Origin of the sequence: Psychrobacter sp. DD43, from assembly GCF_904846555.1 — a bacterium.
Taxonomy (GTDB): Bacteria; Pseudomonadota; Gammaproteobacteria; order Pseudomonadales; family Moraxellaceae; genus Psychrobacter; species Psychrobacter cryohalolentis.
Genome location: NZ_CAJHBE010000004.1, coordinates 57,672 through 115,342 on the forward strand (window position 1 = coordinate 57,672; position 57,671 = coordinate 115,342).

A 57,671-nucleotide genomic window follows, 5' to 3' on the forward strand; every position below is an offset into this window, starting at 1 on the left:
TACGTTTCTCATATAGTGGACCTTTGATAGGCTCACCTGAGATCATCGACGTTGCGGTCAAATCACCAGCAGTCTCGATACTGGTAATGATATACATAAAGGCAATCGGTATAAACGCTTGCCAATCAAAACTAAAGCCAAACTTGAAAGGCACAGGTACAGTCAGTAGCGGGGCTTGTGAGACTAATGAGAAGTCAATACGACCCATAAATGCTGCTACCAGCAAGCCTAACATCAGACCAATAAAAATAGCGCTTGAGCGAATAACTTTGTTAGGTACGATACTAATAAGCACGACACTGATTAAGACCCCGCCACCCAGTAGCAAATTCTCCATGCTACCAAAATTCTCTGCACCAACACCGCCTGCTAGATCGGTTAGACCAACTTTGGTTAGGGACAAACCAATAGTGACAATGACACAGCCGGTGACGATAGGGCTCATCAAGGATTTAAGTTTAGTAATAAACTGACTCAAGAATATCTCGACAAAGGCGCCTAAGAATGTCACGCCAAAGATAACAGAGAGAATCTCCTCAGGACTACCACCTCGGTTTTTTACTACAAAACCTGCTGCTAACACTGCCGCTAAAAAACCAAAGCTGGTGCCTTGCAGAGCCATCAGCCCTGAACCGACAGGACCAAATTTACGGGTTTGAATAAAGGTTGAAACCCCAGATACCATTAGCGCCATACTGATCAGGTAGGGAATATGCTCACCTAGACCCAAAGCACCGCCAATAATCAATGAGGGCGTAATAACACCAACGAAAGCGGCGAGTACATGCTGTACCGCACCTAAAAATGCTTTTGCAGGCGCAGGACGGTCGTGCAGTCCGTACAATAAATCGGGATTTCCTTGAGTATGCTCACTCATTTTGGCTTTCTCCTAAAGTGACTTTTAGTCCAAGCTCTGTAAAGATATTTAGAGACAGCGTTACGTTGATAAATAGGAGACATATGAGGGTCTCTATAAACCCTTATCGCAGCTAGCTGTTTACACAGTATCAAACACAGAGTCGCATGATCCTTATGCAAATACATGCAAGCAAATAACCAGTCTTTCTCAGTGTGACCGATAGTCGTATGTACAAACCTGACTAAATAGTCAACTATCTTAGGGTATATGTAATTGGCAGTATATTGCAATACTTTTTTTTGATATTCAGCGTTTATAAATAATCACTCTGTCGCTGATAATCGCCTCCGCATATAGTTGGAACTTATCTAGACAGCAATACACTAAAGGTATTCATCAGATGTGCAGGTGCTGATACAAGCGTACAAAAATATTAAAAGAAAATTTTTCAGTTTAAATATTGCCAAATTGTTAATACTTCGTTATTATGCCTGTCAATATTTAAACGCTAATCATTATCATTAACATTAATAATGCCATTCTTATATGAAACTTAATAATTATTAAAGCATCAAGCTTTTTAGAAAGTGATTTTGGGCAAAAATTACTGATTATTGGTTTCCTAAACGAGTTTTAAAATTCTTATACTAGATAAAGTGAGTATGTTATGCGCGAAGTAAAATTATCAAGATTTTCTAGTCGATTGACCGTATTGTCTATGGGCGTAGCAGCAGTATTAGGGGCACAAGCGGCGAGTGCTACGACCTCAGCAGATATGCCGAGCACTACCTTACAGACCATCACAGTGACGGCAAACAGTTCAGTACGTGAAAGCGTGCAAGAGGGCGGTGTTGATGTTGAAGGCTATACCCCAGCTGCGCAGGCAAGCCACTTAAGTGATTTTTTAAATGTCGTACCCGGTGTTACGGTAGGCGGTACGTCAGCGGTCAATCAGCGTATACGCGTACGTGGACTCGATGATACCAATTTGAAAGTGACCATTGATGGCGCTCGCCAAGAAGGCACGCTGTTTTATCATATGGGCGATGTGACCATTGACCCTGATTTGCTAAAACAAGCGGAAGTATCGGTCGGTAATAACTCAGTGACACTAGGTAACGATGCGCTAGGTGGCGCAGTTGCTTTTAAAACCGTTGATGCCGCTGATTTGCTAAAACCGGGGCAAAAAATCGGTGCCAAATTGCACGCAGGTTATGCTAGTAATAATGATGAACTGCTCACCTCAGCGACTGTGTTTGCTGCGCCAACGGATAATATAGACTTACTGGCTTATTATGGTCAGCGTAATGCCAATGCGGGTGAAGATGGCGAAGGTCGTAAGATCCAAACGGAAGATAGCAAAGGCGAGAATATTTTATTAAAGGCGGGCGCGTATATTGCCAATGACCATCACGTAGGGGCTAGCTTTAGCCGTACCGAAAACGAAGGCATGTTCCCATTACGCCCAGATTTCCCAGCAAGCCCAGGCGTTGGCAGCTGGAATGAAATTCTGCCGCAAAAGGTTAAGCGTGATACTTATGGTCTGGACTATAGCTACAATCCTGCCAGTAACTTAGTTAATGTCGATACCAACGTTTATCAAACCGAAACGCAGATTTCACGAGATACCGACTATACGACAAAGCCAGGTTATAACTGGGAAGCGGGCGTAAAAACCACTGGCGCAAAAATTCAAAATACCAGCATCATTGATACCAATGTCGGCAGCCATAAACTAATCGCCGGTGTTGAACACTACAAAAAAGAATCTGAGCTAGAGCGCGACTTCGTTAAAAAGGGCACCGATGAAGCCAAAAATACCTCTATTTATCTAGAAGATCAGTGGAAAAATGGCAAATTAACCTTAACGCCGGGCGTACGCTACGACCGTTATGAATCGCCTGAATTTGTTGCTGGTGGCAAAACTTATGACAATGTTGTTGGTGCGCTTGCAGCAAGCTATGAGATTGCACCGTTAACGCAAGTATTTGCCAGTTATACGCAGTTATTCAATGGCCCTGATTTGAGCCAAGCGATCTTTAACTCAGATGGCGACAAAACCTACGTAAATAACGACTTAAAAGCAGAAGAAGGATCAAATGCTGAGATTGGTATCTTAAAAACATTGCGTGACCTAACGGTAGCGGGTGATGCGTTACAACTTAGCGGAAAATATTTTGAAACTGATATCGAAAACTTTATTGAATTTGTCCGTTCTGGTGGTACTCGCGTTGGCTTAGACTGTACCACTGGACAACTTGGTGGCGCTTGCCAAGGCGCGGTCAATAAAGATGAAGATTATAAAATTAAGGGTGTTGAGCTCGCTGCTGACTATAAAATGGATAATTTTAGCATGGGTCTAAGCTATGCCCATGCACGTAGTAAAGGTGATAAAACGGGCTATAGCATCCCATCAGTGACTGGTGGCAGCGCCGACTCAGGCGATAAATATATGGTGAACTTGGCCTACGTACCAACAGACACTACTGAGCTTGGCTGGCGCAGTACCTATGTGGCTGCCATCACGCCCAAAACTGAATCTGCCCAGCCTGAAAAGTCTAACTATGATGTGCATGATATTTTTATGAGCTATATGCCAAAACAAGTCGAGGGTTTAAAAGCGACTGTTGGGGTTTATAATATCTTTGATGAAACCTATGCCAGCCATGCGTCACGTTCGCTTGCAGAACAAGCAGATGGTTTGCGTACCGACTTTGAACCCGGTCGCAATATCAAAGCATCTTTAACCTATCAGTTCTAAATTTATACTGATCATGCGTAAAAAATGAGTATCAAAAAAGCCAGCTGCTTTGTATAAGAGCTGGCTTTTTTATGTTGAAACCTCTTTTTTAAACCATATGTCTTTTTTAAATCGTTTTATGCGTCTTTAACACATCAGCATTTAGCGCAATTCTAACGCTAAAATTAATAAAGAATAATAATCAATGATTTCATTTAACCCACGCCAAACTTGCCTATGGATTCACCGTTATACTGGACTTGTGATGGCCTCTTTTTTACTCATGGCTGGTATAACGGGCGCACTATTGGCATTTCACGATGAGCTGGACGCGGTATTTAATCAGCGTTTGGCGGTTGTTGAGAAAGCGCAGACACCGCCATTGTCTATCGCCACCTTGCATGACAAGGTGATTAGCCGCTATCCAGAATACGGTTTTTCAACCATGCCCGTGGCAATCGAGCCTAACCGCGCCGTCGTCTTTGCGGTTGATAAATATAAAGGCGATGTAAAGGTAGAACCTGCGCCTTTATTTCAAGAGGTTTATATCAATCCCTATACTGCGGATATCATTGGGGCACGTGATAAAGACGAGTGGGCATGGCGCAATACCATGTGGAAGGTGTTCTGGCTGCATCGTGAGTTGTTGCTTGGTGATATTGGTAAGTTAGTACTAGGTATTATTGCGCTTGTTTGGACGATTAATTGTTTTATTGGATTTTATTTGACCTTTCCAAGAGCGGTTAAAAAGAATCAGGTACCGCCCCAATATCCTGCTAAAAAACGGGCTTCTTTATTAATACGCTGGCTGCCTGCGTGGAAAATCCGCACCAAAACCAATACCTTTAAGCTTAATTATGATGTGCATCATGCGTTTGGTTTATGGTTGTGGCTGATGCTGTTTGTGATTGCATGGTCAAGTGTGGGTTTTAATTTGCAGCAGATCTATAAGCCGGTGATGCAAGCGGTGGTAGGGCTTGACAGTAAAGCAGGCAACAAAGGCAAAGAAGATAAATTAAATAAAGCAGATAAATCTAGCGCACCAGTTAGCACTGAAATGATCACCGCTAATATTGTTAATAAAGCCAATAGTATCAATTATTTAGGCAAGAAAGCGAATATTGCCGCGCAAGAAAACGGCTTAACCGTACAGCAATTATTAGGCGTTCGCTGGGTTGAGGAAGATAAGCAGTGGCAAATGCGCTTTAAAACCAATCAAGACATCGGCAAGAAAAGTGGCGCGTCTTCAATTACAGTCAATGCAAGAGATGGTAGCATTGAGAAAATAAATTTTGCTTATCAAAACGCCCCATTTGGTCATAAAGCTGACCAATGGTTATCTACTTTACATATGGGACATATCAGTCATGGTGTCGGTCATCTGGCATATCAAATCTTCTTGGCATTGATTGGACTAGCCGTTGCCGTCTTGTCTGGTACTGGGGTATATCTGTGGTGGAAAGGTCGACAGCAACGCTTAAAATCTTTGCGAAAGCTGAGATAAATTGGTCTAAAAGTGACAAAGCCGTTTACAAGTACGATTTTAAGCCGCATCCACGATTACCGGACGACCTTGATGATTAAGTACCGTCACATCAACGTTATAGAGATCTTTCATGGTTTGTTGGGTAATGACATCGACAGGACGTCCAATAGCTTGTACTTGACCGTCCTTCATGGTCACCACCGTATCAGCGAACTGGGCGGCTTGATTGATGTCATGGAGGACAATGACCACGGTTTTTTTCTGGCTATGACTTAACTCACGCAGCTCACGCATCAAGCGCCCTGAATGATACATATCGAGATTATTTAGCGGCTCATCAAGCAATAAATACGGTGTATCTTGGCAAACAACCATCGCAATCAGCACCCGTTGCCGCTGTCCACCCGATAATGCAGATAAAAAACGCTCAGCTAAGGACTCTAGTTCAAAACGCTCGATAATCTCTTTAACCTTTTGCTGATCTTTCGCAGTAGGTCGTCCTTGGTGATAGGGATAGCGCCCAAACATCAGCAATTCATGTACCCGCAGCCGCCCTTGTACTTGATTGTCTTGACTGAGCATCGCTACCGTTGTCGCAAGGGTACGCGCATTGCATTGAACAATATCACGTTCCTCATTATCTACAGCAAAGCTAACCTGTCCGCTTTGCAATGATTGCAACCGCGCCATCACCGAAAATAACGTCGATTTACCGGCACCATTGGGACCAATTAAAGCGATGACTTGTGACGGTGGCAATAATAAGTTGATATCGTGCAAAATCTGCTGCTTGCCAATATGATGCGATACACCCGTTATTTTTATCATAATGCTTCTTTTTTAGCTGAATGTTCAATAAGTGATTAGAGTTTTTAATTCAAGCGCCGCTGGCTCATAAATATCAATACTAAAAATACCAAGCCGCCTGCCATCTCAATAACGACGGACAGGACGCCTGCCATACCGAGCACTTGTTCAAAGAGTGTTTGACCGAGTACCAAGCAAATCATCGCTACTAAACTCACTAAAATGAGCCGTTCGCTATGATACATATGGCGCGCCAGTCGATTGGCTAAAGCGCAGACCAATAAGCCAAAAAAGGTCACGGGACCGACCAACGCCGTAGCTGTAGCGACCAATACCGCGATGACAGTTAATAGCCCAAATGCCAAACGTTGATAGTTAATACCGAGATTAGTTGCCTGCGCTTTACCCAACATGAGCACATCACATTGATACCGCCAGCGCCAAATAAATAGCGCACTCACGACACAAATAAATAGACTGATGACTAATAGCTGCGGATTGACCGTATTAAACTGCGCGTAACTTGCTGATTGCACCACCACAAAATCATCTGGATTAATCAGTCGCGCAATCAGGGCTGATAAGCTGCGAAACAAGACTCCAAAAATAACCCCTACCAATATCAGCCGCGTTAAGTCCTGACTGCTTTTGGAAAACAGTAATTTAAACAGCAGCAACGACGCACCAAACATCAATACAATCTCAAGCGAAAATTTGGCAATCGGATTAAAACTAGTAAAGCTAATCGCCCCTAAGAAAAATACCAATACGCTTTGTAATAATACATAAAGCGAATCAAAGCCCAATAATGAGGGCGTGAGGATAGGGTTATGGGTTAAAGTCTGGAAAAGCAGAGTAGAGACCCCAATTGCGTAGCCGACCACCATCAGCGCCAATAGTTTTTTACCGCGTAGTGGCAGGGCAAAGTCCCAATGCCCATGGACATTGACGGTTAAAAATAATATGGCGGAGATTAATAAAACAAGAGCAGCAACAGATTTAGGCTGTTGACTGATAGCTAACCATAGCCTTGCCCAGAATTTTGCTAATGGGTTCAGGTTGGCGGTAGCACTCTTAGCACTATCAATAGTAGCATCAGTCGTTTGACCAGACGAGGCAGAAGGTAAAAACATACGCTAATCTTATAAAAGAGAATGGCAAGTAAAACAACGATAACTTAGATAATCTAACTCATTTAGGACTCAGCAGGTGCACGTAATAAGAGCCATAAAAACACCACCGTTCCGACCACACCAAAGACGGTCGCTACCGGAATCTCGAACGGATAGCGAATCGAGCGCCCGATAATATCGCAAAGCAATACCGCTGAAGCGCCCAATAACGCGACCGCTGGCAAGCTGCGCCTGAGCTTATCGCCCATAATGCGACTGACGATATTCGGCACGACCAAACCAATAAAAGGAATCATGCCAACCGTCACCACGACCACGGCACTCATCATGGCGACCATACCAACGCCAATCCACGTCACATGACGCTTACTGATACCCAAATTTAAAGCAATATTATCGCCCAAACCAATAATGGTCAGCTTATCGGCGATAATATAAGCGATAATACATAGCACGCCGGTCAACCATAACAGCTCATACCGTCCTGACAACACGCTTGAGAAGTCACCAAATTGCCAAACGCTGAGCATCTGTAACGTTTCCGTTTGATAGGCAATAAAGGTAGTAATAGCATCAATAATCCCGCCAAAGACAATACCAATCAACGGAATCATCAAGAAATCTGTCGGCGGAATACGATGAATCAGCAGCATAAAGAGCATCATGCCAAATACCGCCGCAATGGTTGCCACACTCATCTTTATAATTAGCGCGCTGGCTGGAAAGAACAGACTCACCACCAATAAGCCAAGGGCAGCGCTTTGGGTTGCGCCGACCATAGACGGCTCTACAAAGCGATTCTTGAGTACCACTTGAATAATCATCCCAGCCACTGCCATGGCAATTCCGGTCAAAATAATAGCAATCGTCCGCGGCAAACGACTGACCAGCATCAGTGAGCTGTCTGAGTTGGCACTATGATTGGCGAGGCTATGAAAAACACCTGACCATGAAAAGTCAGCAACCCCAATAGATAAACTTAGCAATACCAACATTCCCATGATGACAAAGCTTGCTGTATTGATTAACCCAGGTGCTATTTTTGCGTGGCGTGGTTTAGAGTTTAACTGACCATTTACCTTCTGCTGCCATCTTGAGGGTACAGAAGATATAGATGTATCACTATTAGCGTTATCAATATTAGTAGCGTGATTAGAAAATAGGGGCATAACGGCTGCTAACTTATGGCTGGCGTAAAGGGTAGACGCAAGAATGGGCATTTACGTCTGTTTTTCAACGAATAAAAATATTTACTTTGCTTGGCTAAATGCCGTTTTAATCGCGGTCAAATCTTGCATCCACTGATAATAACCGCCAAATGCTAGGTATGAATCTGGGCTTAGATAGACCACTTGAGATTTTTTCCAAGCCGTTGTTTGCGCGACTAATGGATTGTCCAAGACGGCTTTTGCACCAACGCTTTCTTCACCGATAGCCGCGCTACGGTCAATCACAAACAACCAGTCAGGGTTGGTTTTTTGCAAGTATTCAAAGGAAACCGGCTGACCATGATCGGCGTCTTTTATCTGATTATCTACCATAGGTACGCCAACTACGGTATGGATAAAGCCAAAACGTGACTTATCACCGTAAGCAGACAACTTATTACCATTAACCATGATGATCAAGCCATTGCCTTTATCTTTGGTCGCTGTTTTCGTCTCATCAATAAGACCGTCGATATCCTGTTGCAGCTTCAAGGCTTGATCGCTTTTGCCAAATAACGCACCCAAATCATGCAAGCGCTGTTTGCTAGACTCATAGATATTGGCAGTATCAATACTCATATCGAGCGTTGGGGCGATGCTTGAGAGCGCATTATATTTCTCTGCCATACGCGAGCCGACCAAGATAGCTTGTGGTTGCATTGCGTTTAATGCTTCAAGATCTGGCTCAAATACCGTGCCGACTTCTTTCGGATCTGGTTGAGTTTTTGAATGCAGGTTATTCAATTTTAGACCGCTTGGCATGCCATCAACAGCGACATCGAGTGCTGCCAAATCCTGCATCAAGGTCATGTCATAAACCACTAGCGGCGATGGGTTGATTGCCAAATCAACAGATCCCTTGATGGTATCAACGCTAATAGTGGTCACAGAAACCGCCTCGTTAGTGGCGACATTTTCGGCTTTATCAGCGGTTTTATTTTCGGTGTTGCTATCTGCGGGTTCTGAGTCATTAGATTCAGGAGCACTACAGCCAGTTACGGTAATACTAGTAAGCAGTGCAGTCATGAGAGCAGCTATTAAGGGACGTTTAAAAACAGGAGTAGCACGGTGGCTAGAGAATGAGGTAGTAGACATAGATAACTCGGTATAGGACGGGTTTTGGCAGTTTTATACAACCTGCTCGATAAAAATCTTCATTTAACGGCAGGTTAAATGATTCGGTGTTTTATTATAAATTGGGTAAATAATTCAGCCGCCATCATAAAGTAATTGAGACGTATTATCAATAAAGATGATAATGATTTTTATTAACTAAGTGTATTCAGGTTATAATAGACTCGCATACTGACCCAGATTGAACTTAAAAAATTCACAATAACGCCTGAAATATTAGAAATTTACTATTGATAATAATTATCGTTTGCATTATTATCACCACCATTCTATGACGGTTAAATGCTAGAGTATTATGAGTTCAACGGATTTAGAGACGCCTCCACTTAAATCAATCTTGATAGCGATACTAGTTGTAGTAGGGCTTCACGTACTTACGGCAGTGGCATTGGTGGCAATGAAACCGTCTGTACCCAAAGTCGCGCCGCCCAAACAGACGCCGCCTATTGAAATAGAGCTGGTATCATTACCTAAAGAGCCGGAAAAAGTGGTGAAATCTGTTGAAAAAGAAGTGACTAAGGTTGTGATAGATAAAAGCACGCCAGCGCCAAAACCGCAGGCTATAATAAAACCAAAGCCGGTCACAGAGACGCCAAAACAACCAGTGGTACAAGAACGCAAACCTGATATTACACCGCTGGTCAAAAAAGAAAAGACAACGTCGATTGCTCAAGAAAAGCCGTCACAAAAACAGATTCAGAAAGAAGAGTCGCATCCCGCCATTGATAAAGCCATATCTGAGCAGCTTGCTAATAACCAAAAGGTTAACAATCAGCAAGCTGAGCAACGTCGACTTGTAGCAGCACAAGCCCAAGTCGCCGCGCAAGAAATACAGATGCAACAGGCGCAGGCTCAGGAAGCGCAAAGAGTAGCAAATGCTAAAGCCGCTCGAGATGCCCAAGCTAAAGCGAGTGCCGAAGCAGCAAGAGCGGCTAAGCAAGCAGAAGAGGCCGCTAAAGCAGCTGCTGAAAGTAATGAGCCTGTCAATTTTACCGCCAGCTCGGCAAATTGGGTATCAGCCCCAAACTTCAGTTTCCCTGAGCGCGTTGCACGACGAGCAAATTCGGGTGATACGCTCAACGTAGTGTTGATACTGAGGGTAAATAAGCAGGGCGGGATCGATAATGTGCGTATCGCTCAATCTTCGGGAAATGCGGCATTGGATAAAGAAGCGACGCGGCAAGTGCGCTCAGGCAAGTTTAAACCCTTTACGAATAATGCTGGCGTACCAGTGGTTGGCAATGTGACCTTGCCTGTGAGCTACGCAGTACCTTAATGATTATCCATCTATAAAAACATACATTCTAATCTTTTCACGATAAGCATAAATGCGATAGTCGCTGCAGGTTTATGTGATGGCACAACTTACTAGGGAGTCTGACATGGACTTTACAACTTACTGGCAATATAGCGACATGGTGACTAGAACCTTGTTCTTTTTACTGCTCGCTTTATCTATCATCTCTTGGGTCACGGGCATCATTCGGGTGCTACAAAGCCGAAAATTGGTGACGACTGTTGCTGATGATTTGAGCCAGCAGATGCAGGCAAAACACTCAGATCTAAGCGTGGCAGATGCAGCGACGCGGCGTTTGATTACTGAGCAAACCTTGCTAAAGCACATTGGTCGCTACCGTTTTGCTAGCGAGCGTGGTTTGCCTATCCTTGGTACGACAGCAGCGATTGCACCGTTTATTGGTCTGTTTGGGACAGTATGGGGTATTTTCCATGCCCTACGTAATATTGGTATGAGCGGACAAGCAGGACTTGGGCAGGTAGCGGGACCGGTCGGTGAGGCACTTATCATGACCGGTTTAGGAATAGCCGTAGCGATTCCAGCGGTAGTGTTCTATAACCTTGCTGTACGTATTAATCGTAGCATCATGTACCATGCAAATGATCGCGCCCATGATTTACTGGCGCAATCTGCTGCGCTAGCAGTCACACAACAATCATCAATAAATAATGAATCTGCCGTGACTCAAGCTCAGTTAGTAAAAGGTAATCATACAGAGACGCAAGCCCCTCAACAAACAGAACATTATCATGAATCAGCACCATCACAGCCGTAACTCTATTTATTGATAGGGTTTTACATTAAAAGAAAGCGAAGCGACAGATAAGCTAGAAAGTAATAGCTTTGATGATTATACAAAACGTATTGAGAATATTATGGCATTTCAATTGGGTGATGATAGTAGTCAAAGCATGAATGAGATGAACCTCATTCCGCTGATCGATATCATGCTGGTATTGATGATTATCTTTTTATTGACGGCGAGCGTATTGAATCCGGCAGTGCCATTAGATTTGCCAAAGACCAGTGCGATGTTAAATGAAATCCCGCCCGAAGCGATCCAAATCAGTATTGATAAAGATGCAGGGATATTTTGGGACAGCGATCCTATTAGTATGGAAGAGCTAGAAGTACGCTTGCAGCAGCAAAGTGCCGCTGGCAAAGATCCTTCCGTACAGCTACGTGCTGATAAAGACAGTAAATATGATACCGTCGCTCAAGTGTTGGCAGCGGCGAGTGAAGCGGGACTAAGCAAAATAGCCTTTGTTAATGAATAATCGTTAAAGCCATAAGACTGCTAAAAATATCAGCAAACTTATTAACAGAAAAATCAGCAGAATAATAATAAGAACCATCAAAATAATAAACTTTCTCTCCGGCCTCACAAGGTAATCTTGTGAGGTTTCCTTTATTTTATTAATGTATTATTTGGCTTTTATTCTTGATAAATGCTTACCAGCCGTAGCCAAACGGGCGATAGCCGTAGCCGCCATAGCGTCCAGGACCATAACCAAACGGATAAGGCGAACGCAAGTAATCAAGGTCACGTTGGCGGATATGGTAATAGCGACCTTGCGCGTAAGCTTCTTCGAGCTTTTCAATGCCTTCAAGCGGGCAGACAGGCTGCCAGTCATAGCCTTCACGACCACGCTTATAAGCATTTAGCTCAGTACAGTATTTTTTTAGCCCCAGCTGACGACCCTGTTCCCATTGAATACGGTTTGGCATGGGAGCGCCAGCACTAGCACAGCTATTAGCATAATGACCAAAATAATCCCCTGAGCGCCCATTGATACCGTCGGCATAGCCCACTTCTTGCCAGTTGCTGCTTTGACATTGCTGCGGCGTCAGGCTTTTTTGGGTGGTAGCACAGCCTGGTAAAGTAAATAAGGCAACACCGATTAGTGTTAGGGCAACGCTGGACCTACTCATGATTGGACTGCGCGATTTTTGAGTAAAATTGGCACTCGATGAGTTTCGCTTAATAAGATTATTCATAATAAACCTGCGCGCGTTTAAAATTATGGTTTATCATAGCACCTTTTTATAGGCTCGACTTTTTGTATCTTGTTATCGAACGAGTAGCTTTCTGTACTAAGTATTTGATATGCCACTATAAATATCAGCGATATTGTAGATTAGCTGGTGGCTTGTCTCATAACGATAGATAATCTAGCATGCGGTAATTTGTGTACTTGCGCTCTATTCTTCTTGATTTTTGAGGGCTGACACGCATTATAAATACAGTTATCAAGGTCAGTCACGTATAAAATAATCGCTGTTATGAGCGAACTTATTAGCTAAAAGGTCAGATTGTCATGGGTATGTGGATTGCTATTCTCATTGTACTATTCGTATTAGGGAGTATGATGGCGCTCAAGCCGAGCGGTATCGATCAGCGTTTAGATAAGCTGCGTATGACCGCGCGCCGCTTGCAGCTCAATCCAAAGCTGGTCACTTGTCCTGACTGGATAAAGGGTAAAGACAACGAGTATGGTCGCGGGATGATGGGTCAGTATTGCTTAATATTAGAAAATACCAATCTGCCGTTTACCCGCTATCAAGTGATTGATGGGCAATGGCGACCAGATAGTAGTTTTGTTGATACGACTACAGATGATAATAAGCTTATCGTGCCAACGGCTATTCGTGCGAATCAAAGCAATACCCATACAGCAATTAAGAAGCCCAATGTCAGTTTGGACAAGATGCCACTTGATTTGCCAGTCAGTATTGAGCCCTATGTAAAGGGGCTATTGACTAAGGCAAATAGTATCGTAATTTATTGGGAAGATATCGCTTATGTACGCCCTGCGACCAATCCTACTTATCAGCAAAAATTGATTGAGAGCGATTTATTAGCGCTCAAAGAAAAGCTTGAAGAGTGGGCGCTGCAGATGCAAAAGATCCTATAAAAATCGCCACAAGGTAGCAAATTGTTTTTTCGTCTCCATAAAAGAACGATATGCAAGTGCTTTTGGCAGACGCTTAGTCATTTTCAGTTGACAGTTTAAGCCTTAGCAGTGTAACGTCTTTATAACTGAAACCTTTCGTTATGGTTATCATTTGTTTTATAACCGATTTTACTAGCAGCCATTACTACAATAATTTGCCACGCCCTTATAACCAAACCTATAAATGGCATGCTGCTAGACAATTCTTATTTTAATTTACTTATTATGGTGTCGTCACCTATGACAAAACCCGCAGCTAAAAAAAGTGCAGCGCCCGCTGCTGACAAACCTAAAGGCAGCCCGAAAGCCAGTCCAAAGGGCAAATCTTTGGTAATTGTTGAATCACCCGCCAAGGCAAAAACCATCAATAAATACTTGGGTGATGATTTTATCGTGCGCTCAAGTATCGGTCATGTCCGAGATTTGCCAGTCGGTGCAAGTAAAAGCGCAAAGAAACCAGCAACGACCAAAAAAGATGACAGTCTAAGCAAAGAAGAAAAAACCCAGCAAGCATTGGTACGGCGTATGGGTGTCGACCCTGAGCATGATTGGGCGGCAGTCTATGAAGTCTTGCCAAATAAGACCAAGGTCATCAAAGAGCTGAAAGCTTTAGCCAAAGATGCTGACAAAATCTATCTGGCAACGGATATGGATAGAGAGGGAGAGGCGATTGCTTGGCATCTTAAAGAAGTCATCGGCGGCGCTGACAGTAAGTATGAGCGTGTGGTTTTTAACGAGATTACCAAATCTGCCATTCAAAATGCCTTTAAGCAACCGTCTAAACTTGATATTGACCGAGTTAATGCACAGCAAGCGCGGCGTTTTTTAGATCGTGTCGTTGGTTTTATGGTATCGCCACTTTTGTGGCAAAAGGTTGCTCGTGGTCTATCGGCGGGTCGCGTGCAGTCAGTTGCCATGCGCTTGGTTGTTGAGCGTGAGCATGAAATCCGCGCCTTTATTCCAGAAGAGTATTGGCAGATTCATGCCGATACCCATATTGCTGAGAGCAAAGCCAAAAAAGCTGCAGACGCTGAGCAAATTGGTATTCGTTTAGAAGCCACTAAGCAAGGCGGCAAAACGCTAAAGCTCGTCAATAAAGAGCAGACCGATAAAGTATTAGATGTCCTAAAAGCAAATGACTTTATCGTCAAAGAACGTGAAGAGAAGCCAACGCAGTCGAAACCAAGTGCGCCTTTTATTACCTCGACTTTGCAACAAGCCGCCAGCACGCGTCTGGGATTCTCAGTTAAGAAAACCATGATTTTAGCGCAACGTTTATATGAAGCGGGTCACATTACTTATATGCGTACCGATTCGACCTTTTTATCAGGTGATGCGCTTGCTGCGGTACGTGGCTATATCGAAGACAGCTATGGTGCGAAATACGTGCCAGAAAAGCCGAATTTCTATGGTAATAAACAAGGCGCACAAGAAGCGCATGAAGCCATACGTCCGTCTAACGTCAATATGAAGTCAACGCAGCTTAAGGCCGTTGAACGTGATGCAATACGTTTGTATGAGCTAATCTGGCGTCAGTTTGTGGCCTGTCAGATGCTACCAGCAAAATATCTATCAGTGAATTTATTCGTTGCTGCTGACGACGTTGAGTTAAAAGCACGCGGTCGTACCTTGGTATTTGATGGCTATACTAAAGTGATGCCACCTGCCAAGACCGACGATAACTTATTACCAGATGTGAAAAAAGGCGATAAATTAATAGTAGATAAGCTTGATCCGAGTCAACATTTTACCAAGCCGCCACCGCGTTTTACTGAGGCAAGCTTGGTCAAAGAGCTTGAGAAAAAAGGCATCGGTCGTCCATCGACCTATGCTTCTATCATCTCGACTATTCAAGATCGTGGTTATGTAAAGCTCGAAAACAAGCGTTTATTTGCCGAAAAAATGGGTGATATCGTCACCGATAGATTAACCGCAAGTTTCCCTGATTTGATGGATTATACCTTTACCGCCGCCTTAGAAGATAAGCTTGACCATGTGGCAGAAGGCGATACCGACTGGAAAGATGTCCTCGATAATTTCTATGGTGACTTCAAGACAACGCTTGATCGTGCTAAAGAAAAAGACGGCATGCGCCCCAATGATCCAACCGATGTACCAGATGTCCATTGCGATCTTTGTGCTCGTCCAATGCAGCTACGTACCGGTTCAACGGGTGTATTCTTAGGTTGTACTGGTTACAACTTACCACCGAAAGAACGCTGTAAAGGCACTAAGAACTTAATGCCAGTCGAAGCTTTTGCCAATCTTGATGATGCCGAAGGTGATGACGAAGCGGCCGAAGTCAGAGATTTGATGGAGAAGAAACGCTGCCCGAAATGCGGTACGGCAATGAATGGTTATATCGTTGATGGCGGTCTTAAGCTGCATGTGTGTGGTAACAATCCTGATTGTGATGGTTATGTCTTAGAAGAAGGTAAGTTCGAAGTGCCTGGTTCTGACTCTCCAACCATTGATTGTAATAAGTGCGATGGGCAGATGGAGCTAAAGACGGGACGTTTTGGTCCTTACTTTGCTTGCCAGCAATGTGATAACACGCGTAAAGTATTGAAAACAGGCGAAGCAGCACCGCCGCGCATGGATCCTATTCATCTACCAGAGTTAAAATCTGTTAAGCATGAAGATTACTTTATCTTACGTGAAGGCGCAGCGGGCATGTTCTTAGCAGCCTCTAAGTTCCCTAAAGTACGGGAGACACGTCCGCCAAAGCTTGCTGAGCTGCGAGAGATTAAAGATAAAATGGAAGACAAGTTCCAGTATTTGTTTGAAGGTCCAGATGAAGATCCAGATGGTAATCCGACGATTTTACGTTGGTCGCGCAAGAAAAAAGAGCAGTATATCGGCTCTGAGAAAAATGGCAAAGCCACACGTTGGGGCGTTTACTGGCGTAAAGGAGAGTGGGTAGAGGAGTAAATTTCTTTTACCTTTAAGCCGTCAATAGTTTCAGGCTATAAAAAAACCTCTTATACAATCTAAGAGGTTTTTTTATGATTTAAAATCGAAGCTATGATTATGGATTATGGATTATCTTTTTTCGATGATACCGCAAGCGACGCGATCACCGGCATTACCAGCTGGCTGACTGGTGTAATCATCAACGCCACTATGCACGATAAAGGCTAGGCGATTGACGCTGTATTTACCAGCATCAGCGGCAGAAATTTTCTTATTCACATAATTGATAGTTGCGACACCATCCGCATTAGCCGTTAAATTAGGTAAGTCGCCTGCATGACCATTCATGTCATTTGGGTTAGAGTGTGGTTTGTTATCTGGATTAAAATGCCCACCTGCTGCTTTACCCATATTGCCACAGCTTCCTGTTTCATGAATATGTAACGACACGGTCTGACCTGGCTGCAAGTTCATCAGCTTACCATATACTTGCACACCACCATCAACGGGACGTAAAAACATTTGCCCGACTTCATTTTTATCACCAGTAACAGTATTAATGGTCGACTTCAAAACAGGTTGGTTTAGAGGATTGCCTGTTTGCATCTGACCTTCTACCGTTTGGCAACCCGTCATTGCTAAAGCAGAACCACATAATAGAGCACTTGCAAGCATTGTCTTATTCATTATTATCTCCGTTTTAAATTCGTGTTTTTTATATCATCAATGATTTACTGTATCAGTATAGCTAGGCGCTTGAAGGAGTTATTCACTAAAAGCGCAACAATCGGTTAATAAATGTAAGTATCATATGATTTTTAAAAGAAGGTAACTTACGCAAGAGATCTTCCTATCATATTTGAAGGGATTTAATCCAAGAGAAAATAAATAGCAAATTTAAAAATCCTGAACAAAAAAAAGACCGTAACTAATATTACGGTCTTTTTCTTACGTTAACTGATTAATTGTGTAGCGCTTTACCTTTGGTCTTATCAACCGTTACTTTGGCAGGTTTAATTGGTACTGGCATACTGACCAACGCTACTTTTAATATCTCATCAATCGTCGCGACTGGCTGAATGGTTAAGCCTTCTTTGACGTTATCAGGGATATCGGCTAAGTCACGCTCGTTAGTATCTGGAATCAACACATGCTTGATACCACCACGATGCGCTGCGAGCAGCTTCTCTTTAAGACCACCGATACGTAGGATTTTACCGCGCAGGGTAATCTCACCTGTCATGGCAATATCTGGACGAATAGCAATACCAGTTAATGCAGATACTAGCGCTGTCGTTAGCGCACCACCAGCAGATGGACCATCTTTTGGAGTGGCGCCTTCTGGCATATGTACGTGGACGTCAGTCGTTTTAAAAGTCTCGTAATCAATGCCTAAGCTATCGCCACGAGCACGTACCACACTCATCGCTGCACGGATAGATTCTTTCATCACGTCACCGAGTGAACCGGTAAAGATAAGCTCACCTTTGCCTTTCATCGCAACCGCTTCGATAGTAAGTAGCTCACCACCGACTTGTGTCCAAGCAAGCCCAGTAATACGACCAATCTCAGGCTCTTCTTCCGCTAGACCATAGTCATACTGATGGACACCTAGATAGTCATCGATGTTTTTGTCATCGACCACGACCAGCTCACGTTCTGCTTTTTTCGGAGCGCGGGCGCCATGCGTTTCAACCGAACCGCGAACCACTTTACGGCAGATTTTATTCACTTCACGCTCAAGGTTACGTACACCGGCTTCACGCGTATAGCTACGCACGATGCTATGCAATGCTGCTTCTACAATCTCAATCTCGCCTTCTTTGAGACCATTATTTTTAATGGCTTTTGGCACTAGATACTTCTGCGCGATATTCACTTTTTCTGCTTCGGTATAACCCGGTAAGCGAATAACCTCCATACGGTCAAGTAGCGCAGCTGGAATATCCATACTGTTAGCGGTACAGATAAACATCACTTGTGATAAATCCAAGTCCATATCTAAATAATGGTCATTGAAAGTATCATTCTGTGATGGGTCTAGCACTTCAAGCAACGCTGATGCTGGATCACCGCGGAAGTCATGCGCCATCTTATCGATTTCATCCAATAAGAATAGCGGGTTTTTGACTTCTACCTTTGCCAATGACTGCACGATTTTACCTGGCATTGCACCGATATACGTACGGCGATGACCACGAATCTCAGCTTCATCACGTACACCGCCAAGCGCCATACGTACAAACTTACGACCGGTTGCACGAGCAATTGATTCGCCCAATGAAGTTTTACCAACACCCGGAGGACCGACTAAGCAAAGAATAGGACCGCGCAGTTTTTTCACTCGTGATTGTACAGCGAGATACTCTAAGATGCGATCTTTGACATCTTGTAAGCCATAATGGTCTTCGTCTAGAACAGTTTTAGCTTTATCTAAATTGATAGAAACTTTAGTCGTCGCATTCCACGGCGTGTCCAAAATCCATTCAATATAGTTGCGCACCACTGAAGATTCACTCGAAGCCGGTGGCATCATTTTGAGCTTTTTCATTTCTTGCTCAGCTTTTTTGCGCACATCTTCTGGCAAGTCAGCTTCATCAAGACGTTGTTCAAGCTCAGCCACGTCATCTTCACCATCGAACGCACCGTCATTCATATCTGACAGCTCGTTTTTAATGGCTTTCATCTTCTCGTTTAAGAAGTATTCGCGCTGATTGTCTTCCATTTGCTGACGGACAGCTTCTTGGATATCTTGTTCGATGTTTTGCTCAGCACTTTGCTTGACCAAATATTCGGTCAAAGTGTTGATATGGGTTTTGATATCATTTTGCTCTAAAAATGACTGTTTGATATCAAGATCCATCGACACACGAGTTGAGATAAAGTAGACCAACTCAAGCAAATCATCGATACGTTTTGCAACGCGCGTTAGCTCACGCGCATTACGTAAACGTGCATCGGCATAGCTTTCAAACAGCGAGGTTAAAGCTTGAATCGTGTTTTTCTGCTGGCTCTCATCCATGCTGACATCAAGGTCTGCACGCTCAAAGCTTGCCATCAATAAATCATCATGACTCTCTATCGAATCAACACGAGCGCGATATTGACCTTCGATCAATACTTTGATGCAATTCTCATCGCTATCATGTGGCATGGTGCTGACGATACGACATACTGTGCCGTATTGATATAAGTTATCGTGATCAATGTCTTCGGTGAGCGAGTCTTTTTGAGCAACGACCAAAACTTTATTGCCGTACTCAGCTTGCGCCAATTCAACCGCTTTGACTGAAGGCTCACGACCGACAAACAAAGCAATTTGCATATGCGGATAAACAACGACATCGCGCAGTGCCAATAATGGCAGATAGTCTTCAACAGCATCTTCTTTACTGTCTTTCGCAGTGTCATCTTCTTGAGCAGCGTCAGACGCTGACTTGTTTTCTACTGCGTTATCAGACGAGGTTTTTAGCTCATTCTGTTGCTCGTTTTCTAGCTCACTTTGCTGCTTGTTGTCATCAGCAACGTTAGGTGACACGTCGACATCGATATCGATATTGTCTTTATCAATTTTATGTTCACTCATATATTCTTCCTCGTTCACCAGACTTGTAAAGTCAAGTTAGTGGTTCATGTTTAGATAAATGGTGCTGCTATATAAAATTGCAAGGCTCTGTTATCAACAGTTGAGAGAATATTGTGCCTTTATCTATTTTTTCTCTTCAGGCTATTTGGTTTTGCGCGTGGGTTTTAGTCGTAAAATCAGGTAGAATAGCGCGCGTCTAAACCGCTCCGTTCAAATAGCAACTGTGTGGATTAAAAGGCTGAGACGACATAAGTAAATTGGCAGCATACCAAAATGGGTCGATAGTAGGCTAAAAAATATAGGGTAAGGGGCGAGAATATGACCATCAATGCGGTGCTACTGGCGGTAGTCATCATGCTAGGGCTGTCTTTGGCGCGGGTACACGTGGTACTCAGTTTGTTAATCGGTGCGCTGGCAGGTGGGCTCATTGCTGGTCTCGGTATGACTGATACCTTGAACGCCTTTCAAGAAGGGATCAAAAATGGCGCACAAATCGCGCTGTCTTATGCGCTGTTAGGTGCGTTTGCAGTAGCAATCGCTCATTCCGGCTTGCCACAATCTTTGGCAGGGGCAGTGATTAAACGCATTGATGCAGGCGGCACCAGTGGCATGATTAAATACATGTTGTTTGCAGGTCTTGTCACTATGAGCTGCTTTAGCCAAAACTTAATCCCTATTCATATTGCCTTTATTCCCTTGCTTGTGCCGCCATTATTATTGGCATTTAATCGCATGCATATTGATAGACGTTTAATTGCTTGTTTGATTACCTTTGGACTTGTCACGACTTATATGTTTATTCCTTATGGGTTTGGCGATATTTATCTCAATCAAATCATGCTCAAAAATGTTGGTGAAGCCGGTATCGATATCAGTAATATCTCGGTGACCAAAGCCATGGCGATTCCTGCTTTGGGTATGTTCGTGGGCTTACTGATTGCTGTATTTATCAGCTATCGTAAACCGCGTCAGTATCAGCAGCTAGCAATTGATAAAGCTGCGCATGATGAAGTGTTAGATAGTGACGAGTTAAGCAAAACTGCGGCTACTGCACAAACACAAAGTAAAATGAAGACGCTAGTGGCGATTGCAGCGATTGTCACTGCTTTTGTGGTGCAGCTATATACTGACTCACTATTGCTAGGATCTATGTTTGGTTTTGGCGTCTTTATGGCGACAGGCGTCGTCAAATGGCGTGATGCCGATACGGTCTTTAATGATGGTATCAAGCTGATGGCGATGATTGGCTTTATTATGATTACGGCGCAAGGGTTTGCGGAAGTCATGAAAGCGACTGAGCAAATACAGCCATTAGTCGATGGAGCGGCATCGTTGTTTGCTGGTAACAAAGCGATGGCAGCATTTATTATGTTACTCATTGGCTTGATTGTAACTATGGGTATTGGCTCATCCTTTTCGACCATTCCAATTTTGGCAGCGATTTATGTCCCACTTTGTATTTCGCTTGGGTTTTCGCCATTGGCAACAGTAGCTATTATTGGAACGGCTGGTGCGCTTGGTGATGCCGGTTCTCCAGCGTCAGATTCAACCCTTGGTCCCACCTCTGGTCTAAATGTTGATGGACAGCATGACCATATCAAAGACAGCGTGGTGCCAACCTTTATCCATTACAACATTCCGTTATTGATCTTTGGCTGGATTGCGGCGATGGTGCTTTAATTAACAATATAAACTCTTAATGTCGATATAAAAAAGGCGAGTGACTTTATAATCATTCGCCTTTTTGGTTTTTTATAGTCAGGGAAAAGTAATATCCATACATCATATACTGCTGATATTAATTTTCTTTGCTTGCTGTGCCTACGCAGACAGAGGCTACAAAAAATTTATACCAGCAGTACTGTAGCGTTTTTAAGATATTTTAACTATATGATGATGTGATTTATGCCTTTCTTAATACTATTCATCAAAATCCTCAATCTCACTATTTAACCCACTCAAAAACTCATCACTTTGCGCCATTAATTCATTTAAACGGCGTTCATTGATAGTATTTGCTAACTCGTCAGCGCTAAAAGTCTGCTCTTGACTATAATAGAGCCGCTCATAATCCGCTTTTTCTAACTCTTGCAAATGTTGTTCGACATTCTCTGCACTAGAGTTAGTATCTAGAGATTTTTTATCATCTTTCATCGAAACCACCTCAAGCCACTTGGCGTAATTATGGCATCTAACGGCACATCCCATGATTGACGCTCTAGTTGCTCAACCACTTGGAAGTCATAGCACCAGCCTATCTTTAAGGGTTTTTTCGCTCCTGATTGATAGCTTTTGCTAAGCGTCGTATCATAAAATCCGCCACCCATGCCCATACGATTGCCGTTTTTATCGACCGCCACCAATGGACAGATAATGACGTCTAGCTCGCGTGCCCATAGCAATCTGCGATGATGTTTTTGTTTCATGCCTAAGCCATGAATGCGTGTCGGTACATTTAATAACTTTGCATGATAAATAGGCACAAAGCGTAACCGCTTATCATCATTGCCAAGAGAACCGACGACAGGTAAATAAGGAAAATAGCCTAAGTGTTGACACCAATCCAAAATTGGCTGAGTGGGCAGCTCACCAAAGCCATCATAATATAAGCCAATACGTGCATTCGGCGGTAAGCGTTGCTGTAGCTTGACTAAATGCAAGCTTGCCATGCGTGCATATTGTTTACGCTCATTATCCAAGAGCCTACGACGCTGGCGAGTGAAATGGCGTCTGGGTGGGTTGCTAATGGTATCAGCTATTTGCACATTATTAGCAGCTTGACTGCTCACGGTAGATAACTCAGGTAGCGAACTGGTAGATTGTTGTTGGCTGGTGCTCTTAGACATCAGTTACCCTCACGGACGTGGAGAAATTTGTGATAAGTCATGCTATCATAACGCCACTTTACAGCGTATTTTTCTTTGTGTGCAGCAGCTGTTGCACTTTTTATGACAAACCATTCATTACCAAACCATCAAAGAGGGTAGTTATGTCAACACAGAATCAGGCAACTCGTACCGAAAAAGACACCATGGGCAATGTAGAAGTCCCAGCTGACGCTTATTGGGGTGCACAAACTCAGCGTAGCCGCGAAAACTTTAAAATCGGTGGCGAGACCTTGCCGCGTCCGATGATTGAAGCGATGGCACTGGTCAAAAAAGCCGCTGCGATTACTAATGCGAGCCTTGAGCGTATCGAAGATGATAAGCGCGATCTTATCGTGCAAGCCGCTGATGAAGTCATCAATGGTGGTCTAACGGATCAGTTCCCATTAGTGGTATGGCAGACCGGTTCTGGTACGCAGTCAAACATGAATATGAATGAAGTATTAGCGAATCGTGCCAATGAAATCGCAGGGAACGCGCGCGGCAGCTATACGCCAATTCATCCAAATGACCATGTCAACCATGCACAGTCTACCAACGACAGCTTCCCAACGGCGATTCGTGTTGCCGCTGCTCGTGAAATCAATAGCTTACTGATTCCAGCGGTAAAAGCATTGCGCGATACACTAGACGCCAAAGCCAAAGAATTTGATAGCATCGTGAAAATCGGTCGTACGCATTTACAAGACGCCACGCCTTTGACTTTAGGTCAAGAGTTTAGCGGCTATGTTAGCCAACTTGATCATTCATTGGTACGTATTGATAATGCGCTACAAGGCTTGTATGAATTGCCATTAGGTGGTACGGCGGTTGGTACTGGTCTAAACGCTCATCCTGATTATGCGGTAAAATCAGCTGAGCAATTGGCGACATTATCTGGTCTTCCATTTGTGACGTCACCGAATAAATTTGAAGCACTAGCTGCTCGTGATGCTGAAGTATTTGCTTCAAGCGCACTAAAAACGCTAGCAGGTAGCTTGAATAAAATCGCTAACGACGTACGTTGGTTGGCATCAGGTCCCCGCTGTGGTTTGGGCGAGTTGACGATTCCTGAAAATGAGCCAGGCTCTTCTATCATGCCGGGCAAAGTAAACCCAACCCAGTCAGAAGCAATGACCATGGTTGTGGCGCAAGTCATGGGTAACGATGTCACTATCAGCATGGCAGGCGCGTCAGGTAACTTTGAGCTAAACGTTTATAAGCCAGTTATCGCCTTTAACTTATTGCAATCTATCAAACTGCTTGGCGATGCGTGCAATAGCTTTAACGAAAACTGTGCTGTTGGTATCCAGCCAGTAAAAGACAAAATCGATGACTTCTTGCATAACTCATTGATGCTAGTGACTGCGCTTAACCGTCATGTTGGTTATGAGAATGCCGCGAAAATCGCTAAGACTGCTTATAAAGAAAACAAAACCTTGAAGCAAGTTGCGGTTGAGCTAGAACTGCTAACTGAAGCTCAGTTCGATGAGTGGGTAATCCCTGCTGATATGGTAAATCCTAAGTAAGCAGTAGACCAAATAATGATGTGCTACGGTGTCAGACTTGCTTAATGTACGATAGGTACCATTTGTACTGCTAGTAGCAGCATCATATTTGTTCCACTGAAAGTTTCGAAAACAAGACCTTGTCACTTCTTATACGAGAATGTGGCAAGGTTTTTTTTTGGTTTATATTTTTAAAGCTAGATCTACATCTTATATAGTGAATGTAATCTCAAAGATTGCTTATGGACTACTATAACTATTATCATATACATGCAGAATTTTGGAAAAAAAGACAATAACCTAACTCGGAGTAAACAATGATTACCCATGTACCTGATATGACTTTTAAAACTCGTGTTCGTGATGACTCTATTGGAGGAGACAACCCGTTCACATGGTATGATCTAACCACAGATGAGTTATTTGCCAATAAAAAAGTGGTTGTGTTTTCTCTACCAGGTGCGTTTACGCCAACTTGTTCGACCAGCCATCTCCCTCGTTATGAAGCGCTTTATAATGAGTTTAAGGCGTTAGGCATAGATGAAATAGTTTGCATTTCTGTCAATGATGCGTTCGTCATGTACCAATGGGGTCTGAAGCAAAACCGTGAAAACGTTTTCTTACTTCCTGATGGTAATGGTGAGTTCACTCGTAAAATGGGGATGCTTGTTGATAAGAGTAATGTTGGCTTTGGTATGCGCTCATGGCGTTATTCGATGGTTGTCGACAATAAAGAAGTTAAAAAAGTGTTTAAGGAAGCTGATTTTGGCGACAACTGTCCAATAGACCCATTTGAAGTATCAGATGCAGACACTATGTTAGAGTATTTAAAAAGTAATGCTTAGATTCTATTGAGAAGTTAGAAATAAAAAAGACCTTGTCATGTAATGTGGCAAGGTCTTTTTTATAAATAAGTTTATCGTTTTTAGAGGTAAATTGGATACTAATATATGTAAAATAGCGTATGGTAAACTGAACTTATATAGGTTAGTTTACCATACGCTATTTTTAAATAGTATTTGGAATAATAATGCTTAAAAGGCACCCTAAAATACTAAAAAATGAGTAGTACAAGCATTGTTTATTCAAAAAATGGAGTATTTATGAGTTGGTTTTATCAGTTTCTAGATGGAGGTATATTAACAAATTTAGTTTTTCTAGTACTTGCTGTAGTAAGTATTTTGATATCAGTAACTCTTTACATTAAGAGTAAGAAAGAAAAGGAATTAGTGTTTAGCGCTAAAAGCTTTGAACTGATTCAAAACTCCATTTCGTCAATTAATAATTTGACTATTAAATATGGTGAACATGATGTAGAGGCATTAACAGTAACTAGACTTTCTTTCTGGAATGACGGAAAGGCTACTATTGATACTGATGACATAGTAAGTTCAGATAAGCTACGTATTGAGCTAGCTAAGGATATTAAAATTTATACTGCTAGAATAGAGATGACAGCAAAAGAATCAAACTCAATAACACTATGCATTATTGATAATAAAATAATAATTAACTTTGATTTTCTAGATTATGGCGATGGAGCCATAATTAACTTTTATCATAGTGGAAGTATGGAACAAGCTATACGTTTGAAAGGTACTCTTAAAGGAGCATTACCAATAAAACCAGCTGATGAATTAGAAAGCTTGCCTATTACGAATTATATTGGTCGTTTTTTGTTCCGAAAATATTGGGATGGGGGTGAGACTCTTAATGTTTTAGAAAGGGTTATTGCTTGCGTTTTCTTACCATTCGCTATTCTATTTTTAATAATATCCATGTCATTTGAGGCAGTTAGTTATAAGTTCTTTAAAAAGATACCAAAACAGTTTGTTCTGATAGAAAAGGGAGCAAATGTTGGAAAGAACTAGTTAGGCGGTAGGAGAAATACACTTTACCAGCATCTTAGGCTGAGAGAAGAAAGACCTTACTACATTACGCAGTAAGGTCTTTTTTAATAATAATCTAAGCTCAACTAGAACTTATAAAGCAAACCAAGCGTCGTCGTAGCATCAGTACGCGAGTCAACCATTGGACTGTCATATTGCTCATTTGGCAGATAACTTAAGCTTTGATTGGCAAAGCCCGCCCAGCGCTTACTGAAATCATAGTTGGCACTAACATTAATATAAGGATTCAAGCTTGAGTTGGCGGTATAAGCAGCGACGCCCGTTCTAGTTGACTCTGTATCGCTCACGCCGTAGTAGTATTCATTGTAGTCGGCATCATTGTACTCAAATCCAACGCTTGGATAGACCGTTAGCTTGTTTTTGCTAATTTTACCAATATAGCTTAAGCGGGCAGTATTACCGCCGCTACGATCTAAGATATCTGTAGCGTATTGGGCACGAAAGCCACCAACCGGTGTCAGACGCGTATAGCTTAAGCCTGCAGCAGCAGAGGCTTTACGCTCATCAAGTCCTTTTAGTGCGCCAGTAGCATCATCAGGATCAAATGAATTGCCAGCAAGCTGAGCATAAGCAGCTAGCTGATTGCTGCCGTCATTGATAAGGTATACACCCGCTTGAGCACCGCGTGCGTAGATTTTATTATTGTCATAGAATGCGCCTGGCAATACTTTTATCTCGGTGCTTTCTTCCAAATCATAAGCAGATTTGACTGCCATGACGTTGACGCCGACGCTTAACTCAGCATCAGGATCTTTCGGTAGGTTTTTATTGAAGAGTGCTGCATTAGATAGGCTAGCTGTGCCAAGCATGGCAGTAGCTGTCAACGTGCTAAGCAAAGCACGCTTAAAAGTAGGGGATAGCGATGATGATGTAGACATGATTTGCTCTCATAAGTGGGTGAAACAAAGGGATAAAAATAGTAAAACACGTAAGGATTTTTGTACGTTATAGTCGATTCATCTTAAAAACGATACAGTGCTATTGGCTATAAATTTTTTGCAGCCTCTGGCACGCCTGCGAACAGCAAGCAAGAAAAAATTATAGCCAATAGAACGTTATTACAATCGTATCGCTTTTATTTTGAACTGACTATAGAATCAGGTAAAAATAAAAGCGATATAGGCTAAACAGTGCTTTGCTCAATGGCATTGAGCACTTCTACTAATTGCTGATGAATATCTTGCCACCACCACATAAAGCCAATGCTAATAAATAACATCACAACCCACGGCAGCAATTGCCAAATAAGCGCAGGTTTAATGGCTGTGCTTTTTTCATTCAGGGTTTCGTTAAGAGTAGGACGAATAGGATTGGTAGGGTTAACAGTTACGTTTGAGTTTACACCCCTATTATTATCTACATGACTCTCATTATGCAAACTGGTGTTATTTAAATGAGTATTATTTAAGTGTGCATTATTATCAAAGTCAGTGCCGCTATTCACTGGCGTATTAATATAAGTGGTATGATATTCGTTTTGTTGCTCACTTTGATAATGGGGTAAATAATCATTCTCGTAAGTGGCAATATTCTGTATGACAGCTGCCATACGTTGACGATAGGCAATCGCAAAAGGTAGTGAAATGATAAGACCGGTAATCGCACCGCCAATGTGACCAGCATTGTCGATACCTGGCACCGCAAAACCATAGACTAAGTTGATGCCCATAATAAATATCAGGCTTTTAAGGTTCAGCACCATACCATTGACTGATATCTTAAACAGCGCAGCGATTAATAACGCTGCGCCAATACCCATGATACCGCCCGATGCGCCCGCAGATAATCCAGCTTGTCCTGTTCCGTCCACAATACCTTGCCATGTGACGTAATTGTTCAGTAAGTTGCCACCGATTGCTGCCAGTAAAAATAGCGCCAAAAACTTCGCTGAGCCAAACATCGGCTCGGCGATTTGACCAAAAAAATACATAGCAAAACCGTTAAACAATAAATGCATCAGCCCAATATGCAAAAACGCACTGCTCACCAAGCGCCATGGCTCATTATCCATAGTAAAAGGCAGAGCATTGGCACCCCACTTTACCAGCGCTTCAGTTGAGGGATTATTGGCATCGACACCCGTTAATACCTGCATGATAAATAGCCCGATAAAACTGACTAATAACAAGGTGGTAACAGGCGCTGTCTTTAATAATTGTTGAATGGTCATAACATCTAATTATCAATAAAAAATTATCAGTACAGTATAAAGGGTATAGATAGTATAAAGAAAGCGACCAACAAGTCTAAGTAGTTATATCGTCTACACTTACCAGCGCATTGGCGCTACGTAAGGCAAGGCAGTTTTGAGATGCTCGTAGGTACCTTTGACTAAGATATCATCGCGCACTTCATTGATATCGGTATGACCGCAAAACGCCATGCTGATATCACATTCGTTATAAATCAGCTCAAGCGCGCGGCGGACACCATCTTCGCCATACGCGCCAAGACCATAAAGAAAAGCGCGACCAATCATCGTGCCATTGGCTCCTAATGCCATCGCTTTGAGTACATCTTGCCCAGAACGAATACCGCTATCGAGCCAAACTTCAATCTGACTGTCTTCAGCACGCACGGCTTGTACAATATCGGATAGAGATGAAATGGAAGAGGGCGCACCATCCAATTGGCGTCCACCATGATTGGAGACCACTAGCGCATCGGCACCGCTACGAGCTGCCAGTACAGCGTCTTCTGGCTCCATAATGCCTTTGATAATCAGCTTGCCACCCCACATGTCTTTAATACGAGCGACATCATCCCAGCTCAGCGCCGGATCGAACTGCTCAGCTGTCCATGCGGATAGCGATGAGATATCCTCGACGTTTTTAGCGTGACCGACGATATTACCAAAGGTGCGACGCTTGGTACCCAGCATATTCATACACCATTCTGGCTTGGTCATCAGATTTAAGATATTGGCAAGCGTCGGTTTTGGCGGCGCAGATAGGCCGTTTTTAATGTCTTTATGACGTTGACCGAGTACTTGTAAGTCGGCGGTCAGGATGAGCGCTGAACAATTGGCTTCTTTTGCGCGGCGAATCAAATTGGCGATAAAGTCCATATCGCGCATCATATATAGCTGAAACCAAAACGGCTGGCTGGTATGGGTGGCGACATCTTCGATAGAGCAAATACTCATGGTCGATAGTGAAAACGGTACACCAAACTTTTCTGCTGCCTGTGCCGCGAGGATTTCTCCATCTGCCCACATCATGCCAGTAAAGCCTGTTGGGGCAATCGCAACAGGCATTTTTACTGACGTGCCCAGCATTTCGGTGGCAAGCGAGCGTCCTTCCATATTAACCAATACCCGCTGACGCAGTTTGATACGGTCAAAGTCGGTTTCATTATTGCGATAGGTGGTCTCAGTCCATGATCCTGAGTCGACATAATCATAAAACATGCGAGGTACTTTACGCTCAGCAACCCGTCGTAAGTCTTCAATTTCAGTAATTTTGCTCAAATTTTTCATAAGGTCTTCCTTGTTGCTTATTTGGTAACCGTTTATTAATTATGATGCTGTGGTCATTCATTTTTTGTCGTTAATTATTAGATAATATTATCTTAACCGTGACATAAAACTGACGCTATCATAGTTAGTATAATAGCGTCAGTTCAAGTGCTGAGTGCGGATTCACAGATTTACTAGTACAGCTAACTCATGTTAAGTAACGGTTTTTTTACTCGTTATTGCCATGATGCCAAAAAATGCGATTGGCCAAATGACAGCCAATATCCACCACCACATTTGACCGAAAATAATACCCATACCGATCAATCCTGCCTGAATCACATAGTATGTCATTGCGACTAAGGTTTTGCGAATAACATAGCCTTCTTTATCCATCAGACCAACCACCGCGCAAGCAGCAACGACGTTATGTACCGCAATCATATTACCAGCAGCGCCACCGACCGCTTGCAGTGCTACTACTTGTGCAGCAAGATTGACATCTAAGCCAATTTGACTAGCGGTTGACCACTGAAAGTAAGCGAACATCATATTACTGACGGTATTTGAGCCTGCAATGAAGGCACCCAGCGCGCCAATCCACGGAGACACGAGTGGCCATGCATTTTGAAAGGCACCAGCGGCACTCTCAGCCAGTAAGATGGGCATAGCGGGTAGCGAATTTGCGACTTCAGCAGCTGACCCGGAGTTGATGAATACTTGTACCATCGGTACCGAAAACAGCAAGGCTGGTGCGGCGGCTACCATGGTTTTTGCAGAACTACTCCAACTACGTTTGACGGCTTGTCCGTTCATTTTGAACAACAAGATAGAGATTAATGCAACAATAATTAGAATGATACCTGGAGAATAGGCAAGTTGGATTTTACTAGAAATAGTTGTACCAAAAAGATTGGTAAATTGTATAGTGGTCAAATCTCCAGTCAAAAATGCCTTCAGCGGTGCAATGACTCGAGTGATGATTAGTAGACCAATAACGATGAGATAAGGAGAAAATGCCCGAACCAAAGAAAATCTTGGTGCAATAGAATCATCAAACTTTTCTTCAGGTAACGAGCCGAGCCAGTCTTTATCCCATTTAGCGCGTGGCGCAAAATCAAAAATCTCTTTAGGCATCAAGAAGCCGCGCTTTGCTGCAGGAAGCACAATCATAAGACCGATAAAACCGCCGACCAATGATGGGAACTCAGGACCTAGGTATCTAGCCACCAAATAATAAGGAACGGTAAAGCAGAGACCAGCAAAAATTGCGAAAGGCCATACTTTGAGCCCTTCAACGAAGGAGCGATTTTTACCAAAGAACCGAGTCAAAAATCCACTCAAAAGTAACGGAATCAAAAAGCCTACCAGCGCATGTATCAGACCGATGTTACCCGCGATTTGTAATAGATAATTTTCAGTTGAGAGTGGCGCAATCGCTTGCGTTATATCTGGCTTATCATTGATACCAGTCCAAACGCCAAGTAATACTGGCGTACCAACGGCACCAAATGATACGGGCGTCGACTGAATAATTAACATAGCCATAACTGATGCCATCGCTGGGAAACCTAAAGCGAGCAACAACGGTGCACCGATAGCAGATGGCGTACCAAATCCTGATGAGCCTTCTATCAGCGAGCCGAATAACCACGCCACAATGATAACTTGAACGCGTCTATCGGGCGAGATATCCATAAAGCCTTTACGAATAGCGACAATAGCACCCCCTTCCTTCAGAGTATTCAGCAATAAAATAGCCGCAAATACAATAAATAAAAGCGTAAGTGCGACGATGATGCCGTTTACAGTCGCGGCTGCGACTTGGGCGCCACTGGCTTGCCAAACGAACAACGCTAATAGCGCGGTTACTAAATAGGCAACGCCCATAGAAATCTTGGCAGGGAGCCGCAACATTACAAGCAAAACGAGTACTACTAGAATAGGCGCTAAGGCCAAAAAAGTGTACATAATAAACCGTCCTTGGTATATGTAGTTGAAGTCATCTTTGAAATATCATTGAAGGATATTTCTTTTTTGTTTATCAGTATTAAGCCAAAAGAAGCCCGTAGTTTTTTGGTGCTGCGGGCGTCATTCAAATGGCAGTAGAGAACTTATTTTAAAAATTAGCTGAGACCTTGTATTCTTTGTTAAAGTAGTTAAGAGCTGATTATGATTGTCCTTTACAATCCGCTTAACTCATTATAGTTGGTTTTATTGTGGGTCTAACAATTCGATCCAATGCTTGACTGGGACGGACGCATGGCTGCCTAAATGCAATTGGCATCCGATATTGGCTGTCACAATCTGATCTGGGTTATCGATGGTAAGATCGTTGATTTTATTGGTGAGTAGTTGCTGGCTAAGCGTAGGCTGAAGGAGCGAGTAAGTACCAGCAGAGCCGCAGCATAAATGTCCGTTTTGGGTTTTAGAGAGCTCAATCCCAGCGCGTTGCAATATCTGCTCAACATGACCGCCTAACTGCTGAGCGTGCTGTAGCGAGCATGGGCAGTGGACAGCGGTCTTACGATTCGTCTGTTTTACTACCAACTTCTCTAGGTCCTCTTTGATCAAAATCTCACTCAGGTCTCGGGTCAGTGCACTGATACGCTTGGCTTTAGCTGCATAAGCGTCGTCATGTTTGAGTTTTTCGCCGTATTCTTTGACCATCGAGCCGCAGCCTGAGGCACTGATGACAATGGCTTCAGCCCCAGCCTCAATATATGGCCACCACGCATCAATATTGCGCCGCATGAACGCAAGTCCTTCTTCATGAGCAGGTATGTGATAGCTCACAGCGCCGCAACATCCGGCCTCTGGTGCAGCGATCAAGCTGATACCTAGCTTATCAAGTACTCGGGCGGCGGCACTGTTAGTGTTTGGGGTGGCAGAAGGTTGAGCGCAGCCCTCTAGCACCAGCATTTGACGCGAGTGTTGCTGCGAGGGTCGCGGGCGGGTGATTTGCTTAACAGGGACTTGGGCTTTTAAGTCGCGAGGCAAAAAGGCGCGAAACAGTTGTCCGAGTCGTAAAAGAAACCCAAATCGGTGCGGATAGGGCAACACCTTTCTGATAAGCCAGCGTTTGAGCCTTTGATCGGCAGGTCGTGATACCTGTTCTTCCATAATATCGCGGCCGATCTCAGCCAAGCGGCCATATTTTACCCCAGAAGGGCAAGTGGTTTCGCAACTACGACAAGTCAGACAGCGGTCTAAATGAAGTTGGGATTTTTCGCTAACCTCACCAGTTTCAAGCATTTGTTTTAGTAAATAAATACGACCGCGAGGACCGTCACGCTCATCGCCAAGCTCTTGATACGTGGGACACGTGGCATTACAAAATCCACAGTGAACGCAAGTGCGCAAAATATCATCGGCTTCTTGAATATCTGGGTGATCCAGATATTTTATATTGATTTGAGTTCGCATTACGACTTCCTTATCATCGAGCTAATTTACATCCAGCTGTATAAACGATTGGGATTGAAAACACCATTCGGATCAAAGGCGTGTTTGAGGCGTTGGTGGAGCTTTTGGAGCGCCTCAGACTGAGTATGAAAGACCTCCTGACTCCTGTTACCACCGCGATAAAGGCTGACTTGACCACCTGCGGCCTCAGCAAGCGCTTCTAATTTGTCCACGGTAAAGTTGCCACGAAGCCAGCGCTGTGATCCTCCCCAATCAATCAGCCAATCTTCCTCTGGTAGCATATGCGCCGCGCTACTTTTTACAGAAAACCGCCACAATGAGGACGCGTCTAAGAAATAATCCAATTGCTGCTCACGAAGCATTGACCAAAACGTATCTGTATCCTCTAATATTGCGCCTTGCCACTGGTTGACAGTACTGTCTACAGCACTTCGCGCGCCTGCCAAGCGCAAATATAAATGATTGTCAAACCAACACGCCCCTGTCAAGGGTTTGGATTTTCCTGAGAGACGATTCATGGTATCAATTGCCTTTGCAGCGTCCATCTCCTGCTTAATAGTCACAGTGGCGGCAGGCTTAGGCATGACTTTTAGACTGACTTCAGTGATGATACCCAAAGTGCCCATTGCGCCTGCTTGCATCCGTGAGACATCATAACCGGCGACGTTTTTCATCACCTGACCGCCGAAGCGCAGTTCTTCTGCATGGCCATTAATCAGGCGAATGCCTAAGACATGGTCTCTTATTGAACCGCTCCAAGGTCTTGCTGGGCCTGATAAGTGGCAAGCCAATGTGCCGCCCAAGGTTGCTTGTCCGTCAAATGTCGGTGGCTCAAATGCTAAGCACTGATTGTGTTCTGCTAAGGCGCTATTAATCTCAGTAATTGAGGTGCCAGCACGGGCAGTTAGCACCAATTCGATCGGCTCATAACTGAGAATACCTTTGTGCTCGCTAAGACTGATGGGGTCGCCTATTGGCTCACGTCCCATAAACTGCTTACTGCCCCCGCCCATGATTTGTAGGGCTGTGCCGTCATGGCTGGCTTGCATTACTCGCGCAATCAGCTCTTGACTGATGTCTGTCATGCCAGATCTCCTTGCTGTGGTTGAGAGTCATGGTTGTGTTGCGTTCTGTCAAGGGTACGGTACTCTTGACAGCGCTTGAGCACTGGAATGCCCTTACCTGGATTTAGCGTACCGATTGGGTCAAAGGCGTGCTTGATTGCATGAAATTGTGTCAGCTCTTGATCGTTAAACTGAATCGTCATTTGGCGGATTTTTTCGACGCCAACCCCATGCTCACCAGTTATACAGCCGCCTACCTTGACGCAAAGCTCTAAAATACGGCTGCCGAACTCTTCAGTGCGCTCAAGCTCTCCTGGGACATTGGCATCAAATAAGATAAGCGGGTGCAAATTGCCGTCCCCAGCATGAAACACGTTGGCGACGCGCAGACCGTATTCATCTGAGAGTTTTTGCATTTCGGTTAGGACATGGGCAAGTTGGCTACGCGGAATGGTGCCATCCATGCAGTAGTAGTCAGGGGATATTCGTCCGACAGCGGGGAATGCAGATTTTCGACCTTTCCACAATAATGCGCGCTCCGCCTCACTTTGCGAGACACGTGTTGTGGTTGCGCCAAGCTCGATAAACAGCTGCTCAACCTCTGCAATCTGTTCTTGAACTTCCGCCTCGCTACCATCTAACTCACACAGCAGCAAAGCTTGGGCGTCGATTGGATAGCCTGCATGAGCAAATGCTTCGGCGGCTATGATGGCAGGGCTGTCCATCATCTCAAGTCCGGCTGGAATAATACCTTTGGCAATCACGCCGCCGACCGCATCCCCTGCGGTCTGAACATTGTCAAAAGCGGCCATAATGACCTGAGCCTTTTCAGGGCTAGGTAGCAGCTTGACCGTCACTTCAGTAATCACTCCAAGTAGACCTTCAGAGCCACTAATCAGAGCCATCAAATCAAAGCCGTTGCTATCAAGACCTTCACTACCAATAGTAATGAGATCCCCCTCGACTGTGACCATCTCAACTTTTAATAAATTGTGAGTGGTCAGACCATATTTGAGACAATGGACGCCGCCTGAGTTTTCGGCGACGTTGCCACCGATTGAGCAGGCAATCTGTGAGGAGGGGTCTGGGCCATAATACAAGCCATATTGACTTGCCGCCTCACTAATAGCAAGGTTACGGACACCTGGCTGCAAACGTGCGCTACGGGCAAGTGGATCAATATCAAGAATATGTTTAAATCGTGACAACACCAATAAGACGCCATCAGGGTTGGGCATTGCACCTGCACACAAACCCGTACCGGCACCGCGTGCAACCACAGGGATTTGATAGCGATAACAGATTCGCATGACCTCACAAACTTGCTCAACGGTTTTTGGGAGCACCGTAATGAGTGGCATATCGCAATATACCGATAAGCCATCACACTCAAAAGGCTTTTGAGTCTCCTCATCATTGATCACGTACTGAGGCTCAATAAAATCGCGAAACAGCTCTACTAAAGCAGCTTTATCAGGTCTTTGGCTCTGATTCATGGTGGCATTCCTTTGCTCACTAAATTGTCGACACTCACTGTATTATTATACAGATGACCTTAAGCTTATAATAAAAGGGAAAGATTAGCTATCAATATATTAGTTAAAACTGAATAAAATGATATGTAATGTTTTGAATTAGTAGGAATTAAGCTTGTTTGTGGCTGTATTGAATAAGCGAGCAGGGGCTGGCAGGGTTACAATAAACGCTGTAAATCCAGTACTGAAAACGGATAATCTAAGCGTTTTGTCGGTGTCAAGATGACGGGAATAGTCGTCGCAAATTCCATCATAAGCGGTTCAGAAAAATCAGCAATATCGACAGGCTCGTAAGTAAAACGTTGCACCGCTTGCAATTGGGTTATCAGCTGTTCAGCAATATCACATAAATGACAACCTGAGGTACCGAGTAGCCACCATTTGGTCATATTTTCAGGAGATCCAAGTTCAGGTTTTTCTTCAATCATACGGGCACGCAATGCGCTTATATTGTTATTCTCGTACATAGCTACTCTCTTATGTTAATCCTAAATGCAAAGCTTACAAATTCAACGTTCATTTTTGCTGAGTTTTTTACGTGTACTCATATGACATGATAAAGAAGTGGGGTAAATAATGACAGCGATTGTGAGATTAGGTAAGATGAGCTGCTATTTATGCTTCTTTCCTTTAGAGTCACCCTGATTGGCTGCGCGCTTCTTATTTTCTCTTCTTATCTTTTCAATCACTTGGACAACACGCATGACAAGTTTTGGCAAATTTATCAAACGACTCTTATTGGCATTGATGGTGTTGGTCATCGCCTTCCATGTGCTGGTCGCAGGACTGCTATTAATTTGGAAAACGCAGCCGATTAATAACAGCATGTTTATGCTCACCCATCGCATTACGGGCGGTGATGTTAGCCAAACGTGGGTTGATTATGACGCGATTGCCAAGTCTGCCAAACAAGCCGCGATTGTCAGTGAGGATTCGACATTTAGCCAGCATAATGGCTTTGATATAAAAGGTATCAAGGCGGCACAGAAAAAAAACGAAGCGAGTGGCAAGATGTCGGCGGGCGGCTCAACCATTACCCAGCAATTGGCTAAAAACTTATTTTTAACCTCGCATCGCTCTTATACTCGTAAAGCCGAAGAGGCTGTTCTCACTATAATGATTGAAACCTTATGGGATAAGCGGCGAATTTTGACCGCGTATTTGAATGTGGCAGAGTTTGGTAATGGTGTTTATGGTGTCGAGGCAGCCGCTCAGTATTATTTTGATAAATCAGCTGCTAATCTCAATCGTGACCAGTCAGCCTTATTGATTGCGATGCTAACCAATCCAAAATACTATGAAAGTCATCAAAGCGATAAACGCCTGCGTAATAAACAACGTATTATCAAAAAACGTTTGAAAAATGCGGTATTGCCACAATCTGCTTAAATGTAGCTAGAATTAACGGTAATAATAGAATAATACTTAAAAAGTATAGTATAAAAATACTGATAGGATAAGATTGATATAAAAATGATAACAGTAATAGGAGTGGAGCGTGGTAGAGATGGATAATAAGCACAGTAATAGTGATAAGACCACTGATGTTATTGAGACATATATTGATGCGAATAATGATGTCAATAGAGAGAGTGACACAGATAAAGTAGACGGTGCCATTAATACCAGCAATCCTCTTACCGATGAAAGCCTTATTAATCCGTATGGCAACCAAGCTTTAACCGAAATTGAATGGCAACGCTCAGAAGATGGCAATTATTCACCCAGCAGCTATATCAATCGTGACTTGTCTTTATTACAGTTTCATCTGCGGGTCTTAGCACAAGCGGCAGATCCCCACCATCCTTTGCTTGAGCGTCTCTTCTTTTTAATGATTTTTTCATCCAATATCGATGAGTTTTTTGAGATTCGCGTTGCTGGTATCATGCAAAAGCTCAATCTGGGAGATGTGTCGACCAGTGTACATGGTATGCGTCCTAGTGAAATTCTTAATGAAATATCAGCGGTGACTCATGATGCCATCGCTGAGCAATACCGTATTTTAAATGAAGATATCTTGCCGGCTCTGGCACTTGAGGATATTCGTTATTTAAAGCGCGATGAGTTGAATAGCGAGCAATCCGCATGGATGAAGCGCTATTTTACTGAGCAAGTATCGCCAGTATTGACACCTATTAGTATTGATCCTGCCCATCCATTCCCGCGCTTGGTGAATAAAAGCTTGAATTTTATTGCGACTTTAGAGGGCAAAGACGCCTTTGGTCGCGATATCAATTTGGCTATCGTACCCGCGCCGCGTAGCTTGCCGCGCGTGATTCGTCTGCCTGATGAATTGACTGGTGGCAAAGAGCACCATGTGATGCTATCAGCGATTATTCATGAGCATATCGGTGAGCTATTCCCTGGTATGAATGTCACCGGCTGTCATCAGTTTAGGCTGACGCGTAATGCGGATTTGGACTTGGCAGATGATGTTGATGACATTGCCAAAGCCTTAGAAGGTGAGCTTGAAAACCGCCGCTTTGGTGATAAAGTGCGCCTTGAAGTCACTACTGAATGCCCAACGCTAATTAGTGATTATTTGCTTAATGAGTTTGAGCTGCATGACAACCAATTATACCGCGTCAATGGACCTGTCAACTTAACGCGTTTGCTGTTTGATTTTAATATCCCATCATTGCGTTATCAGCCCTTTACGCATGTGATACCAAAACCGTTTCGCCGCGAAGTCGACAAGCTTGATAAAGCAACCAGTATGTTTGCTGCCATGCGTAAAGGCGATGTATTGGCGCATCATCCGTTCCATGCGTTTTCGCCGATTATTAATTTGCTTTGGCAAGCTGCCAGTGATCCAAAAGTATTAGCGATTAAGCAAACGCTTTATCGTTCAGGCACCAATTCAGAAATTGTCAAAGCGCTAGCCGCAGCAGCACGTAATGGTAAAGAAGTGACAGCAGTCATTGAGTTACGCGCGCGTTTTGATGAGGCGTCTAATATTGCTGTTGCCAACTATTTACAAGAGGCAGGGGCAGTAGTGGTCTACGGTATTGTTGGCTACAAAACCCACGCTAAACTTATGCTCATCGTGCGCCGCGAAGAGGGGAAAATGCGCCGTTATGTGCATTTAGGCACGGGTAATTATCACGCAGCAAATGCTAAAGTCTATACCGATTATGGATTATTCAGTGCGGATCCTGATATCTCAGAAGACGTCCACAAGATATTCCAAGAGCTGACCGGCATGGGTAAACCTGCTAATCTCAAAAAGCTATTGCATGCACCATTTACCTTGCATGATAAATTGATGAGTTTTATCGATGATGAGATTACTCATGCCAAGGCGGGCAAGCGGGCTCATATTATTGTTAAAGTAAACGCCTTAACCGAACGTCGTTTGATTGATAAACTATATGATGCGTCACAAGCAGGGGTCAAAATTGAACTGATTTTGCGCTCCATATGCTGTCTGCGTCCGCAAGTGAAGGGTCTGTCTGAGAATATCACCGTACGTTCTGTTATCGGTCGTTTTTTGGAGCATACTCGCATCTATTACTTCTATAATGATGGTGATGAGCGCTTGTACTGTGGCAGCGCCGATTGGATGGATCGTAATTTGTTCCACCGTGTAGAGGTAGCGTTTCCGATTGAAGATAAAAAATTGTCTAAGCAAATTTATCAAGATGGACTGTTGAGTTACCTCCAAGACAATAAGCAAGCGTGGACACTTAGCGGTGACGGTAACTGGCAACGAACCAAGCCAGCAGCGGATGAAGCGCCTCACATTGCTCAAGAGCATTTATTAAAGGTGATTAATCGTGTTGGCGAGCCGGTATAACTGTCTTGTTTATTAGCGGTTATTAAGTTGATTAATCTCATTTAGTATTTTTAATGTTATCCACTTTTTTCAACAAATATAACAGCCAAGCATAGGGATTACTCTGTGCTTGGTTTTTTTTGCCTACCAATTCTACTTTCTAGTTACAAACTGTCTGGTAAGCTCACACTTATTCACATATTTATACGGCAGTACACTGGAGAGCGTATCAAATTTATTCTTATAATTAGATAGATATAAAAATTCACTCTTATAACGTATCTCAATAAGAAAACAGGATTTCACCATGAGTCACACCAACAATAATAGCTCAGATAATAATAGCTCAGATATCAAAAAAGCCGCTGAGCAAGCAGACAGCCAGCAGATTGAGAAAAATTTAGAAAATGGCAAGCCAGTTGATGCACCAGAATTATTAACAGAAGAAGAGCAAACTTCTTTTATCAACGATGATTTACGTACAGACAAATAGTTAGCAAAAAATTATTGAACCCCATACTAGTAAAGCGAGGGAAATGCCATGTCACATGATAGTCAGTCAGACAATATTCAAACTAACAACATGCACCCAAATAATGAAAAGCCCGTATCCGTCAACGATCCAGCGAAGCTGCATCCAGATAATCCATCGGACAGTTATGAAGGTCGTAAGCATGAACCCGAAATTGATGGACCTCAGCAGGAGTCGCAGGAGACGGATGAGATATACGCTGACCCACGCAAAGAAGAAAATCTGCCTCCAGGTGGAAAAAATGTTGGCGATCTAAACGCCTATGATTTATCACAAAAAGGCAATGAATAGTTTTTCATTGTCTTGACTCTCTTAACTCTCATATAAATGATCATTGTCAGATGGGTGATGATGAAGAAATAACAAGAAAGATAAATTAAAAATAAGGATATTACGATGGAAACGAAAGATCCGGCATTAACCAAAACGCCTATCAACAGTAATGATGGTCATATCGATAATATGCCTGCGCGCACGGTCGACACCAGCGCAGCTCATGATAATACGGAAAAAACCACCGAGACATTTCAAGAAACAGTCATTGGCACTAGATATGCGAGCGATGATATCGAGCATGGTGACCATACACATGAAGACATTCATCATAATAGTCATAACGTGATGTCTACCGATGATAGTATTGAAAATCATACCACCACTAATAAAGGGACTGATACGTTTCAAGAGAGTGTTGTAGGCTCAGAACATGTCAATGATGGCGATAATGCTGCCCGTCAGCCAGACCGCCGCGATCAAGAGGGCAATGCTTTTGATGATGGTATCAATGAACATACCACTATTGATCAAGGGGCTAAAAGCGTAGGGATTAATGATTTAAATCGCTATGCAAATATTGATAACGCTCAAACCCGTGTGTTAAATCCGGATGAAAAAGATTTTTAAAACATTTAGACAATTCAGATAACTTGAAAAAGGTGCTGCAAGTAATGATGTACGATACGTCGCTTGCAGCACCTTTTTTTGTTTTGTTGATAGCATAGTCGATTGAATTTAAAAAGAACACAGTACTGCTGGGATAAATTTTTCGAAGCCTCTGGAGTGCGAAGCGCATAGCAAGCGAGAGAAATTTATCCCAGCATAATGCTATTCTGAGCGTAACTCTTTTATATTGAACTCACTATAGATTTAATAAATTAGAGAGCAATAGGGTCGCCGCTATGAAAGCGCAGCTCAGTATCTGGAGTTGATATCAGCTCTGCTTCTACTTCTTTAAAGAATACCACACGCTCATCGATACTGTCATCAGACAATGACTGCGCTAGTGCCAAATAATCTTCAAAATGACGGCTTTCTGATTTTAATAAATAACGATAGTATTTTGCCAAACGCTCATCATTGATAACCTCAGAAAGTGCCGCAAAACGCTCACAAGAACGTGCCTCGATAAATGCACCAATAATCAGCACATCTACCATTGCAGCGGGTTCATAAGTACGCTTGTGTTTTAGCATGCCTTTGGCATAGCGTCCAGCACTTAGATATTTCCATGCTTGCCCGCGCTCATTCATAATGCCGAGCACTTGCTCATAGTGCAGCATTTCTTCACGTATCAATTGTGCCAATTTACGCTGTAAATCATAAGAGAACTCATAGCGAAAGATGAGATTCATCGCGGTACCGGCGGCCTTTTTTTCACAATTGGCATGGTCTTGAATAATCAGCGGTAAGTTATTAACAGCGGCGTTGACCCAAGCTTGTGAGGTTCGTGCGCCCAAGAAATCAAAAATAGGCGATAAATCTACCTTTAGTGGCATGCTGAGTTGGGTGATAGAAATGATATCAACGCTATCATTACTACTGCTATCTTCAGAATCTATTGCAGATTGACTCCCTACTGTAGTTGAAGGCTCAGATTGTAAGTTAGAAGTGGTTTTAGGTATGGATGTATTTTCTTGGTTTATGGTCATGGTTGGCTTAGACTTTATCGACGAGTGGATGAATAAAATAATGAAAAAAAGTAGATATATACGCGCTATATGTATTTAAACTCTTCAGACTACTTTGATATGATAGATAACTGTTACGCATAAATTAATATCGTAATGATTACTTACAGTTTATACTTATGAGTAACTCAGGAGGATAGGATAGTAAGATAATCGTTGCTAACGCATATGGTATATAGACTATCATTTATCTACAGCACAAGCATTTAGTTACTAAATGGAGTTTCCTTGTTTATTGCCTTATTTGGTAGTAGGATAATATTTTGCTTTTAACGTATTTTGTCTTACTATTGCTTGTCAGCTGATAGCAGGTAGCCAATAGTATATCAACTATCAATCGCGTCTCAAAATCTAAGGTTTATAGCCTATCTTTATGTAAAACCTATCTAGATAATACAACGTTAAACACCGCTCAAATAATGACAGCCGAGGTAACGCAGCAGTAAATTTACTTGGCTTGTAGCTTATTTATTACTTTACAACCCTGCTTTATGCGCCCTTTTGCATGACTGTGTACATGGACGAGGTATGTTTGAGCAGCCCAGTATCAACAAATCTAACAAACAGATAAGGATAACAGTATGAGCCAGTCTTCTAATGCCAATCGCGTTCAAAAAGGCATTCTTGCCATTGATCAGCAGCTGTTCGATTTTATCGAAAATGAAGTGCTGCCGAAAGTCGGTATTGATTCAGACGGTTACTGGTCAGGTTTCGAAAAGGTCATCAAAGAGTTTACGCCACGTAATAAAGCACTGCTTGCAACGCGTGCTAAGATTCAAGGACAGATTGACCAATGGCACCTGCAACATCCTACCAAAAATGGCGATATTGATTATCCAGCGTACAAAGCATTTTTACAAGAAATTGGCTACCTGTTGCCAGAAGGCGAAGCGTTCAGTGTCAGCACAGAAAACGTCGATGATGAGATTGCCCGTATTGCAGGACCGCAGCTGGTAGTACCAGTACGTAATGCCCGCTATGCGTTGAACGCCAATAATGCGCGTTGGGGCAGCTTATATGATGCTTTATATGGCACCAATGTTATCAGTGATGAAAATGGTCAAGAAGCAAAAGGTGGCTACAATCCAACACGTGGCGCAGCCGTCGTCGCTTATGCCAAAAAATTCCTAGATGAAAACTTTGCCTTAGCATCAGACTCTTATAGCGATGTAACAGGTTTTAGAGTCGTTGATGGTAAGCTTGAAATTGCGCAAGGCGATAGCAGCGCGCAACTAAAAGATGCCGGACAGTTTGCAGGTTTCGTAGGCGACGCTGATAGTCCTAGCGCTGTGTTACTAAAGAACAATAACTTGCATGCTGAGATTCAAATTGATGGCAATCATCCCATTGGCAAAGATGATCCTGCACATATCAAAGACGTGTTATTAGAGTCGGCGCTGACTGCGATTCAAGATTGTGAAGACTCCATCGCTGCTGTTGATGCAGAAGAGAAGGTTGAAGCGTATCGCAATTGGTTTGGCTTGATGAATGGCGATTTGCAAGAAACCTTTGAGAAAGGCGGCAAGACCCGTACGCGTAAACAGAATCCTGATCGCGAATATACTACGCCAGAGGGTGATACGCTGACCTTGCCAGGTCGCTCGCTTTTATTGCTACGTAACGTCGGCCATCTCATGCAAAATCCATCGATTTTGGTAGATTTAGGCAATGGTCAAGAAGAAGTTTTCGAAGGTTTAATGGATGGTTTGATTACGCCTTTATTATCATTGAATGATTTAAAGGGTAAAACCGAGCTATCAAACTCACGTAAAGGTTCAATGTATATTGTGAAACCAAAAATGCATGGTCCTGATGAGGTGAAGATGGCGAATGACTTATTTAACGCCTCAGAAGACCTACTGGGCTTAGAGCGTTATACGATAAAGATCGGCATTATGGATGAAGAACGCCGTATGACGGTCAACTTAAAAGAAGCCATTCGCCAAGCAAAAGAGCGTGTTATTTTCATCAATACTGGCTTCTTAGATCGCACAGGTGATGAGATGCACACCAGTATGAATGCAGGTCCATTTGTCCGCAAAGGCGATATGAAGTCGCAAACGTGGCTGCCTGCTTATGAGCAATGGAACGTCGATATCGGTCTTGAAGTAGGCTTACAAGGTCACGCGCAGATTGGTAAAGGCATGTGGGCAAAACCTGATGAAATGCAAGAGATGATGGAAAGCAAAATAGCGCACCCACAAGCAGGCGCTAGCACAGCTTGGGTACCATCACCAACGGGCGCTACTTTGCATAGCATGCATTACCATGAGGTCAATGTTGCCGACGTGCAAGACAGCTTAAAATCCCGTGAGCGTGCCAGCTTAGATGATATCTTGACCATTCCATTGGCTAAAGATAGCAACTGGACAGAAGAAGAAAAGCAGCAAGAGCTTGATAATAACGCTCAAGGTATCCTAGGTTATGTCGTACGCTGGGTAAACCAAGGCGTTGGCTGTTCTAAAGTACCAGATATCAATGATGTAGGTCTAATGGAAGACCGTGCAACCTTGCGTATCTCAAGTCAGCATATCGCTAACTGGTTGCATCACGGCGTGGTAAGCGAAGAGCAAGTCATGGATACCATGAAGCGTATGGCGAAGATCGTCGATGAGCAAAATGCGGGCGATAATGGCTATCAGCCAATGGCCAATAACTTTGATAATTCTTACGCCTTTAAAGCTGCCTGCGATTTGGTCTTTAAAGGTCGTGAGCAGCCAAGCGGCTACACTGAGCCATTATTGCATCAAGCGCGTTTAGACTTAAAAGCCAATACGCATTGCTAATTCCTTATTTATAAAAGCCATTTTAGGGCTACTTATCCATGGTTAAGTAGTCCTTCAATACTTAGTATTACTCAAGCATATTTAAAGCAATGTATTTCTACTTTATTTATAAAAGTTACCCCTATTTGCCAATGGCAAGTAGGGGTATTTTTTTGTTTTTATCTAAATAATCATTAAACCTTAGATTAAATATGGGTTTAAGGATTTTTCGTCATCAAAGACTTAAAAATATGTTGCAAATTATGTCAAAGTTGTTATGCTTATACTCGAAGTATGAGTTTGGTAACGGATGTTACGCAGTAGGACGCATAAGACTTAAGTTTACATGGCAGTTACGTTGTTTAATCCCAGTCATGTGAGTCATGGTTTTTTATCTTACTGTTACTGTAATAGAACTTCGCCACACTTGTTTCTGACTAATCTCGGTAGCCAGTTACACATTATATCTTTGAGGATTTGTGACGATACCATTATGGGCGCCAGCTAATAATAGCTTGCTCATTACTACAATTGTAAAGTGGAGATACCCCATGAAAAAACTACTTTTAGCGACAGCAATCGCCGCCCTATCTGTATCTGCAGCACAGGCAGCACCTACCGTTTATGGTAAAGTATTCGTTACTACTGATTACGTTAATGCTGAAATTGATGGTCAGAATATGGTTAATAATAACAGAATTAATGAAGACAACGGTTCATTACAAGTTAATTCTAAGCTTTCACGTTTAGGCTTCAGAGGCTCTGAAGCGATAACGGCCAACACTGACGTAATTTACCAATTAGAGTACGGCGTTCAAGTTGATGATAGTGGTAGCGATAACATTGGCTTCAAAAGTCGTGATACTTATTTAGGTTTAAAAAATAAAGACTTCGGTGAATTCCGCTTTGGTCGTAACTACACAGTCATTGACTATATCAATAACGTATCAGTTAATGAAGGTTATTGGGATAATCTTGGCTCTAGTACTCTGAACAACAACGACAGCTTTGCTAATATTTTGACCCCGACCGTTGGTAACCGTATCAATAATTCAATCGTTTGGAAAGCGCCTAAATACAATGACCTACCATTAGCGCTTGCGCTGATGTATGGTGCTGATGAAGACTTTATATCTGAGAGTGATCGTGACGCAGGCTATGGTGCCTCATTGATGTTTGATCCAGGTACAGGCATTACCGCTGGTATTGCTTATGAGCAAGACATGAGTGTTAGTGGTGATATTATCCGTGGCAGTGCTAGCGTCGATTTAGGTAAATATATCGCAGCTCCTGTAAAGTTAGGCGTTCTATATCAAGAAGCTGACTATGCCGGTACTACTACTGCAACAGAGGACGGTTTAGTGGTGAGTGCTGAAATGGGTCTTTCGAATTTTGCCCGTCCAGCCTCTGTTTATATTCAGTATGACAAAACCGACAATATCAGTGGTCTTGAGAATAATGACTCAAATCAAGTCGTTGTAGGTGGCAAATATGCGTTTAAAAATAATATGATCGCTCATGCCTATGCTGGTCTAAATTCAGCGGAATTAAACAATGGTCGTTTTGGTTCGAGAGACGAAGACGGCAATGTTAAGAAAATCGACTTACGTGGTGATATTGATGTACTCGCTATCGGTGGCGGTCTAGAGTATATATTCTAATCTAACCATTAGAATCTAAATAAAAAACTCATCCTTCGGGGTGGGTTTTTTTGTTTTGTAATCAATACTGTGTCTTGAACAACAGCGTGTCTTAAATAACAGAATCCGTAAAATTAATAATAACATTTGTGTAAATTTTGGTTTTTTCACCTTACTGTAATATTTGGTTGGTAAAGTTGTGTCTAAGTAATGCTTCTAGCTCATATATATAAATGTTCTATAGGGTAGTCACCCTGCTATTATATATATCGGCCAATCTTAGCCAATTTATCAAAAAAATTGTAAAGTGGAGATGTCTTTTGAAAAAACTATTTTTAGCCTCATCAGTCGCAATGCTATTAGTATCTACAGCTCAAGCGGCACCGACTGTTTATGGCAAAGCATTTGTTACCGCCAACTATGTCAATGCTTCATTCGAACGAGAAGCTATGGACGATAGTAGTATAAGCATTAATGAAGACAACAGTTCAGTAGAAATCGCATCAAAATCTTCACGTATTGGTTTCAAAGGTTCTGAAGCCATGACTGCCAATACTGATGTGATCTACCAATTAGAGTATGGAATCAATGTTGATGATAGTGGCAGCAGTAACATCGGTTTTAAAAGCCGTGATACTTATCTGGGTCTAAAGAATAAAGACCTTGGCGAATTCCGCTTTGGTCGTAACTACTCAGTCGTTGATTATATCGATAATGTCACGGTCAATGAAGGTTACTGGGACAATGTGGGTGCTAGTAGTTTAAGCAAAAATACACTAGCCAATGCTTTAACCTTAGCTGATGGTTACCGAGTTAATAACTCTATCGTCTGGAAAGCGCCTAAATACAATGAGTTACCATTAGAGCTTGCGTTGCAGTATGGTGCTGATGAAGACTTTATATCTGACGATAATAGTCGTGACAGCGGCTATGGTGCCTCATTACTATTTAATCCAGGCAATGGCTTTACGGCTGGTGTTGCTTATCAGAGTGATCTGGCTACTAAAAATCCCAGTAGTACTAATACGGGCGGCGATATGATCCGTGGGACGGCTACTGTCGATCTAAGTAATTATGTTGCTTATCCAGTAAAAGTGGGCGCTCTATACCAACAAGCTGATTTTGATGATACTAATGAAACTGAAAAAGGATTGATATTAAGTGCTGAGATGGGTCTAAGTAACCTCGCTCGTCCAGCCTCAATATATGCACAGTACAATAAAACGGATAACTTAAGAGGCATTAATGAAAATAATTCAGATCAAATCGTCGTAGGCGGTAAATATAGCTTTAGAAAGAATATAATTGCACATGCTTATGTCGGTAATAACACTGCAGACTTAAAAAATGATCTTTTCATTGCTGGTCAAGATGACGGTGATAAAGATATTCTTGTCAGAGCGCGTGGTGATGCTAGCGTCTTCGTGGTCGGTGCTGGTCTAGAATACAAATTCTAATCTAAACATTAGAAAACGTATTATAAAAAACTCATCCTTCGGGGTGAGTTTTTTTGTTGTGACCTTTTTAAAGCCGCAGTGGGTTATAATAGCTACGTATTTACGATGATTACGCACTTATGACAATTAAGCGTTAAAAACTGAGTGTTTTAAAGAGTTTGCGCTTTTGCCCTATATTTTGTGGCGTATTTTTAGTAAAATCCTTCTTTACCAATTACCGACAGAGTACTATGACCAAGTTTATATTTGTGACCGGTGGGGTAGTGTCCTCACTAGGAAAAGGTATTACCGCAGCCTCTCTTGCCGCCGTCTTAGAAGCACGCGGCGTGAGCGTGACGATGACCAAAATGGATCCGTATATCAACGTCGATCCAGGTACGATGAGCCCATTTCAACATGGCGAAGTGTTCGTCACCGAAGACGGCGCTGAGACGGATTTGGACTTGGGCTATTATGAGCGTTTTTTACGCCATTCAAAGATGAGCAAAAGCAATAACTTTACCAGCGGTCGCATTTATCAAAACGTCTTGAATAAAGAGCGCCGTGGTGAATATCTCGGTGGTACGGTGCAGGTGATTCCGCATATCACTGATGAGATTAAGAGTAAAATTCTTGCCAGTGGCGAAGGGTATGATGTTGCTATCATCGAGATTGGCGGTACCGTAGGTGATATCGAGTCGCTACCCTTTATGGAAGCAGTACGTCAAATGCAAGTCGAGCTAGGACGCAATCGCGCCATGCTCATGCATCTGACATTGGTGCCTTATATTGCCAGTGCAGGCGAAACCAAAACCAAGCCCACTCAGCATTCAGTCAAAGAGCTGCGTTCTATCGGTTTGCAGCCTGATATCTTGATTTGCCGCTCTGATCATCATATCTCACAAGACAATCGCCGCAAGATTGCACTGTTTACCAACGTTGAAGAGCGTGCGGTCATTATGTGTGAAGATGCGCAAAGTATTTACCAGATTCCGCGTACCTTACATGAGCAAGATCTTGATGATTTAATCTGCGAGCGTTTTGGTCTTGATTTACCAGAAGCAGATTTGAGCGACTGGGACAAAGTCGTTGAAGCGCAGCTGAATCCTGAATCGACGGTAACAGTAGCCATGGTTGGTAAATATGTTGAATTACCAGATGCTTATAAATCAATCAATGAAGCCTTGTTACATGCCGGTATCACACATAAAGCCGATGTTAAAATTGATTATGTCGATGCCGAACGTTTAGAAGAAGATGACAGCTTGTTGGCGCAGATACATAATGCTGATGCCATCTTAGTGCCAGGCGGCTTTGGTGAGCGTGGCACGATGGGTAAAATCAAAGCCATTACCTATGCTCGCGAGAACAACGTGCCGTATTTAGGCATCTGCTTGGGTATGCAGCTGGCAGTGATTGAATACGCGCGTAACGTGCTACATATCAATGCCAACTCTTCTGAGTTTGATCGCAAAACAGCCGAGCCTATCATTGGCTTAATTACCGAATGGTTAGATGAGCGCGGTGAATTGCAGATTCGTAGTGATGATTCAGACCTTGGCGGTACCATGCGTCTAGGCGCGCAGCAAGCTGAGCTGGTCGCTGGCAGTAAGCTTGCACAAATCTACGGTGCTACTAATATCACTGAGCGCCATCGCCATCGCTATGAGATGAATAACCGCTATATTGAGCCACTAGAGCAGGCAGGTATGTTGGTATCAGGCTATTCTGCTAAGCAGCATTTGGTTGAGTCGGTTGAAATTGCCGATCATCCATGGTTTGTTGCGGTACAGTTCCATCCTGAATTTACCAGCTCGCCACGCGGCGGTCACCCATTGTTCAATAGCTTTGTAAAAGCGGCGAAGAATTACAGTGAAGCGAAATAATCGTTAATTTATAATTGTTTTTGACACAAAAAGACTGGTCTTCGGATGGGTCTTTTTTTATGGCTGATTTATTATTACGCTTATGCTCTTTTTTTAATCAGTCTATCGGTTACAATAATAGATAACAATAAAGAGGATACCCACTCAATGGAAAATCTACTAACCGCGCAGTCGCATATTCAGCTTAATACACCCAATAATAAAAGCATCAATATCGGTAATGATCAGCCATTTGTCTTATTTGGTGGTATGAATGTCTTAGAGTCCAAAGAGATGGCATTTGAGATCGCCGAGCAGTATGTCGATATCTGTCAGCGCCTGCAGATTGGCTACGTGTTTAAAGCCAGTTTTGATAAAGCCAATCGCTCAAGTCTGACCTCGTATCGTGGTCCAGGGCTAGAGAAGGGTATCGATTGGCTTGGGCAAATCAAAGAAAAATTCCAAGTACCTATTATTACGGATGTCCACGAACCTCATCAAGCGGCACCCGTTGCACAAGTCGCTGATATTATCCAGCTACCAGCGTTTTTATCGCGTCAGACTGACTTGGTGCACGCGATGGCAAAAACTGATGCGATTATTAATATCAAAAAGGCGCAGTTCTTAGCACCGCACGAGATGCGTCATATCGTCAATAAATGCCTTGAGGGCGGTAACGATAAGCTGATTTTGTGTGAGCGCGGTAGTGCCTTTGGCTATAACAATTTGGTCGTCGATATGCTGGGTTTTGATACCATGAAGCAGATGAATATCCCCGTGTTTTTTGATGTGACGCACAGTTTGCAGCAGCCGGGAGCGCGTAGTGACAGTGCTGGCGGTCGCCGTGAGCAAATCACCACCCTTGCTCGTGCAGGTATGGCGACAGGTTTGGCAGGTTTGTTTTTAGAGGCGCATCCAAACCCAGAAGTGGCAAAATGCGATGGACCGTGTGCGTTGCGAACCAGTCAGTTAGAGCCGTTTTTGCGTCAGCTTAAGCAGATTGATGAGTTGGTCAAAGGCTTTGAGACTTTGGATACTCATTAATATCATAAGTAATGTGAGGATAAAACAGTGGCGATTAAAGTGGCACAAGTAAGCATTGAAAACATCAATGATTCAGAAGGTTTAGATAGCGTCATGACCGCTTTAAAGAATATAACGGGCGTCACCGCTATTGAGTTAGATGCTAACAGTCATATGGCGTTGGTGCGTTATGATGATACCAAAACCAGTATCCATGCCTTTACTGCTGCGATTAGTATGGTCGATTATGTCACTCAGCCATTTCCTATCGATGCCCCGCAAAATCCACGTTATCATGATTAGATTTATAAAAGTATAACCAAACTGACTTGTGGTCAACGCCAATAGCTCTTATGCTGGTCTTGGCTATTTTAATAAAGTCTTATACCGTTAAAGTATACAAACCATTTATTCACAGATAAAAATAAGGAGCCTCTCATGGCAAACCAAACCCGTATCATTAAAATTGATGGCATGACTTGTGGTGGCTGTGTGGCAAGCGTCCATAACGCCACCGCTGATATCGATGGTTTAGATGACATCAGTATCGAGCTTGCAGACAATCAAGCGACAGTCACCTTTGATGATAGCAAAACCAGTGCAGAGACGATTGCTGCTGCTATTGATGACGCAGGCTTTGATGCCACTGTTACCAACGCTTAATTTTATGCTTTGTTATAAACAAACCAGCTATTGTGGCTGGTTTTTTAATGGTGAAAAACTATGGCTATCAGAGTAGTGTTCTCAGCTCTCTTATTTCTGCAATATGTCCTTTTAATCTGAAATAATTGGTCGGCTGAAATAGTTGAATTGGCGCTAATCATGACCATTTAATATATAGGTTGATACACTAAGATGACTACTATTTAGATGCTCTGAAAAACAATATGATATTAATCTTTAGAATGTACTGCTTGTTTGATTTGGATTTTTATTCCTCCACTGATAGATTTTTATAGCTCATACAAATTTATAAACGCCATAACGAGTTTTATTTATGAATAATTCTACCAATACCCATAATTCTTACGATGTTGAGACTGATATTCAGTCTAATACCCCGCTTACGCCGCAGCGTGCGCACTTGCAGCTGGCGATAGAGGGTATGACGTGTCAGGCCTGTGCATCACGGATTGAAAAGGTTTTGAATAAAAAGCCATCAGTCTATGAGGTCAGCGTGAACTTCGCAGGCGAGACCGCCAATGTGGATTATGATCCGACACAGACGACGGCAGAGCAGGTGACGGAATGGGTCAACAAAACGGGTTTTGTCGCCAATTTACAGGCGGCTGATAGCTTGTTTGCTCAAAAAGATGACGATGCGAGCACTCAGTATCCATGGCGTTTGATTGGACTATGGGTCTGTTTGGTGCCGTTTTTAGTTGGTATGGCTGGCATGCTCTTTGGGCAGGGTATGGCATGGATGCCGCCGATTTGGATGCAATTCATATTAGCGACCATTGTACAGTTTGGATTTGCATTGCCGTTTTATAAAAGTGCTTGGGCGTCTATTAGAGGCGGTCTTGCCAATATGGACGTACTGGTCGTCATCGGTACGGTAACCATTTGGGCATATTCAACGTATCTGTGGCTGACCCATGGTGATGGTAGCTTAAATAGTCTGTTGCAAAGTGGGCATACTGGTGGTCATGGTGCGAGTGGCAGTCCTGCGGTATATTTTGAAGCAGGCGTGATGGTCATTGCTTTTGTGCGCACCGGTAAATATCTTGAAGAGCGCACTAAAAAGCACAGTCTGAATAGTATTGATTTACTATTATCGCTGACACCAGACGAAGTTGAGCAACAGCAGCCAAATGGTGAGTTTAAAAATATCGCTCTCAAAGAGGTACAAGTAGGTGATATCTTGCGTGCCAAACAAGGTAGCCGCGTTGCAACCGATGGGACGGTCATCGATGGTGCTGGCTGGTGTGTCGAAAGTCATTTAACCGGTGAGTCAGTACCGCTTAAGAAAGAAGTAGGCGATGGATTATTAGCGGGTGCCTTGGTCGAAAACGGTAGCTTGTTATATCGCGTCAATGCCAAGGGTAGCGATACTAAACTTGGTGATATGGTACAAGCCCTCAGCGATGCCCAAGGCTCAAAAGCCAATTTGGCACGCCTTGCTGATAGAGTCACTGCGGTCTTTGTGCCCGTTGTGGTAGTAATTGCACTGGTTACCTTTGGTGTGACGTGGTGGCTAACCGGTATGCTCGATACGGCTTTGATGCACGCAGTATCTGTATTGGTCATTGCTTGTCCATGTGCGCTTGGTTTGGCGACACCAGCCGCAATCATGGCAGGTATGGGCGTGGCTGCGCGTCACGGTGTTTGGTTTAAAGATGCGCAAAGCCTAGAAGCGGCAGGCAATATCGATACAGTAGTGCTCGATAAGACGGGTACCTTAACCATTGGCAAACCGACCATCGTCGATGAAGTTATGGTTGATAAATCAATAGCGGTTGATGATGTACTACAGATTGCCGCAAGTATTGAAGTACATGCCAGTCATCCGCTTGCAACTGCTTTGGTCAATGCAGCGACAGCACGTGGTTTATCCTTATTCGATGTGTCTGATATCAGCGTTATCAAAGGCGCAGGTATACAGGCAAATATTGAAAGCTTAGGTGTGGTAAAGGTTGGCACAGCAGAGTTTGCCAATCTTGTATTGCCTAAACTGATGCCAAAGGTATGGCAAATTGCCAGTACTGTTGCGATTAGTATTAACGATGAAGCACTAGGCGCATTTGCATTAGCAGATGACTTAAAATCAGATACGCCGCAAGCGATTACTGCGCTACAAGATGCGGGTATTAATGTCATTTTGATGAGCGGTGATAAACAATCCGTCGTCGATCACGTTGCCGGACAGCTTGGGATCGAAAAAGCGTATGGCAAGATGAGTCCACGTGATAAGGCCAGCCAAATTGCTCTACTGCAAACAGCGGGTCATAAAGTCGCTATGGCAGGAGATGGGGTCAATGATGCACCAGCGATGGCAACTGCTGATGCCAGCTTTGCCATGTTTGAAGGCACGGATGTCGCCCAACATAGTGCCTCTGCGCGCTTGATGGGTGAGTCGCTGATGCATATCGACGCAGCGCAAAAAATTGCGAATGCCACGCTGCGTAATATCAAACAAAATTTGTTTTTTGCCTTTATCTATAATTGCCTTGGTATTCCGCTCGCTGCTTTTGGCTTTTTGAATCCTATGATTGCCGCTGCTGCTATGGCACTTAGCTCGATTTCAGTGTTGATGAATGCGCTGCGTTTAACGCGTTTTAAGACAAAGGTTGAGCTCAATAATACCGTATCAGACTCCCACACTAAAGCAGATCGTCTAACAAAAGCGTAAGAGTTATATGACGTTTGATATCATAGGTACTGAGATAAATTGATAGCGGCTCATTTAACTATTGATTAGCGATTTTATGACCGTCTGTTGCTTTAAGATAAGGGAAGTTTGGCAAAATTTATGCTATGATACCAAGCACTATAGCTAATGGTTAAGGGATGAAATAAACCTTTGATTACGTTTAAAATGAGCCGATTGTATTAATCACTAAAGCTTTTTTTGCGCATTACTATACGATATTCTGCTTTATCTTTTTTGTATTCTAGTTGCCGTTATTTATCTCATAAACTTGGCATGACCAAAGGAATTAACAGACATTATGTACGCTGAAGAAACCAACAACGTCACCGCAATTAAAGACATTCGCGCTCGTGAGATTTTAGACTCGCGTGGTAACCCAACGATTGAAGCTGATGTGATTTTAGCTGATGGCACTATTGGCCGTGCTGCTGCTCCAAGCGGCGCATCGACTGGCTCACGTGAGGCGCTTGAGCTACGTGATGGCGATCAAAGCCGCTATATGGGTAAAGGTGTCAAAAAGGCGGTAGCTAACGTCAATAGCCAAATCCGCAGTGCTTTGATGGACAAAGATGTTACTGCTCAGCAAGCCATTGATGATGCAATGATTGCGCTAGACGGTACAGAAAACAAAGACAATCTTGGTGCCAATGCCATACTTGCGGTTTCACTTGCGGTTGCTAAAGCGGCTGCTAAGTCACAGAGTCTGCCATTACATCAGTATATCGCTGATCTGCGCAACCAGACGTCGCTGACGATGCCTGTACCGATGATGAATATCATTAATGGTGGCGAGCACGCGGACAATACCGTCGATATTCAAGAGTTTATGATTGAGCCGGTTGGTTTTAGCAGCTTCTCAGAAGCATTACGTGCTGGTACTGAAATCTTTCATAGCTTAAAGTCTGTTTTAAAGTCGCAAGGCTTGAATACTGCTGTTGGTGATGAAGGCGGCTTTGCGCCAAATCTTCGCAGCAACGAAGAAGCTATTACCGTTATCATGCAAGCCATTGAGCAAGTAGGCTACACAGCTGGTAAAGATATTCACTTAGCTTTAGATTGTGCTGCTACTGAGTTCTATAAAAATGGCAAATACGTCTTGGCAGGCGAGGGCAACAAATCTTTTGATAGCCAAGGGTTCTCAGATTATTTAGTGGGTCTTGCGCGTCAATATCCTATTATCTCTATCGAAGATGGTCTTGATGAGTCAGATTGGGATGGCTGGAAATACCTAACTGAGCAAATCGGTGATAAGGTACAGTTGGTCGGTGATGATTTGTTTGTCACCAACCCTGCTATCTTGCAAGAAGGGATTGATAAGAAAATTGCCAATGCGATTTTGATTAAGTTTAATCAAATCGGCACCTTATCAGAAACGCTAGATGCGATTTATCTGGCGAAGAAAAACGGTTATGCGACGGTTATTTCGCATCGTTCAGGCGAAACGGAAGACAGCACCATTGCTGATTTAGCGGTAGGTACTGCGGCTGGTCAAATAAAAACTGGCTCATTATGCCGCTCAGATCGCGTTGCAAAATACAATCAACTACTACGTATTGAGCAGCAAGTACGTGCAAGCTATCGTGGTCGCGAAGAGTTTATCGGATTACGTGGTTAATAAGCCAAAATTGTCGCTTACGCTGGGCGATATATAAATATATCGCTCAGCAAGTTTATATTCTCTTTATATCGTTTGGCGTTATTATATTATGAAATACTTTAGCCAATTTATACTACTTGCGTTAGCCGTTGCCGTGCTGTCAGGACTGCAATATCAGTATTGGCTAGGTGAAAATGGTCGCGTCGAGCACAATAAGCTTCTGACTGAAGTGGATGAGCAGCAGCGCTTAAATGACAACCAAGTCTCAGCAAATAACTTACTGCGTACCGATGTTAATGATCTAAAGACTGGTCTCGAAGCGGTAGAGGAGCATGCTCGTTTGGATTTGGGTTTGATTAAGCCAAATGAGACTTTTGTACAAGTATCAACCGCGCCTACTACTCATAGTCGTTATTGATTCATAGTCGTTATTGATTTTGACGTACAGTCGGTATTGATTCTAAAGTCGTTGCAATGAGCTATTATTGATAATAATAGTTTTTTTTCATTTTTATACCTCTTAATTCCCATTTTTCTCTTATCCTATTTTCATGGAATCAACCCATGAGTACTGCCTTATGAATACCACTCCTAATATCCATGCCATGATCGTTGCTGCTGGACGCGGTAGTCGCTTTGGCGCGTCTATTGCTAAACAATATACCTTACTGCAAGGTCAAACCTTATTACAGCATAGTGTGGCACGTCTGGCTGAGAGTAATTATATTGATCAATGTCTATTGGTTGTGGCTCAAGATGATAGAACTGCCCAGACACTGAGCTTTGCGCTTCCTATCTATTATGCTATTGGCGGTACTGAACGTTGGCAATCGGTGCAGGCAGGAGTCGAGGCAATGATTAATGCGGGCGCAGATGAGTCGGATTTGGTTGTGATCCATGATGCAGCTCGTCCTGCAGTGCCAACGCATGATATTGATGCCGTCATTCAAGCAGCGATGCTAGAGCCTTATGGTGCTATTTTAGCGACACCGGTTGCTGATACCCTAAAACAGTCTTATATAGCATCTAACACACTATCAACGCCAGCATATGAAACTCCACTATCTCTTCAGCAACTGAATACTCAGCCGGAGATTGCTAATCGTCAAAGCGGTTATGACACGCTTCATACTTATGCTCAAAAAACCATTGATCGCAGCTATATGTGGCAGGCACAAACACCGCAAGTATTTAGGCTTGGACAATTGCAACAAGTCTTGAACTATGTCACTGAGCATAATCTGGCTATTACTGACGAAGCCAGTGCTTTTGAGCATTTACAACTGCCAATTCGATTGGTAACAGGCAGCCGTCAAAACATCAAACTGACTTATCCTGATGATATTATTTTACTGACAGCCATTCTCAAGGCTCAATTCGTCTCTAGCTCATAAAATTCTTATCACACTCTGCTTTCTGTATTTTTTAACTTTATAAATTTTATATAGATTTTTTATTCTGTCATAAAAATGTCGAATATTCATTGTATCTATCTCTGTAAGGCTTATGTCGCAAGCTTTATAGCTAGTATTAAATTTGAGACATGAAATTATATTCATAAATTTTTATTATTTATATTTACTAAATGGTCGTTTATTTTTCCTATATTATTTTTTATAGCTGTAGATATTTTTTATATGAATATTTCCTAAATATTGTTCAATATTAACAACTTGTTATTTGCCATAAACATATATTGCTTTGATCACTAAAACAGCCTATGATGTAACCAACTTAATACAATTAATATAAATATTTATAAAATCAATAATATACCAAGCCGATTTGTATTTAGAAACGTCTTGCTTCTATGTTTT

At 43.0% G+C, this 57,671-nt stretch carries 46 protein-coding genes (1 of these 46 only partly in view); 27 read left to right on the forward strand and 19 right to left on the reverse strand.

What is annotated here, in order from left to right; genetic code table 11:
* Positions 1 to 877, reverse strand: the 5' portion of a protein-coding gene (locus tag JMX89_RS03140) for a uracil-xanthine permease family protein (protein ID WP_011514233.1). 530 nt of this gene lie to the left of the window's left edge; only the first 877 of its 1,407 coding nucleotides appear in the window; its start codon is at positions 875 to 877; its stop codon lies off the left edge, out of view.
* 649 nt (positions 878 to 1,526) lie between these two features.
* Between JMX89_RS03140 and JMX89_RS03145 the strand changes: the two genes are divergently transcribed.
* Together JMX89_RS03145 and JMX89_RS03150 are read left to right on the forward strand one after the other, a co-directional pair.
* Positions 1,527 to 3,620: a TonB-dependent receptor domain-containing protein gene (locus JMX89_RS03145; protein ID WP_201530964.1), complete on the forward strand. Its 2,094-nt coding sequence runs from the start codon at positions 1,527 to 1,529 to the stop codon at positions 3,618 to 3,620.
* A 184-nt stretch (positions 3,621 to 3,804) separates the two neighbouring features.
* On the forward strand, positions 3,805 to 5,103 hold the full coding sequence (locus tag JMX89_RS03150; RefSeq protein ID WP_201530962.1) for a PepSY-associated TM helix domain-containing protein: 1,299 nt from the start codon (positions 3,805 to 3,807) through the stop codon (positions 5,101 to 5,103).
* 39 nt (positions 5,104 to 5,142) lie between these two features.
* Here JMX89_RS03150 and JMX89_RS03155 read toward each other — a convergent pair whose 3' ends face one another.
* The 4 genes from JMX89_RS03155 to JMX89_RS03170 all read right to left on the reverse strand — a co-directional run bounded on the left by JMX89_RS03155 (position 5,143) and on the right by JMX89_RS03170 (position 9,328).
* A complete protein-coding gene (locus JMX89_RS03155; RefSeq protein ID WP_201530960.1) occupies positions 5,143 to 5,913 on the reverse strand; it encodes an ABC transporter ATP-binding protein in 771 nt (256 codons plus the stop codon).
* A gap of 44 nt (positions 5,914 to 5,957) precedes the next feature.
* A complete protein-coding gene (locus JMX89_RS03160) occupies positions 5,958 to 7,025 on the reverse strand; it encodes an iron chelate uptake ABC transporter family permease subunit (protein WP_201530958.1) in 1,068 nt (355 codons plus the stop codon).
* 62 nt (positions 7,026 to 7,087) lie between these two features.
* Positions 7,088 to 8,194, reverse strand: coding sequence for an ABC transporter permease (locus JMX89_RS03165; protein ID WP_201530956.1), 1,107 nt, complete (start codon positions 8,192 to 8,194; stop codon positions 7,088 to 7,090).
* Between the two features lie 81 nt (positions 8,195 to 8,275).
* Positions 8,276 to 9,328, reverse strand: coding sequence for a siderophore ABC transporter substrate-binding protein (locus JMX89_RS03170; RefSeq protein WP_201530954.1), 1,053 nt, complete (start codon positions 9,326 to 9,328; stop codon positions 8,276 to 8,278).
* A 334-nt stretch (positions 9,329 to 9,662) separates the two neighbouring features.
* On the opposite strand from JMX89_RS03170, the gene JMX89_RS03175 reads away from it, so the two are divergent.
* From JMX89_RS03175 to JMX89_RS03185, 3 genes are all read left to right on the forward strand, one after another.
* Positions 9,663 to 10,643 carry an energy transducer TonB gene (locus tag JMX89_RS03175; RefSeq protein ID WP_201530952.1) on the forward strand — a complete coding sequence of 327 codons (981 nt, stop codon included), beginning with the start codon at positions 9,663 to 9,665 and terminating at the stop codon, positions 10,641 to 10,643.
* A gap of 106 nt (positions 10,644 to 10,749) precedes the next feature.
* Positions 10,750 to 11,439: a MotA/TolQ/ExbB proton channel family protein gene (locus JMX89_RS03180; RefSeq protein ID WP_201530950.1), complete on the forward strand. Its 690-nt coding sequence runs from the start codon at positions 10,750 to 10,752 to the stop codon at positions 11,437 to 11,439.
* A 100-nt stretch (positions 11,440 to 11,539) separates the two neighbouring features.
* Complete coding sequence (locus tag JMX89_RS03185) at positions 11,540 to 11,941, forward strand: ExbD/TolR family protein (protein WP_011514224.1); 402 nt, start codon at positions 11,540 to 11,542, stop codon at positions 11,939 to 11,941.
* Between the two features lie 175 nt (positions 11,942 to 12,116).
* On the opposite strand, the gene JMX89_RS03190 is transcribed toward JMX89_RS03185, so the two are convergent.
* Positions 12,117 to 12,662 (reverse strand): DUF2799 domain-containing protein, encoded by a 546-nt coding sequence (locus JMX89_RS03190; RefSeq protein WP_227672989.1) that lies wholly within the window; start codon positions 12,660 to 12,662, stop codon positions 12,117 to 12,119.
* Positions 12,663 to 12,982: 320 nt separating this feature from the next.
* Here JMX89_RS03190 and JMX89_RS03195 point away from each other — a divergent pair, with 320 nt between their 5' ends.
* Positions 12,983 to 13,579, forward strand: a complete 597-nt coding sequence (locus JMX89_RS03195) for a hypothetical protein (RefSeq protein WP_020444081.1) — start codon at positions 12,983 to 12,985, stop codon at positions 13,577 to 13,579.
* Between the two features lie 279 nt (positions 13,580 to 13,858).
* The gene (topA, locus tag JMX89_RS03200; RefSeq protein ID WP_227672990.1) at positions 13,859 to 16,549 is read left to right on the forward strand and encodes a type I DNA topoisomerase; all 2,691 of its coding nucleotides are present in this window, start codon (positions 13,859 to 13,861) and stop codon (positions 16,547 to 16,549) included.
* A 111-nt stretch (positions 16,550 to 16,660) separates the two neighbouring features.
* On the opposite strand, the gene JMX89_RS03205 is transcribed toward topA, so the two are convergent.
* Positions 16,661 to 17,218, reverse strand: coding sequence for a superoxide dismutase family protein (locus JMX89_RS03205; protein WP_201530948.1), 558 nt, complete (start codon positions 17,216 to 17,218; stop codon positions 16,661 to 16,663).
* Positions 17,219 to 17,492: 274 nt separating this feature from the next.
* Complete coding sequence (lon, locus tag JMX89_RS03210; protein WP_227672991.1) at positions 17,493 to 20,117, reverse strand: endopeptidase La; 2,625 nt, start codon at positions 20,115 to 20,117, stop codon at positions 17,493 to 17,495.
* 318 nt (positions 20,118 to 20,435) lie between these two features.
* Between lon and JMX89_RS03215 the strand changes: the two genes are divergently transcribed.
* Entirely contained in the window at positions 20,436 to 21,797 is a 1,362-nt protein-coding gene (locus JMX89_RS03215; protein ID WP_181209788.1) for a Na+/H+ antiporter family protein, read from the forward strand.
* Positions 21,798 to 22,037: 240 nt separating this feature from the next.
* Here JMX89_RS03215 and JMX89_RS03220 read toward each other — a convergent pair whose 3' ends face one another.
* Both JMX89_RS03220 and JMX89_RS03225 read right to left on the reverse strand, forming a co-directional pair.
* Positions 22,038 to 22,271 carry a hypothetical protein gene (locus JMX89_RS03220; protein WP_201530946.1) on the reverse strand — a complete coding sequence of 78 codons (234 nt, stop codon included), beginning with the start codon at positions 22,269 to 22,271 and terminating at the stop codon, positions 22,038 to 22,040.
* Positions 22,268 to 22,963, reverse strand: a complete 696-nt coding sequence (locus tag JMX89_RS03225; protein ID WP_201530944.1) for a 5-formyltetrahydrofolate cyclo-ligase — start codon at positions 22,961 to 22,963, stop codon at positions 22,268 to 22,270. The genes JMX89_RS03220 and JMX89_RS03225 overlap by 4 nt, the downstream gene beginning before the upstream one ends.
* Before the next feature lie 143 nt (positions 22,964 to 23,106).
* On the opposite strand from JMX89_RS03225, the gene fumC reads away from it, so the two are divergent.
* From fumC to JMX89_RS03240, 3 genes are all read left to right on the forward strand, one after another.
* Positions 23,107 to 24,510 carry a class II fumarate hydratase gene (fumC, locus tag JMX89_RS03230; protein ID WP_181209791.1) on the forward strand — a complete coding sequence of 468 codons (1,404 nt, stop codon included), beginning with the start codon at positions 23,107 to 23,109 and terminating at the stop codon, positions 24,508 to 24,510.
* Between the two features lie 296 nt (positions 24,511 to 24,806).
* Positions 24,807 to 25,334: a peroxiredoxin gene (locus tag JMX89_RS03235; RefSeq protein WP_133105077.1), complete on the forward strand. Its 528-nt coding sequence runs from the start codon at positions 24,807 to 24,809 to the stop codon at positions 25,332 to 25,334.
* A gap of 258 nt (positions 25,335 to 25,592) precedes the next feature.
* Complete coding sequence (locus JMX89_RS03240) at positions 25,593 to 26,360, forward strand: hypothetical protein (protein ID WP_133105076.1); 768 nt, start codon at positions 25,593 to 25,595, stop codon at positions 26,358 to 26,360.
* Between the two features lie 104 nt (positions 26,361 to 26,464).
* Here JMX89_RS03240 and JMX89_RS03245 read toward each other — a convergent pair whose 3' ends face one another.
* From JMX89_RS03245 to JMX89_RS03280, 8 genes are all read right to left on the reverse strand, one after another.
* Positions 26,465 to 27,277: a MipA/OmpV family protein gene (locus JMX89_RS03245; RefSeq protein WP_149492153.1), complete on the reverse strand. Its 813-nt coding sequence runs from the start codon at positions 27,275 to 27,277 to the stop codon at positions 26,465 to 26,467.
* Positions 27,278 to 27,522: 245 nt separating this feature from the next.
* On the reverse strand, positions 27,523 to 28,569 hold the full coding sequence (locus JMX89_RS03250; RefSeq protein ID WP_201530940.1) for a rhomboid family intramembrane serine protease: 1,047 nt from the start codon (positions 28,567 to 28,569) through the stop codon (positions 27,523 to 27,525).
* Positions 28,570 to 28,668: 99 nt separating this feature from the next.
* Complete coding sequence (locus JMX89_RS03255; RefSeq protein ID WP_201550823.1) at positions 28,669 to 29,877, reverse strand: L-lactate dehydrogenase; 1,209 nt, start codon at positions 29,875 to 29,877, stop codon at positions 28,669 to 28,671.
* Positions 29,878 to 30,069: 192 nt separating this feature from the next.
* On the reverse strand, positions 30,070 to 31,827 hold the full coding sequence (locus JMX89_RS03260; protein ID WP_181209797.1) for an L-lactate permease: 1,758 nt from the start codon (positions 31,825 to 31,827) through the stop codon (positions 30,070 to 30,072).
* A gap of 243 nt (positions 31,828 to 32,070) precedes the next feature.
* Positions 32,071 to 33,282: a glycolate oxidase subunit GlcF gene (gene glcF, locus JMX89_RS03265; protein ID WP_201550825.1), complete on the reverse strand. Its 1,212-nt coding sequence runs from the start codon at positions 33,280 to 33,282 to the stop codon at positions 32,071 to 32,073.
* Between the two features lie 26 nt (positions 33,283 to 33,308).
* Positions 33,309 to 34,367 (reverse strand): glycolate oxidase subunit GlcE, encoded by a 1,059-nt coding sequence (gene glcE, locus JMX89_RS03270; RefSeq protein WP_201550827.1) that lies wholly within the window; start codon positions 34,365 to 34,367, stop codon positions 33,309 to 33,311.
* Positions 34,364 to 35,842: an FAD-linked oxidase C-terminal domain-containing protein gene (locus tag JMX89_RS03275; protein WP_201550829.1), complete on the reverse strand. Its 1,479-nt coding sequence runs from the start codon at positions 35,840 to 35,842 to the stop codon at positions 34,364 to 34,366. Before JMX89_RS03275 ends, glcE begins: the two co-directional genes overlap by 4 nt.
* 197 nt (positions 35,843 to 36,039) lie before the next feature.
* The gene (locus JMX89_RS03280) at positions 36,040 to 36,348 is read right to left on the reverse strand and encodes a glutaredoxin family protein (RefSeq protein WP_201550831.1); all 309 of its coding nucleotides are present in this window, start codon (positions 36,346 to 36,348) and stop codon (positions 36,040 to 36,042) included.
* A 235-nt stretch (positions 36,349 to 36,583) separates the two neighbouring features.
* Between JMX89_RS03280 and mtgA the strand changes: the two genes are divergently transcribed.
* From mtgA to JMX89_RS03305, 5 genes are all read left to right on the forward strand, one after another.
* Positions 36,584 to 37,270, forward strand: a complete 687-nt coding sequence (mtgA, locus tag JMX89_RS03285; RefSeq protein ID WP_201550833.1) for a monofunctional biosynthetic peptidoglycan transglycosylase — start codon at positions 36,584 to 36,586, stop codon at positions 37,268 to 37,270.
* 118 nt (positions 37,271 to 37,388) lie between these two features.
* Complete coding sequence (gene ppk1, locus JMX89_RS03290; RefSeq protein ID WP_227672997.1) at positions 37,389 to 39,677, forward strand: polyphosphate kinase 1; 2,289 nt, start codon at positions 37,389 to 37,391, stop codon at positions 39,675 to 39,677.
* Between the two features lie 286 nt (positions 39,678 to 39,963).
* Positions 39,964 to 40,149, forward strand: coding sequence for a hypothetical protein (locus JMX89_RS03295; protein ID WP_201550835.1), 186 nt, complete (start codon positions 39,964 to 39,966; stop codon positions 40,147 to 40,149).
* A gap of 48 nt (positions 40,150 to 40,197) precedes the next feature.
* A complete protein-coding gene (locus JMX89_RS03300) occupies positions 40,198 to 40,479 on the forward strand; it encodes a hypothetical protein (RefSeq protein ID WP_011514201.1) in 282 nt (93 codons plus the stop codon).
* Positions 40,480 to 40,584: 105 nt separating this feature from the next.
* Positions 40,585 to 41,091 (forward strand): hypothetical protein, encoded by a 507-nt coding sequence (locus JMX89_RS03305; RefSeq protein WP_201550837.1) that lies wholly within the window; start codon positions 40,585 to 40,587, stop codon positions 41,089 to 41,091.
* Positions 41,092 to 41,342: 251 nt separating this feature from the next.
* On the opposite strand, the gene JMX89_RS03310 is transcribed toward JMX89_RS03305, so the two are convergent.
* A complete protein-coding gene (locus JMX89_RS03310; protein WP_227672998.1) occupies positions 41,343 to 41,963 on the reverse strand; it encodes a tRNA-(ms[2]io[6]A)-hydroxylase in 621 nt (206 codons plus the stop codon).
* 773 nt (positions 41,964 to 42,736) lie between these two features.
* Here JMX89_RS03310 and JMX89_RS03315 point away from each other — a divergent pair.
* The 11 genes from JMX89_RS03315 (at position 42,737) to JMX89_RS03365 (ending at position 57,248) form a co-directional block, all read left to right on the forward strand.
* Positions 42,737 to 44,941, forward strand: a complete 2,205-nt coding sequence (locus JMX89_RS03315) for a malate synthase G (protein ID WP_201550841.1) — start codon at positions 42,737 to 42,739, stop codon at positions 44,939 to 44,941.
* Positions 44,942 to 45,471: 530 nt separating this feature from the next.
* The gene (locus JMX89_RS03320) at positions 45,472 to 46,581 is read left to right on the forward strand and encodes a porin (RefSeq protein ID WP_201550842.1); all 1,110 of its coding nucleotides are present in this window, start codon (positions 45,472 to 45,474) and stop codon (positions 46,579 to 46,581) included.
* Positions 46,582 to 46,880: 299 nt separating this feature from the next.
* Complete coding sequence (locus JMX89_RS03325; protein ID WP_201550844.1) at positions 46,881 to 48,017, forward strand: porin; 1,137 nt, start codon at positions 46,881 to 46,883, stop codon at positions 48,015 to 48,017.
* A gap of 230 nt (positions 48,018 to 48,247) precedes the next feature.
* A complete protein-coding gene (locus tag JMX89_RS03330) occupies positions 48,248 to 49,882 on the forward strand; it encodes a CTP synthase (protein ID WP_201550846.1) in 1,635 nt (544 codons plus the stop codon).
* Positions 49,883 to 50,029: 147 nt separating this feature from the next.
* The gene (gene kdsA, locus JMX89_RS03335) at positions 50,030 to 50,905 is read left to right on the forward strand and encodes a 3-deoxy-8-phosphooctulonate synthase (RefSeq protein ID WP_201550848.1); all 876 of its coding nucleotides are present in this window, start codon (positions 50,030 to 50,032) and stop codon (positions 50,903 to 50,905) included.
* Between the two features lie 27 nt (positions 50,906 to 50,932).
* The gene (locus JMX89_RS03340) at positions 50,933 to 51,187 is read left to right on the forward strand and encodes a hypothetical protein (protein WP_011514193.1); all 255 of its coding nucleotides are present in this window, start codon (positions 50,933 to 50,935) and stop codon (positions 51,185 to 51,187) included.
* Between the two features lie 135 nt (positions 51,188 to 51,322).
* Positions 51,323 to 51,547, forward strand: coding sequence for a heavy-metal-associated domain-containing protein (locus tag JMX89_RS03345; protein ID WP_020444055.1), 225 nt, complete (start codon positions 51,323 to 51,325; stop codon positions 51,545 to 51,547).
* Positions 51,548 to 51,881: 334 nt separating this feature from the next.
* Positions 51,882 to 54,236: a heavy metal translocating P-type ATPase gene (locus JMX89_RS03350; protein WP_201550850.1), complete on the forward strand. Its 2,355-nt coding sequence runs from the start codon at positions 51,882 to 51,884 to the stop codon at positions 54,234 to 54,236.
* Positions 54,237 to 54,555: 319 nt separating this feature from the next.
* Complete coding sequence (eno, locus tag JMX89_RS03355) at positions 54,556 to 55,872, forward strand: phosphopyruvate hydratase (protein ID WP_181209809.1); 1,317 nt, start codon at positions 54,556 to 54,558, stop codon at positions 55,870 to 55,872.
* Positions 55,873 to 55,963: 91 nt separating this feature from the next.
* Positions 55,964 to 56,272 (forward strand): FtsB family cell division protein, encoded by a 309-nt coding sequence (locus tag JMX89_RS03360; protein ID WP_020444053.1) that lies wholly within the window; start codon positions 55,964 to 55,966, stop codon positions 56,270 to 56,272.
* A 133-nt stretch (positions 56,273 to 56,405) separates the two neighbouring features.
* On the forward strand, positions 56,406 to 57,248 hold the full coding sequence (locus tag JMX89_RS03365) for an IspD/TarI family cytidylyltransferase (RefSeq protein WP_181209810.1): 843 nt from the start codon (positions 56,406 to 56,408) through the stop codon (positions 57,246 to 57,248).
* Positions 57,249 to 57,671: the final 423 nt, after the last annotated feature.

Coding starts and splice junctions, on each gene's coding strand:
- JMX89_RS03240 (WP_133105076.1), top strand. CDS start 25,593: ATGAGTTGGTTTTATCAGTTTCTAGATGGAGGTATATTAACAAATTTA.
- JMX89_RS03320 (WP_201550842.1), top strand. CDS start 45,472: ATGAAAAAACTACTTTTAGCGACAGCAATCGCCGCCCTATCTGTATCT.
- glcE (WP_201550827.1), bottom strand. CDS start 34,367: ATGACAGACATCAGTCAAGAGCTGATTGCGCGAGTAATGCAAGCCAGC.
- JMX89_RS03260 (WP_181209797.1), bottom strand. CDS start 31,827: ATGTACACTTTTTTGGCCTTAGCGCCTATTCTAGTAGTACTCGTTTTG.
- JMX89_RS03180 (WP_201530950.1), top strand. CDS start 10,750: ATGGACTTTACAACTTACTGGCAATATAGCGACATGGTGACTAGAACC.
- JMX89_RS03190 (WP_227672989.1), bottom strand. CDS start 12,662: ATGAATAATCTTATTAAGCGAAACTCATCGAGTGCCAATTTTACTCAA.
- JMX89_RS03220 (WP_201530946.1), bottom strand. CDS start 22,271: ATGAAAGATGATAAAAAATCTCTAGATACTAACTCTAGTGCAGAGAAT.
- JMX89_RS03215 (WP_181209788.1), top strand. CDS start 20,436: ATGACCATCAATGCGGTGCTACTGGCGGTAGTCATCATGCTAGGGCTG.
- mtgA (WP_201550833.1), top strand. CDS start 36,584: ATGACAAGTTTTGGCAAATTTATCAAACGACTCTTATTGGCATTGATG.
- JMX89_RS03205 (WP_201530948.1), bottom strand. CDS start 17,218: ATGAATAAGACAATGCTTGCAAGTGCTCTATTATGTGGTTCTGCTTTA.
- glcF (WP_201550825.1), bottom strand. CDS start 33,282: ATGCGAACTCAAATCAATATAAAATATCTGGATCACCCAGATATTCAA.
- JMX89_RS03330 (WP_201550846.1), top strand. CDS start 48,248: ATGACCAAGTTTATATTTGTGACCGGTGGGGTAGTGTCCTCACTAGGA.
- JMX89_RS03225 (WP_201530944.1), bottom strand. CDS start 22,963: ATGTCTAAGAGCACCAGCCAACAACAATCTACCAGTTCGCTACCTGAG.
- JMX89_RS03350 (WP_201550850.1), top strand. CDS start 51,882: ATGAATAATTCTACCAATACCCATAATTCTTACGATGTTGAGACTGAT.
- JMX89_RS03345 (WP_020444055.1), top strand. CDS start 51,323: ATGGCAAACCAAACCCGTATCATTAAAATTGATGGCATGACTTGTGGT.
- JMX89_RS03245 (WP_149492153.1), bottom strand. CDS start 27,277: ATGTCTACATCATCATCGCTATCCCCTACTTTTAAGCGTGCTTTGCTT.
- JMX89_RS03300 (WP_011514201.1), top strand. CDS start 40,198: ATGTCACATGATAGTCAGTCAGACAATATTCAAACTAACAACATGCAC.
- JMX89_RS03360 (WP_020444053.1), top strand. CDS start 55,964: ATGAAATACTTTAGCCAATTTATACTACTTGCGTTAGCCGTTGCCGTG.
- ppk1 (WP_227672997.1), top strand. CDS start 37,389: ATGGATAATAAGCACAGTAATAGTGATAAGACCACTGATGTTATTGAG.
- JMX89_RS03315 (WP_201550841.1), top strand. CDS start 42,737: ATGAGCCAGTCTTCTAATGCCAATCGCGTTCAAAAAGGCATTCTTGCC.
- JMX89_RS03280 (WP_201550831.1), bottom strand. CDS start 36,348: ATGTACGAGAATAACAATATAAGCGCATTGCGTGCCCGTATGATTGAA.
- fumC (WP_181209791.1), top strand. CDS start 23,107: ATGTCAACACAGAATCAGGCAACTCGTACCGAAAAAGACACCATGGGC.
- JMX89_RS03160 (WP_201530958.1), bottom strand. CDS start 7,025: ATGTTTTTACCTTCTGCCTCGTCTGGTCAAACGACTGATGCTACTATT.
- JMX89_RS03155 (WP_201530960.1), bottom strand. CDS start 5,913: ATGATAAAAATAACGGGTGTATCGCATCATATTGGCAAGCAGCAGATT.
- JMX89_RS03170 (WP_201530954.1), bottom strand. CDS start 9,328: ATGTCTACTACCTCATTCTCTAGCCACCGTGCTACTCCTGTTTTTAAA.
- JMX89_RS03150 (WP_201530962.1), top strand. CDS start 3,805: ATGATTTCATTTAACCCACGCCAAACTTGCCTATGGATTCACCGTTAT.
- JMX89_RS03305 (WP_201550837.1), top strand. CDS start 40,585: ATGGAAACGAAAGATCCGGCATTAACCAAAACGCCTATCAACAGTAAT.
- lon (WP_227672991.1), bottom strand. CDS start 20,117: ATGAGTGAACATAAAATTGATAAAGACAATATCGATATCGATGTCGAC.
- JMX89_RS03165 (WP_201530956.1), bottom strand. CDS start 8,194: ATGCCCCTATTTTCTAATCACGCTACTAATATTGATAACGCTAATAGT.
- JMX89_RS03175 (WP_201530952.1), top strand. CDS start 9,663: ATGAGTTCAACGGATTTAGAGACGCCTCCACTTAAATCAATCTTGATA.
- eno (WP_181209809.1), top strand. CDS start 54,556: ATGTACGCTGAAGAAACCAACAACGTCACCGCAATTAAAGACATTCGC.
- JMX89_RS03275 (WP_201550829.1), bottom strand. CDS start 35,842: ATGAATCAGAGCCAAAGACCTGATAAAGCTGCTTTAGTAGAGCTGTTT.
- JMX89_RS03195 (WP_020444081.1), top strand. CDS start 12,983: ATGGGTATGTGGATTGCTATTCTCATTGTACTATTCGTATTAGGGAGT.
- JMX89_RS03145 (WP_201530964.1), top strand. CDS start 1,527: ATGCGCGAAGTAAAATTATCAAGATTTTCTAGTCGATTGACCGTATTG.
- JMX89_RS03295 (WP_201550835.1), top strand. CDS start 39,964: ATGAGTCACACCAACAATAATAGCTCAGATAATAATAGCTCAGATATC.
- JMX89_RS03255 (WP_201550823.1), bottom strand. CDS start 29,877: ATGAAAAATTTGAGCAAAATTACTGAAATTGAAGACTTACGACGGGTT.
- JMX89_RS03185 (WP_011514224.1), top strand. CDS start 11,540: ATGGCATTTCAATTGGGTGATGATAGTAGTCAAAGCATGAATGAGATG.
- JMX89_RS03310 (WP_227672998.1), bottom strand. CDS start 41,963: ATGCCACTAAAGGTAGATTTATCGCCTATTTTTGATTTCTTGGGCGCA.
- kdsA (WP_201550848.1), top strand. CDS start 50,030: ATGGAAAATCTACTAACCGCGCAGTCGCATATTCAGCTTAATACACCC.
- JMX89_RS03250 (WP_201530940.1), bottom strand. CDS start 28,569: ATGACCATTCAACAATTATTAAAGACAGCGCCTGTTACCACCTTGTTA.
- JMX89_RS03235 (WP_133105077.1), top strand. CDS start 24,807: ATGATTACCCATGTACCTGATATGACTTTTAAAACTCGTGTTCGTGAT.
- topA (WP_227672990.1), top strand. CDS start 13,859: ATGACAAAACCCGCAGCTAAAAAAAGTGCAGCGCCCGCTGCTGACAAA.
- JMX89_RS03365 (WP_181209810.1), top strand. CDS start 56,406: ATGGAATCAACCCATGAGTACTGCCTTATGAATACCACTCCTAATATC.